Origin of the sequence: Saccharibacter sp. 17.LH.SD (assembly GCF_009834805.1) — a bacterium.
GTDB lineage: Bacteria > Pseudomonadota > Alphaproteobacteria > Acetobacterales > Acetobacteraceae > Saccharibacter.
Map to the genome: position 1 here is coordinate 634,792 of NZ_WVHO01000009.1, position 56,680 is coordinate 691,471.

The 56,680-nt window shown below is 48.9% G+C and carries 55 protein-coding genes, 2 tRNA genes and 2 pseudogenes (2 of these 59 running past the window's edge); 34 read left to right on the forward strand and 25 right to left on the reverse strand.

Annotated elements, in window-relative coordinates:
• From lpdA to GS501_RS04230, 4 genes are all read left to right on the forward strand, one after another.
• A protein-coding gene (lpdA, locus tag GS501_RS04215) for a dihydrolipoyl dehydrogenase (protein ID WP_160830576.1) crosses the window boundary here: on the forward strand, positions 1-121 show its final stretch. It extends 1,286 nt beyond the left edge of the window; the window shows 121 of its 1,407 coding nt (coding positions 1,287-1,407); the start codon falls outside the window, past its left edge; its stop codon occupies positions 119-121.
• A 5-nt stretch (positions 122-126) separates the two neighbouring features.
• On the forward strand, positions 127-1,104 hold the full coding sequence (gene lipA, locus GS501_RS04220; RefSeq protein ID WP_160830577.1) for a lipoyl synthase: 978 nt from the start codon (positions 127-129) through the stop codon (positions 1,102-1,104).
• Positions 1,104-1,568, forward strand: a complete 465-nt coding sequence (locus tag GS501_RS04225) for a type II toxin-antitoxin system RatA family toxin (protein ID WP_160830578.1) — start codon at positions 1,104-1,106, stop codon at positions 1,566-1,568. The genes lipA and GS501_RS04225 overlap by 1 nt, the downstream gene beginning before the upstream one ends.
• Before the next feature lie 111 nt (positions 1,569-1,679).
• On the forward strand, positions 1,680-1,970 hold the full coding sequence (locus GS501_RS04230) for a hypothetical protein (protein ID WP_160830579.1): 291 nt from the start codon (positions 1,680-1,682) through the stop codon (positions 1,968-1,970).
• A 59-nt stretch (positions 1,971-2,029) separates the two neighbouring features.
• Here the strand turns inward: GS501_RS04230 and GS501_RS04235 are convergent, their stop codons facing one another.
• Positions 2,030-3,976 (reverse strand): lytic transglycosylase domain-containing protein, encoded by a 1,947-nt coding sequence (locus tag GS501_RS04235; protein ID WP_160830580.1) that lies wholly within the window; start codon positions 3,974-3,976, stop codon positions 2,030-2,032.
• Positions 3,951-4,547 (reverse strand): YjbE family putative metal transport protein, encoded by a 597-nt coding sequence (locus tag GS501_RS04240; RefSeq protein WP_202405290.1) that lies wholly within the window; start codon positions 4,545-4,547, stop codon positions 3,951-3,953. Before GS501_RS04240 ends, GS501_RS04235 begins: the two co-directional genes overlap by 26 nt.
• A 120-nt stretch (positions 4,548-4,667) precedes the next feature.
• On the opposite strand from GS501_RS04240, the gene purB reads away from it, so the two are divergent.
• From purB to GS501_RS04285, 9 genes are all read left to right on the forward strand, one after another.
• Positions 4,668-6,002: an adenylosuccinate lyase gene (gene purB, locus GS501_RS04245; RefSeq protein ID WP_160830582.1), complete on the forward strand. Its 1,335-nt coding sequence runs from the start codon at positions 4,668-4,670 to the stop codon at positions 6,000-6,002.
• A 107-nt stretch (positions 6,003-6,109) separates the two neighbouring features.
• Positions 6,110-6,874 (forward strand): phosphoribosylaminoimidazolesuccinocarboxamide synthase, encoded by a 765-nt coding sequence (gene purC, locus GS501_RS04250; protein ID WP_160830583.1) that lies wholly within the window; start codon positions 6,110-6,112, stop codon positions 6,872-6,874.
• Positions 6,871-7,113 carry a phosphoribosylformylglycinamidine synthase subunit PurS gene (purS, locus tag GS501_RS04255; RefSeq protein ID WP_160830584.1) on the forward strand — a complete coding sequence of 81 codons (243 nt, stop codon included), beginning with the start codon at positions 6,871-6,873 and terminating at the stop codon, positions 7,111-7,113. Before purC ends, purS begins: the two co-directional genes overlap by 4 nt.
• Entirely contained in the window at positions 7,110-7,532 is a 423-nt protein-coding gene (locus GS501_RS04260) for a Rap1a/Tai family immunity protein (RefSeq protein WP_160830585.1), read from the forward strand. The genes purS and GS501_RS04260 overlap by 4 nt, the downstream gene beginning before the upstream one ends.
• Entirely contained in the window at positions 7,529-8,230 is a 702-nt protein-coding gene (purQ, locus tag GS501_RS04265) for a phosphoribosylformylglycinamidine synthase subunit PurQ (protein ID WP_160830586.1), read from the forward strand. Before GS501_RS04260 ends, purQ begins: the two co-directional genes overlap by 4 nt.
• A complete protein-coding gene (gene purL, locus GS501_RS04270; protein ID WP_160830587.1) occupies positions 8,227-10,428 on the forward strand; it encodes a phosphoribosylformylglycinamidine synthase subunit PurL in 2,202 nt (733 codons plus the stop codon). Before purQ ends, purL begins: the two co-directional genes overlap by 4 nt.
• A 2-nt stretch (positions 10,429-10,430) precedes the next feature.
• Positions 10,431-10,661 carry a BolA/IbaG family iron-sulfur metabolism protein gene (locus GS501_RS04275; protein ID WP_160830588.1) on the forward strand — a complete coding sequence of 77 codons (231 nt, stop codon included), beginning with the start codon at positions 10,431-10,433 and terminating at the stop codon, positions 10,659-10,661.
• Positions 10,662-10,775: 114 nt separating this feature from the next.
• Positions 10,776-11,111: a Grx4 family monothiol glutaredoxin gene (grxD, locus tag GS501_RS04280; RefSeq protein WP_160830589.1), complete on the forward strand. Its 336-nt coding sequence runs from the start codon at positions 10,776-10,778 to the stop codon at positions 11,109-11,111.
• Between the two features lie 158 nt (positions 11,112-11,269).
• Entirely contained in the window at positions 11,270-11,587 is a 318-nt protein-coding gene (locus GS501_RS04285) for a hypothetical protein (RefSeq protein WP_237442391.1), read from the forward strand.
• A gap of 3 nt (positions 11,588-11,590) precedes the next feature.
• Here the strand turns inward: GS501_RS04285 and GS501_RS04290 are convergent, their stop codons facing one another.
• The 6 genes from GS501_RS04290 to GS501_RS04315 all read right to left on the reverse strand — a co-directional run bounded on the left by GS501_RS04290 (position 11,591) and on the right by GS501_RS04315 (position 19,052).
• Positions 11,591-11,983, reverse strand: a complete 393-nt coding sequence (locus tag GS501_RS04290) for a YraN family protein (protein WP_160830590.1) — start codon at positions 11,981-11,983, stop codon at positions 11,591-11,593.
• Positions 11,980-12,978, reverse strand: a complete 999-nt coding sequence (gene hemB, locus GS501_RS04295; protein ID WP_237442392.1) for a porphobilinogen synthase — start codon at positions 12,976-12,978, stop codon at positions 11,980-11,982. The genes GS501_RS04290 and hemB overlap by 4 nt, the downstream gene beginning before the upstream one ends.
• A gap of 42 nt (positions 12,979-13,020) precedes the next feature.
• Positions 13,021-14,463, reverse strand: coding sequence for an APC family permease (locus GS501_RS04300; RefSeq protein WP_160830592.1), 1,443 nt, complete (start codon positions 14,461-14,463; stop codon positions 13,021-13,023).
• Between the two features lie 161 nt (positions 14,464-14,624).
• Positions 14,625-16,076, reverse strand: a complete 1,452-nt coding sequence (locus GS501_RS04305) for an amino acid permease (protein WP_160830593.1) — start codon at positions 16,074-16,076, stop codon at positions 14,625-14,627.
• A 45-nt stretch (positions 16,077-16,121) separates the two neighbouring features.
• Positions 16,122-17,573, reverse strand: a complete 1,452-nt coding sequence (locus GS501_RS04310) for an APC family permease (RefSeq protein WP_160830594.1) — start codon at positions 17,571-17,573, stop codon at positions 16,122-16,124.
• Between the two features lie 21 nt (positions 17,574-17,594).
• Positions 17,595-19,052 (reverse strand): APC family permease, encoded by a 1,458-nt coding sequence (locus tag GS501_RS04315; RefSeq protein WP_160830595.1) that lies wholly within the window; start codon positions 19,050-19,052, stop codon positions 17,595-17,597.
• 384 nt (positions 19,053-19,436) lie between these two features.
• Between GS501_RS04315 and GS501_RS04320 the strand changes: the two genes are divergently transcribed.
• Entirely contained in the window at positions 19,437-20,687 is a 1,251-nt protein-coding gene (locus GS501_RS04320; RefSeq protein WP_160830596.1) for a hypothetical protein, read from the forward strand.
• A 35-nt stretch (positions 20,688-20,722) separates the two neighbouring features.
• Here the strand turns inward: GS501_RS04320 and GS501_RS04325 are convergent, their stop codons facing one another.
• Positions 20,723-21,835 carry a hypothetical protein gene (locus GS501_RS04325; protein ID WP_160830597.1) on the reverse strand — a complete coding sequence of 371 codons (1,113 nt, stop codon included), beginning with the start codon at positions 21,833-21,835 and terminating at the stop codon, positions 20,723-20,725.
• A gap of 360 nt (positions 21,836-22,195) precedes the next feature.
• Between GS501_RS04325 and GS501_RS04330 the strand changes: the two genes are divergently transcribed.
• The 6 genes and pseudogenes from GS501_RS04330 to glyA all read left to right on the forward strand — a co-directional run bounded on the left by GS501_RS04330 (position 22,196) and on the right by glyA (position 31,316).
• Complete coding sequence (locus tag GS501_RS04330; RefSeq protein WP_160830598.1) at positions 22,196-23,722, forward strand: type I restriction-modification system subunit M; 1,527 nt, start codon at positions 22,196-22,198, stop codon at positions 23,720-23,722.
• Entirely contained in the window at positions 23,712-24,833 is a 1,122-nt protein-coding gene (locus tag GS501_RS04335) for a restriction endonuclease subunit S (RefSeq protein WP_160830599.1), read from the forward strand. The genes GS501_RS04330 and GS501_RS04335 overlap by 11 nt, the downstream gene beginning before the upstream one ends.
• Positions 24,834-24,863: 30 nt before the next feature.
• Positions 24,864-28,153, forward strand: a pseudogene (locus GS501_RS04340) (type I restriction endonuclease subunit R).
• Between the two features lie 11 nt (positions 28,154-28,164).
• Positions 28,165-28,908 (forward strand): M48 family metallopeptidase, encoded by a 744-nt coding sequence (locus GS501_RS04345; protein ID WP_160830600.1) that lies wholly within the window; start codon positions 28,165-28,167, stop codon positions 28,906-28,908.
• A 178-nt stretch (positions 28,909-29,086) separates the two neighbouring features.
• On the forward strand, positions 29,087-29,908 hold the full coding sequence (locus tag GS501_RS04350) for an alpha/beta fold hydrolase (protein WP_160830601.1): 822 nt from the start codon (positions 29,087-29,089) through the stop codon (positions 29,906-29,908).
• Between the two features lie 112 nt (positions 29,909-30,020).
• Positions 30,021-31,316: a serine hydroxymethyltransferase gene (gene glyA / locus GS501_RS04355; protein ID WP_160830602.1), complete on the forward strand. Its 1,296-nt coding sequence runs from the start codon at positions 30,021-30,023 to the stop codon at positions 31,314-31,316.
• A 29-nt stretch (positions 31,317-31,345) separates the two neighbouring features.
• Here the strand turns inward: glyA and GS501_RS04360 are convergent, their stop codons facing one another.
• Positions 31,346-32,527 (reverse strand): DEAD/DEAH box helicase, encoded by a 1,182-nt coding sequence (locus GS501_RS04360; protein WP_160830603.1) that lies wholly within the window; start codon positions 32,525-32,527, stop codon positions 31,346-31,348.
• Positions 32,528-32,597: 70 nt separating this feature from the next.
• On the opposite strand from GS501_RS04360, the gene GS501_RS04365 reads away from it, so the two are divergent.
• The 3 genes from GS501_RS04365 to GS501_RS04375 all read left to right on the forward strand — a co-directional run bounded on the left by GS501_RS04365 (position 32,598) and on the right by GS501_RS04375 (position 35,584).
• Entirely contained in the window at positions 32,598-33,533 is a 936-nt protein-coding gene (locus tag GS501_RS04365) for a mitochondrial fission ELM1 family protein (protein WP_160830604.1), read from the forward strand.
• Between the two features lie 17 nt (positions 33,534-33,550).
• Positions 33,551-35,437 carry a hypothetical protein gene (locus tag GS501_RS04370; protein ID WP_160830605.1) on the forward strand — a complete coding sequence of 629 codons (1,887 nt, stop codon included), beginning with the start codon at positions 33,551-33,553 and terminating at the stop codon, positions 35,435-35,437.
• Positions 35,438-35,509: 72 nt separating this feature from the next.
• Positions 35,510-35,584 (forward strand) — tRNA-Val (locus tag GS501_RS04375).
• A gap of 794 nt (positions 35,585-36,378) precedes the next feature.
• Here the strand turns inward: GS501_RS04375 and GS501_RS09840 are convergent.
• A complete protein-coding gene (locus GS501_RS09840) occupies positions 36,379-36,657 on the reverse strand; it encodes a hypothetical protein (protein WP_202405292.1) in 279 nt (92 codons plus the stop codon).
• Between the two features lie 187 nt (positions 36,658-36,844).
• On the opposite strand from GS501_RS09840, the gene GS501_RS04385 reads away from it, so the two are divergent.
• The 4 genes from GS501_RS04385 (at position 36,845) to GS501_RS04400 (ending at position 43,778) form a co-directional block, all read left to right on the forward strand.
• On the forward strand, positions 36,845-38,365 hold the full coding sequence (locus GS501_RS04385) for a class I SAM-dependent DNA methyltransferase (protein ID WP_237442393.1): 1,521 nt from the start codon (positions 36,845-36,847) through the stop codon (positions 38,363-38,365).
• On the forward strand, positions 38,362-39,543 hold the full coding sequence (locus GS501_RS04390) for a restriction endonuclease subunit S (protein ID WP_160830606.1): 1,182 nt from the start codon (positions 38,362-38,364) through the stop codon (positions 39,541-39,543). Before GS501_RS04385 ends, GS501_RS04390 begins: the two co-directional genes overlap by 4 nt.
• A 4-nt stretch (positions 39,544-39,547) precedes the next feature.
• A complete protein-coding gene (locus tag GS501_RS04395) occupies positions 39,548-42,628 on the forward strand; it encodes a type I restriction endonuclease subunit R (RefSeq protein ID WP_160830607.1) in 3,081 nt (1,026 codons plus the stop codon).
• 856 nt (positions 42,629-43,484) lie between these two features.
• Positions 43,485-43,778 carry a hypothetical protein gene (locus GS501_RS04400; protein WP_160830608.1) on the forward strand — a complete coding sequence of 98 codons (294 nt, stop codon included), beginning with the start codon at positions 43,485-43,487 and terminating at the stop codon, positions 43,776-43,778.
• A gap of 145 nt (positions 43,779-43,923) precedes the next feature.
• Here GS501_RS04400 and GS501_RS04405 read toward each other — a convergent pair whose 3' ends face one another.
• A complete protein-coding gene (locus tag GS501_RS04405) occupies positions 43,924-44,130 on the reverse strand; it encodes a DNA-binding transcriptional regulator (RefSeq protein WP_237442394.1) in 207 nt (68 codons plus the stop codon).
• A gap of 246 nt (positions 44,131-44,376) precedes the next feature.
• On the opposite strand from GS501_RS04405, the gene GS501_RS04410 reads away from it, so the two are divergent.
• Positions 44,377-45,069 (forward strand): hypothetical protein, encoded by a 693-nt coding sequence (locus GS501_RS04410; RefSeq protein ID WP_160830609.1) that lies wholly within the window; start codon positions 44,377-44,379, stop codon positions 45,067-45,069.
• Positions 45,070-45,261: 192 nt separating this feature from the next.
• Here the strand turns inward: GS501_RS04410 and GS501_RS04415 are convergent, their stop codons facing one another.
• The 3 genes from GS501_RS04415 to GS501_RS04425 form a co-directional block, all read right to left on the reverse strand.
• Positions 45,262-45,390 carry a helix-turn-helix domain-containing protein gene (locus GS501_RS04415; RefSeq protein ID WP_160830610.1) on the reverse strand — a complete coding sequence of 43 codons (129 nt, stop codon included), beginning with the start codon at positions 45,388-45,390 and terminating at the stop codon, positions 45,262-45,264.
• Between the two features lie 293 nt (positions 45,391-45,683).
• Entirely contained in the window at positions 45,684-46,697 is a 1,014-nt protein-coding gene (gene adhP, locus GS501_RS04420) for an alcohol dehydrogenase AdhP (protein WP_160830611.1), read from the reverse strand.
• A 569-nt stretch (positions 46,698-47,266) separates the two neighbouring features.
• Complete coding sequence (locus tag GS501_RS04425; protein WP_160830612.1) at positions 47,267-48,028, reverse strand: type 1 glutamine amidotransferase domain-containing protein; 762 nt, start codon at positions 48,026-48,028, stop codon at positions 47,267-47,269.
• 458 nt (positions 48,029-48,486) lie between these two features.
• Between GS501_RS04425 and GS501_RS04430 the strand changes: the two genes are divergently transcribed.
• The 3 genes and pseudogenes from GS501_RS04430 to GS501_RS04440 all read left to right on the forward strand — a co-directional run bounded on the left by GS501_RS04430 (position 48,487) and on the right by GS501_RS04440 (position 51,142).
• Entirely contained in the window at positions 48,487-49,464 is a 978-nt protein-coding gene (locus tag GS501_RS04430; protein WP_160830613.1) for a hypothetical protein, read from the forward strand.
• Positions 49,465-49,531: 67 nt separating this feature from the next.
• Positions 49,532-50,236, forward strand: a pseudogene (locus GS501_RS04435) (IS6 family transposase).
• 216 nt (positions 50,237-50,452) lie between these two features.
• Entirely contained in the window at positions 50,453-51,142 is a 690-nt protein-coding gene (locus tag GS501_RS04440) for a DJ-1/PfpI family protein (protein ID WP_160830614.1), read from the forward strand.
• Positions 51,143-51,167: 25 nt separating this feature from the next.
• Here GS501_RS04440 and GS501_RS04445 read toward each other — a convergent pair whose 3' ends face one another.
• Positions 51,168-52,082 (reverse strand): N-formylglutamate amidohydrolase, encoded by a 915-nt coding sequence (locus GS501_RS04445; RefSeq protein WP_370517933.1) that lies wholly within the window; start codon positions 52,080-52,082, stop codon positions 51,168-51,170.
• A 54-nt stretch (positions 52,083-52,136) separates the two neighbouring features.
• On the opposite strand from GS501_RS04445, the gene GS501_RS04450 reads away from it, so the two are divergent.
• Positions 52,137-52,211: transfer RNA gene (locus GS501_RS04450), tRNA-Val, on the forward strand.
• A gap of 164 nt (positions 52,212-52,375) precedes the next feature.
• On the opposite strand, the gene GS501_RS04455 is transcribed toward GS501_RS04450, so the two are convergent.
• Genes GS501_RS04455 through GS501_RS04465 form a run of 3 tightly spaced genes read right to left on the reverse strand, consistent with a single transcriptional unit; the run spans position 52,376 to position 53,093 of the window.
• A complete protein-coding gene (locus GS501_RS04455; protein WP_160830616.1) occupies positions 52,376-52,585 on the reverse strand; it encodes a hypothetical protein in 210 nt (69 codons plus the stop codon).
• Entirely contained in the window at positions 52,585-52,818 is a 234-nt protein-coding gene (locus GS501_RS04460) for a hypothetical protein (RefSeq protein ID WP_160830617.1), read from the reverse strand. The genes GS501_RS04455 and GS501_RS04460 overlap by 1 nt, the downstream gene beginning before the upstream one ends.
• The gene (locus GS501_RS04465) at positions 52,815-53,093 is read right to left on the reverse strand and encodes a hypothetical protein (RefSeq protein ID WP_160830618.1); all 279 of its coding nucleotides are present in this window, start codon (positions 53,091-53,093) and stop codon (positions 52,815-52,817) included. The genes GS501_RS04460 and GS501_RS04465 overlap by 4 nt, the downstream gene beginning before the upstream one ends.
• A gap of 132 nt (positions 53,094-53,225) precedes the next feature.
• On the opposite strand from GS501_RS04465, the gene GS501_RS10055 reads away from it, so the two are divergent.
• Both GS501_RS10055 and GS501_RS04470 read left to right on the forward strand, forming a co-directional pair.
• Entirely contained in the window at positions 53,226-53,354 is a 129-nt protein-coding gene (locus GS501_RS10055) for a hypothetical protein (protein WP_255429069.1), read from the forward strand.
• Between the two features lie 164 nt (positions 53,355-53,518).
• The gene (locus GS501_RS04470; protein WP_160830619.1) at positions 53,519-53,725 is read left to right on the forward strand and encodes a helix-turn-helix transcriptional regulator; all 207 of its coding nucleotides are present in this window, start codon (positions 53,519-53,521) and stop codon (positions 53,723-53,725) included.
• On the opposite strand, the gene GS501_RS04475 is transcribed toward GS501_RS04470, so the two are convergent.
• The 6 genes in view from GS501_RS04475 to GS501_RS09845 are tightly spaced (at most 42 nt apart) and all read right to left on the reverse strand, a layout consistent with a single transcriptional unit that may run on beyond the window.
• A complete protein-coding gene (locus tag GS501_RS04475; protein ID WP_160830620.1) occupies positions 53,715-54,194 on the reverse strand; it encodes a hypothetical protein in 480 nt (159 codons plus the stop codon). The two genes, GS501_RS04470 and GS501_RS04475, sit on opposite strands and share 11 nt — an antisense overlap.
• A gap of 1 nt (position 54,195) precedes the next feature.
• Positions 54,196-54,477: a hypothetical protein gene (locus GS501_RS04480; RefSeq protein WP_160830621.1), complete on the reverse strand. Its 282-nt coding sequence runs from the start codon at positions 54,475-54,477 to the stop codon at positions 54,196-54,198.
• 42 nt (positions 54,478-54,519) lie between these two features.
• A complete protein-coding gene (locus tag GS501_RS04485) occupies positions 54,520-54,774 on the reverse strand; it encodes a hypothetical protein (RefSeq protein ID WP_160830622.1) in 255 nt (84 codons plus the stop codon).
• Between the two features lie 18 nt (positions 54,775-54,792).
• Positions 54,793-55,902 carry a hypothetical protein gene (locus tag GS501_RS04490; protein WP_160830623.1) on the reverse strand — a complete coding sequence of 370 codons (1,110 nt, stop codon included), beginning with the start codon at positions 55,900-55,902 and terminating at the stop codon, positions 54,793-54,795.
• A gap of 8 nt (positions 55,903-55,910) precedes the next feature.
• Positions 55,911-56,363, reverse strand: a complete 453-nt coding sequence (locus GS501_RS04495) for a hypothetical protein (RefSeq protein ID WP_160830624.1) — start codon at positions 56,361-56,363, stop codon at positions 55,911-55,913.
• 14 nt (positions 56,364-56,377) lie between these two features.
• Positions 56,378-56,680, reverse strand: the 3' end of a protein-coding gene (locus GS501_RS09845) for a hypothetical protein (RefSeq protein WP_202405293.1). The gene runs 942 nt beyond the window's last position; only the last 303 of its 1,245 coding nucleotides appear in the window; its start codon lies off the right edge, out of view — the gene reads right to left on this strand; it ends in the stop codon at positions 56,378-56,380.

Here is a 56,680-nt window from a genome sequence, read left to right on the forward strand (position 1 = left end):
TGTCCGAACCGGGGAGTTGACCGAGGCGGAACTGAGTGAAACAGTCTTCCCGCATCCGACGATTTCTGAGACGATGCATGAATCTGTCTTGGCTGCTTTTGAGGGTGCTTTGCACATCTGATTTTTATGTCCCAGCATATCGTGATCAATCATCAACAATCTCGGATGGCAGGGCTGCGTCATCCTGAAAAGGCGCACCGGCCTGATAACCCGATCCAAAGGAAGCCATCATGGATACGGGTGAAGGCCCCTGGGGCGCATCCTGGTTATCACGAGACACGGGAGTTGATGCGTAAAAATAAGTTAACGACCGTTTGTGAAGAGGCTGCGTGTCCTAACATTGGTGAATGTTGGTCGCAGCGTCATGCAACCATGATGATTATGGGGGAGATCTGCACGCGTGCTTGCGCTTTTTGCAATGTCGCGACGGGTCTTCCTTTGCCACTTGATCGCGATGAGCCTAGTCGTGTCGCAGATGCTGTTGCGACTTTGGGACTGAAACATGTGGTGCTGACATCGGTTGATCGAGATGATCTTCCCGATGGAGGGGCGCAGCATTTCGCAGAGGTTATCCTTGCGATTCGTGCTTCATCCCCAGAGACGACGATTGAAGTATTAACGCCCGATTTTTTACGGAAAGACGGGGCGCTTGAAGTTGTGGTTCAGGCCCGCCCTGATGTGTTCAATCATAATATTGAGACGGTGCCTCGCCTTTACCCTGGGATTCGTCCAGGGGCACGTTACTATCAATCTATTCGTCTATTAGATGAGGCGAAACGTCTTGATCCATCACTCTTTACCAAATCGGGTCTCATGTTGGGGCTGGGAGAGGAAAAGGCTGAAGTAGGGCAAGTGATGGATGATTTTCGCATTGCCGATGTCGATTTCTTGACGTTGGGGCAGTATTTACAGCCAAGCGTTAAGCATGCGCCGGTGAAGCGTTTCGTAACACCGGACGAGTTTTCGGATTATGCTGCATGGGCGCGTGTTAAGGGGTTTTTGCAGGTAAGTTCTTCTCCCTTAACACGTTCTTCTTACCATGCGGATCGTGATTTTGCAGAGTTACGGGCCAAACGTGTCCGCCGTCTGAAAGGACAAGGTTAATGCCATCTCACACTGAGAAGCGCATCATCCCTTACACACCGGAGCAGCTTTTTGATCTTGTGGCCGATGTCGGTCGTTATCCAGAGTTCTTGCCGTGGTGCAAACGCGCTGTTGTTCGCTCTCGTAATGACAATGAGCTGTTAGCGGATTTGACTGTAGGGTTTGGTCCGTTTTCAGAGACATATACGAGTCGTATTATATTGGAGCGAGCGCGCCGTATTGTTGTCACGCACGAGCGCGGGCCGTTTAAGTATTTGACGAATCGATGGATTTTCACGCCTGATGAACGTGGGTGCGTGGTCGATTTTTATGTTGATTTTGAATTTCGGTCACGTTTGTTGAGCAATGCGATTGGCGTTGTCTTCAACGAAGGGGTGCGCCGTATGGTGAAAGCCTTCACGGCGAGGGCAAACCGAGTGTATGGTCCCGCAGTGTTGCAAAAGAAACAAAACACAAATTCTTAATGAAGCCTAAATGAAACATGTCGAGGATGTAATACTTTAGGTTATTGTTTTGTATATATCTTCGTCGTAGGATACGAGCTGTATCGTCTTAAAGATGAAGGAGGGTTTTTTATGAAGAAATTATCTCTTGTTGCTGTTGCTTTGGCTGGCCTGACAGTCGCTTCTGCTCCTGCTTTCGCTGCACATCATGGTCATCACCATGGACACCATCATGGTAAGAAGTGCGCTATGAAGAAGGGTGACAAGAAGGCAGCTCCTGCTTCAGGTGAGGAGAAGGGCGCTTCTGATGACTTGAACGCATCTTCTTTGCAGAAAGCTCAGACGCCAGTGGCTCCAAGTGCACCGGCTGCTCCTGCTGCACCAGCAGCTCCTGGCAATATGCCAGCACCACAGAGCAACTAATTACTGTTTAAATACAGTGGTGGAAGCGGCCCCGTTATTCGGGGCCGTTTTTTTTTGCTTCACTGTTTGGCTGCCATCGAGGCATAGAGAGACATGTCTGTTTCGATTTGTTCAATGTAATGACGTGTCTCGTGGTAAGGGATAAGAATAATCCAGTGTAATATCTGGTCGTCATCAGACATTGTGATGGGTGATGCTGGAAGAAATTCTGAGAAATTATTGCGCCATCTCTGTGCCTTTGCAGGCCCAGCATTATAACCCGCTAATGCGTAGGGAATGACTTGGTTAAAGCGAGATAAAAGATCTTGTAAGTAAAATGAACCAATATGAATATTAATATTGGGGTCTGTTAATGCTTGTGGTGTCAGCGACCGTGCGGATAGGCCATGGCGTTGTGCTGTTATTTTAGCCGTGGGATATAGGAGCTGCGCCATGCCGATAGCGTGTCGTGGGCTTATGGCATAACGGTCAGTACTACTCTCCTGTCGAATAAGAGCTTGTAGCAAGCCGGAGGGGAGAGATGGGAGCGCGGAATCCTGTATCTGTACAGGGACGGGGTACCCTTCTGGATAAAGAACAAGCCCGTGCTTAGCGAGGGTACGAGCGGCCATCACAGCGGCTTTGGGAAGGTTAAGGCGTGTTGCAAGATTTGCGACACTTTGTTGCGCTGCGATATTGCCAGTATGTGCTTGTAGGAAAGAGAGAAATAGAGTGGCGTCTTTATCGTCTCCTTGGCTTTGTAGAATTTGAGCCGCTTCCACAAGATCTTGCCGAAAAATCGGCGTTCCAGGCGGTAATGAGGGTAGGGCGTTGAGGCGATGTTGTAAGGCTATTAAAAAATTGGTTGGTCGTTGACTCTGACTGAGCAGGGAGGTGTGTGTAAGGTGAGCAAGGGCAAGTTGGCCGTAAAATGTTGTCGGATATTGGCTTGCTTTTTGGTAGAGGTTCGTGGCTTGCGAGACATTATGCTCGGCCTCGGCACACCGTGCGCTCCAGTAGAAACTGGCTGCATGGGGTGATAAAGAAAGATTGTGCGTTAGAGGAGCAAAACTCTCCTCTGCTTTGTTGGCATTCCCCAGATAAGTTAACCAGACATAGCCATTAAGAATTTGCTCATCTTGTCGTAGGGGGGATGATTCGGGGAGGGTTCGCCCGCTTGTGAGGACAATAATACGTTGAGCGGTTTGGGTATTGTTGGGTTGACGTAAGAGCAGGCGTGCAAGGGAGAGACGTTCTGTCGTCCAGAGTTGTGGACGAGGTGAGTTGGCTGTTTGCTCCGCAGCCAAGCCGTGTTGCTGCCAAAGTTGATAGGCCTCGTCTAGAGAGTTGTGTTCTCTAAGCCATTTAAGACGATAGAGTAATATAGTTGGGTCTTGGAGCGATACTTGTTGAGCGTCAGGTGTATCGGCATCAGGCGCATTAAAATAATAATCCCAGCGTATTTGGGCACGTGACTGTTCGTCTGGAGTCAGACGATGGATTTGCCGTAATGCGGCGCTTTTATTGCGTTGCTGTTCAAGAAGAATGTAACGATTCCATTGATCGTCTTTTGTAAGGGAGGATTGGAAGTTCTGCAGAAAGAGGGCTTCATCCCCTGGCGTTGTGAGGTTCTCGACCCAGAAGTGGCGTATTTTCTTTCTAGAGATTGATGTGGTGGAGGTGCATGTCAGGAGAGCGGAAAGCTGTGTGAGAGGGTATTTAGGGCAAAGAGCGCGCAGTGTATCGGAGTTTGTTTCTTGGGCGAGGGCGTTTTGATATCGCCATTCGATTCTATGTTGAAGCGGCCATGAGGGAGATTGCTTTAGGAAGTCGGCATAACGTTGAGCTGGGAAAGAAAGTGCGTTTGGGGCTGTCAGTGCTTTCCACTCTGTAAGCCGTTCCGCGACGGGAGAAGGATTATCGTCAGGGGTCGCGGCTAGTCCGAGAGGGGTAGAGAAGAGTAAAAACCCAAAAAATGACGGATAAAGTGCTGCACTGAGATTAATGCGCAAAAAAGAGCCAAGCATTGTAACCGCCTTGAATAATGAGCCTAAGACTTACTGCAAAAATGAGAATGAGACCACTCCAGGCAAGCCATCGGAAGCGTTTTAGTAGACGCACGGCAATCAGAGATGCGGTGACGGTTAAAATAACGGAGGCGATAAGCCCCAGCAGAATAATGATAGGGTGGGAGGTGGCGGCACCACCGACGGCGATGACATTATCAAAACTCATGGCGATATCGGCGATGATGATTTTGATAATGGCTTCCCCCACATAAGTAGAGCGTTCTGGGGATTCAGCGGGATGACGGTTGAGGGAGTTGGGTAAGCTTTTCCAGCAGACCCAAAGAAGTAAGATGCCGCCAAAAAAAGTTAGCCCGACGATATCTAAAATATGACTTGCGATTAAGGTCATCCCGATACGCAATAAGGCAGAAAATCCCGTACCGTAGATGATTGCTGAGCGCCGTTGTTTCTCTGTGAGTCCCTGGGCTGACATAGAAATAACGACGGCGTTATTGGCGGCTAACGTAACGTCAATGAGGATAACAGCAATGAGGATCAGGGTATCCTGTAGAAACATGAAGAGGCTCATAGGCATGTTCCCTTCTAAAAACCTGCCCTCTTGCTGGACGAGAATGACACGGCAGCTCTGGGCAAAAGAGTGTTATTTGTCTAATCAGGCAATCATCGTATTTTCTGCCGGAGTTACGTCATGGTTCCCCGTTACTCTCGTCCTCGAATGACGGCTATATGGTCTCCCGTCAATCGTTACCGTATTTGGTTCGAGATTGAAGCCCTTGCTTGTGAGGCTCTTGCGCGCCGAGGTGATATCCCTCAAGAAGCGGCGCGTGTCATCCGTACCAAAGGTGATGCTGCAATGGCAGCGTTTTCAGATGCTGATTTAGCTCGTATTGATGAGATCGAAGCTGAAACGCGTCACGATGTTATTGCCTTTTTGACGTGGCTGGCAGAGAAGATTGGTCCTGAAAGCCGTTTTGTTCATTTAGGTATGACGTCTTCCGACGTTCTTGATAGTTGCTTAGCAGTACAATTAACGCAAGCGGCTGATTTGCTATTGGAAGATATGGATGCAGTTCTTGCTGCCTTGAAAAAACGTGCTTACGAGCACCGTGAAACAGTTACCATTGGCCGAAGCCATGGTATTCATGCTGAACCAACAAGTTTTGGTTTGAAATTGGCGGGTCATTACGCTGAATTTGCGCGTAATCGTCGCCGGTTGGAAACAGCACGTGAAGAGATTGCCGTTTGTGCGATTTCTGGTGCCGTTGGAACATATGCACATATTGACCCAGAAATTGAACTTTATGTTGCAGAACATCTGGGTGTTAAGGCTGAAACAATCTCATCTCAGGTGATCCCGCGGGATCGTCATGCTGCGTTCTTCTGCACATTGGGTGTGATTGCGAGCAGTATTGAACGTTTGGCGGTTGAAGTTCGTCATCTACAGCGTTCTGAAGTGCGTGAGGCTGAGGAGTTCTTCCATGCTGGGCAGAAGGGCAGCTCAGCAATGCCGCATAAGCGTAATCCCGTTCTATCTGAAAATTTGACAGGGTTGGCACGCTTGGTGCGTTCTTATGTCATTCCAGCATTAGAGAATGTTGCGCTATGGCATGAGAGAGATATCAGCCACTCATCCGTTGAGCGGAATATTTGCCCTGATGGCACCATCGTTCTGGATTTTGCTCTTGGGCGTCTAGCCTCCATGATGGAGAAGCTGGTTATCTATCCAGACCAGATGCTTGCCAATGTCGAAAGTCTTGGTGGCGTGGTACATTCAGGCGAAGTCTTGTTGACGCTGGCACGTGCGGGCATTTCGCGTGAAGATTCGTATAAGATCGTACAGCGTGCCGCGATGGCAACATGGACGAAGCTTGGCCAAAAAGAGGGGCGTACCTTCCGTGAAAATCTGGAAAATGATCCAGATGTTTCAGGGCGAATTGACAAGGCTGTTATTGATGATGCGCTGGATCCTGCTCGGCATCTGCGCGCTGTGGACACGATCTTCAAACGTGTTTTTGAAGAATAAGAGCATCCAATTTACTGATTGTTTCGATTCTCGCATGGTTGGCGTGACCCGTGTAAAAGATACATGGGCACGTCAGTGTTTGGCCGTGCATGAGTAAGGATAGAGTTATGGCCCGCCGTCGTCAGATTTATGAGGGGAAAGCGAAGATTATCTTCGAAGGTCCCGAGCCAGGAACGGTTGTACAATATTTTAAGGATGATGCTACCGCCGGTAATGGTGCGAAAAGTGGTATTATCACCGGAAAAGGCGTGCTCAATAACCGCATTAGTGAATATCTAATGCTTCGTTTACAGGATATGGGGATCCCGACCCATTTTATCCGTCGCCTTAATATGCGTGAGCAGTTGGTGAAAGAAGTTGAGATCGTGCCATTGGAAGTGGTGGTGCGTAATGTTGTCGCTGGCTCTCTTTCCAAACGTTTTGGTCTGCCAGAAGGGGAGCGTTTACCACGCGCCTTGGTAGAATATTATTACAAAAATGACGCGTTGAATGATCCGCTTGTCTCGGAAAATCATATAACAACGTTCCAATGGGCACATCCTCAAGAGCTTGAGGATATGGAAACATTGGCCCTTCGTGTGAATGATTTCTTGAGTGGGTTGTTGGCAGGGGTTGGCATTACGCTTGTTGATTTTAAATTAGAGTTTGGTCGCTTGTGGGAAGGCGATGAAATGCGCCTTGTCTTAGCAGATGAGATATCGCCGGATAATTGCCGTTTATGGGATATCCGCACGAATGAGAAAATGGATAAAGACCGTTTCCGTCGTGATTTAGGGCGCGTTGAAGAGGCTTATCAGGAAGTGGCACGTCGCCTTGGTATTCTGCCAGAGAGCGGAAAAGGTGATAACATGACAGCGGAGAATGAGCAGTGAAAGTTCGGGTTTTCGTTTCTCTCAAAGAGGGTGTGCTTGACCCACAAGGGAAAGCAGTGGGGCATGCTTTGGCGGCGTTAGGTTTTAAAGGGGTGGGCGAAGTGCGCATTGGTCGTGTGGTCGACTTGGATGTGGCTGCTAAGACAGCTGATGAAGCCCGTAAAGAAGGGGAAGCTATGGCGAAAGCTCTCCTCGCAAATGAAGTCATTGAAGACTTTCATGTGGAGGTCGTTGCATGAAAAAGATGACACGTGTTGGTATGTTGGCTGTGGTCGGTCTTGGGGTTCTCTCCTTAGGACAAGCGGCACAAGCGCAGCGTGATTCCTCTATAACAGGGAAAGCTTTAGGGGCGATGTGCACCCAGAAAAACGGCGTAAAAATGTGCGACGCTTACCTGTCTGGCGTGATCGATGGTGAAGCGTATTCCCATGAATACGGGGAATTGTTGCACGATAATACGCCGGTCGCTTTTTGTGTGCCAGATGGGCAGAAGATGCTACAAATACGTAATGTTGTTGTAGCATGGCTGGCAGCCCATACAGACGCTTTGTCTCAGCCTGCGGGTAAGGGCGTGTATCGCGCTTTACATGAAAACTATCCATGTGGCTCAACATTGAAGACAGCGAGCCCAGCTGCGCCGTCAGGGGGAAGCAAATGAAGGTAGGGATCGTTGTTTTCCCGGGGACCAACCGGGAACGCGACATGGTCCAGGCACTGACCTTGGCAACCGGTCGGGCGCCCAAACTCGTGTGGCATCAGGAAGAGAGTGTCACAGGCTTGGATCTTGTTGTTCTCCCAGGCGGGTTTAGCTTTGGGGATTATTTGCGTAGTGGCGCCATGGCCGCACATTCACCCATCATGACAGCGGTTCGTCGTTTTGCTGAGCAAGGTGGGTATGTCCTGGGCGTGTGCAATGGGTTCCAAATTCTGACAGAAGCTCAGCTGCTACCAGGGGCTTTGTTGCGGAATGCTGGGATGCGCTTTCTTTCCCAAGACTGTCATTTAAAGGTTGAGGGAAAGGAGAACATTTTCACCCATGGGTGGGCAAAAGGGGATGTCTTTCGGGCGCCTCTGGCACATGGTGATGGGAACTATACCGCAGCTCCAGAGATGTTAGATCGCCTCGAAGGTGAGGGACGTGTGGCGTTCCGTTATTGTCGAGATGATGGGTATATTCAGCATGATGATGCCCAGATCAACCTGAACGGTAGTGCACGCTCTATTGCCGGTGTGCTGAGTGAAAACCGCCGTGTCTGTGGCATGATGCCGCATCCTGAAAATCTCACTGACCCGGCCCTCGGAGGGACGGATGGAATGCCGCTCTTTAAAGGGATTGTGGAGAGTCTCAGCACATGAGTTTGAAAGTTGATGGAGATCTGGCACGCTCTTTTGGGCTGACAGATGATGAATATGGCAAGGTGCTGGCCATTATGGGGCGGACACCGAGCTTAACGGAATTGGGTATTTTTTCGGTGATGTGGTCGGAGCATTGCTCCTACAAATCATCGCGGATGCATTTGAGAACACTGCCAACGAAAGCGCCATGGGTTATTCATGGGCCAGGCGAAAATGCGGGTGTGATCGATATTGGTGATGGTCTTGCCGCTGTCTTCAAGATGGAGAGCCATAATCACCCATCCTTTATCGAGCCCTATCAAGGGGCCGCGACGGGTGTCGGTGGAATTTTGCGTGATGTGTTTACAATGGGCGCACGGCCTGTTGCGAACTTGAACGCATTGCGCTTTGGCTCCCCCAAAAATGCGGATACGCGCCGTGTTGTTGATGGCGTTGTGCGTGGTATCGGTGGGTATGGGAACTGCATTGGCGTACCAACCGTTGGCGGGGAAGTAAATTTCCATCCATCGTTTAATGGAAATCCCCTCGTCAATGCCATGACCGTTGGGATTGCACAGAAGGACCGTATCTTCCTCTCCGCTGCCGCTGGCGTGGGAAATCCCGTTGTGTATGTCGGCTCTAAGACAGGGCGCGATGGTATCCATGGTGCGACCATGTCCTCTGCTGAGTTTGATGAAGAATCAAGCTCCAAGCGGCCGACGGTCCAGGTTGGAGACCCCTTTACGGAGAAGCTTCTGGTAGAGGCTTGTCTTGAGTTGATGGCGACTGATGCGGTCATTTCGATCCAAGATATGGGGGCTGCCGGTCTGACGTCGTCTGCTGTTGAGATGGCGAGCAAGGGAGAGGTTGGGATTGATCTTGATCTTGACCATGTGCCGCAGCGTGAAGCGAATATGTTGGCTTATGAGATGATGCTCTCAGAAAGCCAGGAACGTATGCTGATGGTGCTGCGCCCTGATCGCACAGAGGTGGCGCGCAAGATCTTCGAGAAATGGGAACTGGATTTCGCTATTGTTGGTCATCTGACTGATAGTGGGCGGATTACGGTGCGCCATAATGGGAGAGTAGAAGCTGATATTCCGCTGGGACCATTGGCAGATGAAGCTCCTGTTTATGATCGACCAACAGTGTATGAAGAACCTCCTGCGCTTTTAACGGCACCTTCTGATCCAGCAGGAATTGAAGGGGCTTTACGCACTCTGATTGCCTCACCAGATCTCGCCTCACGTGCATGGATTTGGAACCAGTATGACAGTAGCGTTGGTGGCCAGACGTTAAAACATCCTGGTGCTGCTGATGCTGCTATTATTCGTGTTGAGGGAACAAAACGTGGGCTTGCGATGACCACGGATTGTACGCCGCGTTATGGCCAAGCTGACCCTTATGTGGGTGGATTGCAGGCGGTTGTTGAGGCCTGGCGCAATCTGACAGCGACAGGCGCCAAGCCCTTGGCGATGACCGATAACCTTAATTTCGGCAGCCCAGAAAATCCGCGTATTATGGGGCAATTCGTCCGGGTGATTAAAGGGCTCGGGGACGCTGGTCGCGCATTAGACTTCCCAATTGTGAGCGGGAATGTTTCTCTTTATAACGAGACACGTTCTGACACGGGGTTAACGACGGCTATTCAACCTTCTCCTGTTATTGGTGGGGTGGGTGTTCTCGACGATATTGCAACAGCTGTTGGGATGGCGATGCCTGAACAAGGTGAGCTTTTGCTGATTGGTGAAACCTGGGGCGAGCTTGGCCAGTCTCTGTGGTTGCGCGAGGTTTGTGGGCGTGAAGAAGGCGCTCCACCACGCGTGGATCTTGCCGCAGAAAAGCGCAATGGCGACTTTATTCGTGAACATATCCAGAAGGGTGTTGTTGCGGCATGTCATGATGTTTCTGACGGTGGACTTCTTGTTGCAGTGGCTGAAATGGCCATGGTCAGTGGTGTTGGATGCCGTTTGGAAGCGAATCCAAGCGGAGTATCTCCGCATGCTTATTGGTTTGGAGAGGATCAAGCCCGTTATGTCGTTGCGACAACACAGGCGGATCATCTCCTAAAAGCCGCAGAAGATGCAGGGGTGCCGGTGCGTCGCCTTGGCCAGATTGGTGGTGAGCAGATTCACATCCCAGTCGGAATGCAGCTTGACGTGAAGGAGCTTCGTGAGCTTAACAGCGCGTTCTTTCCAGATTTGATGGGAGAAGGCTGATTATGCCCATGTCAGCGACTGAGATTGAGCGTACCATCCGTGAAGCTTTTCCTGATGCGCAGATTACAGTGCAGGATTTAGCAGGGGATGGCGATCACTATGCGTGCGAAGTAGTGAGTGAATCCTTCCGTGGTGTACCGCGTGTTCGGCAGCACCAAATGGTTTATAATGCTTTTGGAGGGCGTGTTGGTACAGAGCTCCATGCGCTCGCTGTGAAGACACGAACCCCTTGAAAATGAGAAAGCGGCACGGCCTGGGACTTGACTTTGGTTGTGTCGCTTCCATGTTCAGAAAACAGCCCTCATACGTGCTCGATCAGCTTAGAGCACAGTAAGGAATTTAGTTGAATGAGTGATTCGGTTTTTCAGACCATTCAGAACATGATTGATACCCATCCTGTCATGCTCTTCATGAAGGGAGATAAGCTTTTCCCTCAATGTGGGTTTTCCGCACGTGTTGTGCAGATTCTCACACATTTAGATACTCCTTTTGAAACAGCAAACGTCCTAGAAAGCCCTGAGCTACGTCAGGGAATCAAAGATTTTTCTCAGTGGCCGACCGTTCCTCAGCTTTATGTCAAAGGTGAGTTCATTGGCGGATGTGATATCGTCACTGATATGTATCAGAGCGGTGAATTAGAGACTCTTTTGGTTGAAAAGGGTATTGTAAAAGCCTCTGACTAATATTTCAGAGCGTTGGGAAGGGGTATACCTATAAGGATGCCCCTTTTTTTATTGGTTACGGTTTTTATCTCTGTCCTTCTGCGGAAAATCCTGTTTTTATGTCCTATCATTAAAGATAACGGGCCGAGCTTAGTTGCTATACCGCTGGAGAATATTACATGGTGCGTCGCTTAAAGGGTAAACTTGTTCTTGGAATGATTGGGGCGAGTTGTCTGATGGGGTCTTCTGCTCATGCAGATCGTGTTTTAACGGACTATGAAGCGCGTAAGTTGACATTCAGCGCCCTTATTGCGCCACCTGTTCGGCATCATCATGTTGCGCGTTCTTACCTGGCTCGTTTGCATTCACACGCGTCGCATCCGGTTCGTCTTGCAAGCAACAGGGTAGCGCATCACGGGATGGTTGTCAGGAACGTAACGTATCGTGGCCATGTCGTATCGCCACATAGCCGGAATACCCATCACCGTCACGGTTGAGTTTTAGAGGAGGCGTAACGCGTCTTCTACTTTGTGGCATAAGCCACTGGCATCGACGAGTACAACATCAAAGCGTGTATTCGGTTGATGCCATTCTGGGTGCATTTCTAATACTAAATGAAAAGCAGATAGAAGCCGCTGGCTTTGACGAGATGAAAGCGCATAGAGGCTTTCATTAAGGCTGCGGCGTTGTTTCACTTCTACCGCGACGATCCAGCCTGGAGATGTGACAATGAGGTCAATTTCTCCAAGGGGCGTGCGCAGGCGGTGCGCGAGCACGGTATATCCTTCCTTCTCAAGAAAAGCGATGGCGCGGTGCTCTGCGTCTAAGCCCTCATGATAAGCCCGTGTCCCCCGCCTTTGACGAGACGGGGATGGTGGTGTGGGGGCTTTCAAGAGTGTTCTTTAATGAGACGGGCCGCTTCCACAGCAAAATAGGTGAGGACTCCGTTACATCCAGCCCGTTTAAAGGCCATAAGGCTTTCCAGGATGGTCTTATCACGATCAAGCAGACCATGTTGCATGGCCATGGCGAGCATCGCATATTCTCCAGAAACCTGGTACGCGAAGGTCGGCATAGAAAATTCGCGGCGTACACGAGAGATAATATCGAGATAGGGCATCCCTGGTTTTACCATGACCATATCGGCCCCCTCCATGATGTCGAGAGCGACTTCACGTAAGGCCTCATCAGAATTGCTGGCATCCATCTGATAGGTCTTTTTATCACCACTCAATAATGCATTAGATCCTAATGCATCGCGGAACGGCCCATAAAAAGCAGAAGCATATTTCGCCGCATAAGACATGATACGCGTTGTTTGGAAACCATGCTGATCAAGTGCTTCTCTAATCGCGCGGACACGTCCATCCATCATGTCGGAAGGAGCGATGATATCAATGCCTGCCTTTGCTTGATTGACCGCTTGCTGCGTTAAAATGGCGACGGTCTCATCATTGAGAATATGACCATTTTGGACCAAGCCGTCGTGCCCATGGTCGGTATAAGGGTCAAGCGCAACATCGCCGATGAGCCCTAACTCAGGAAAAGCTTCTTTGAGAAGCCGTGCTGCCTGACAAATGAGATTATTAGGGTTGAGCGCTTCTTTCCCGTCAGACTGTCGTAAGGAAAGCGGTGTAACAGGGAAAAGAGCAATGGCCGGGATGCCCAGCTCTACAGCGGGTCGGACATGCTCAACCACATTATCGAGACTGACGCGCATGACCCCAGGCATAGCCTTAACGGGCTGCTTCTGGTTATGCCCATCGCAGACGAAGATAGGCCAGATAAGGTCGTCAACATGCAGCCTATTTTCAGCGACAAGCCGACGCGTGAAGCTGTCGTGGCGATTACGACGGAGGCGGGTATGAGGGTAAGATGCATTTATCATACCCGCCATCATGACTCTTATTATTTTCGTTGGCTAGAAAATTTACATATTCTGGTGGAGCTTACTGTGACGGCGGCTATAGCCAAAATAAATCACGGCACCAATGATGAGCCAAATAATCAAACGCAACCATGTGACGATATCCATAGATAGCATAACGATGGTGCAAGAGATGGCGCCAAGAGCAGGAATAATTATGCCTTTTCCTGGTACACGGAAGCGGCGAGGCGCATCAGGGGCTCTCCAGCGAAGAACCATGACACCAACGCATACGATAACAAAGGCGAGCAGCGTGCCAATAGAGGTCATCGCGCCGAGCATGCTGATAGGGAAACAAGCGGCGAGAAAGGAGCTCATTATTGCGGTTAAAATATGTGAAGACCATGGTGTTTTACGGGTTGGATGAAGCTTAGCAAAAATGGAGGGGATAAGCCCATCATGCGACATTGCCATGGCAACACGACTTTGACCCAGCAACATGCCGTAAATAACGGACATATAGCCTAGAGCAATTCCCAATTTGATGAGAGCGGATAGCGTTGGCATATGAATGCTATCCATCACGGTGGCTACGGGGTTTGGATCATTAGCAAGGTCATGATAATTGACGACGCCGACTAAGACCGATGAAAAGACGACATAAATAACGGCACAGATAAGAAGGCTTCCGACGAGGCTGAAAGGAAGGTCTCGTTGGGGAGAGTGTGAATCTTGTGCGGCGGTTGAAACGGTATCAAAGCCAACATAGGCAAAAAAGATCATGCTGGCTGCTTGCATGACGCCACTAAAGCCGAAGTGACCAAACTCTCCTGTATTTTTGGGCATAAAGGGGTGAAAATTGGCCATATTGACGTGCGGAATACATACAGCGATCACAACAGCTACGATCAAGAGCTTGATAGCAACGATCGCTGCATTGATTTTGCTTGATTCCCCCGTGCTGCGCATCAAAAGCGCTGTAACGATCCAGATGATGAAAACACTTGGCGCGTTAAACCACGCATGTACCACTGTCCCATCCGCTAACGTAACGGGTGTCATAGGCGGGGCGAGGAGGCGTGGGTCTAGAGTAATCCCCCATCCTCGTAGGAGAGAGAAAAAATAACCTGACCAACTGGAGGCAACGGTTGCGGCAGCAACGGTATATTCTAGGATGAGATCCCAACCGATAATCCATGCGACAATCTCGCCCATGGAGCTATAGGCATAGGAATAGGCTGACCCTGCAACAGGGAGCATCCCAGCGAGTTCGGCATAACACAAGCCTGCAAACCCACAGGCAATGGCAGCGATTAAAAATGAAATGACAACGGCAGGGCCCGCATGTTGCCCGGCGGCAACGCCTGTGAGGGAGAAAAGCCCAGCGCCAACCGTGACGCCAATACCAAGGGCCATAAGCTGCCAGGGCCCCATAACGCGTTTTAAATGAGAAGGTTTTTGACGTTCTTCGACAATAGGTTTGATTCGTAAAAAGGATGTGGCCATAGGGCTGTCTCCACCAGAAGGAAATCTAAAAAGACATAATCAAATGCAAACGAGGCATGTCAGGTAACACTCTGACGCATAATACCATTTTTGTGAAATATTTTTTTCCTCTCCATACAAGGAGAGGAACGGTAGAAAATAACTCGGGGAGGGGAACTGCCTTATTCGGAGGTGGAGGAGGTATTTAATGTGCTGCGGTGAATGCCGTAGCAAAAATAGATGATAATCCCGATCACAAGCCAGCAGATGAGGCGGATCCAGGTTGTAATATCCAATGATGCGATGACGACACCACAAGAGAGTATGCCAAGGAGCGGGATGGCGAAAGCACCGCCAGGCATGCGAAAACGACGTTGTGCGTTAGGCGCTTTAAACCGTAGAATCATGACACCTGCACAGACAATAATGAAAGCAAGCAGGGTGCCGATAGAGGTCATTGCCCCTAATATATCAATGGGGAGACAGGCGGAGAGGAGACTGCCCACAATAGCTGTGATGATGTGAGAGATCCAAGGCGTTTTAGAGCGTGGATTGAGGCGTTTAAAATAATCGGGCAGGAGGCCATCTTGAGCCATAGCGAGTGAAACACGGCTTTGCCCCATGAGAAGCCCATAAATAACGGATAGATAACCGATGGTAATGCCTAGCTTAATGATGCTCGAAAACCATGGGAGATGAAGCGTATCAATCACCGTGGCCACGGGGTTGGGGTCGTGTGCCATATGGTGATAATTGACCATGCCGACGATAACGAATGAGAAAATTGCATAGATAGCAGCGCAAATCGCCAAGCTGCCTAAAATGCCGACAGGAATGTTCTTTTGAGGGTTTTCGCTATCTTGTGCGGCTGTTGAGACAATATCAAAGCCGATATAGGCAAAGAAAATCATTCCTGCGGCGCGCATGACACCACTAAAACCAAAATGGCCAAATTCTCCTGTATTGGGTGGAATAAGCGGATGAAAATTAGCCATGCCGATATGGGGAATGCAGATAATGGTTACGCTTGCGATAATGAGGAGTTTCAAAGCAACAATCACAGCATTGATCTTGCTGGACTCACGAGTGCCGCGCATAAGGAGCAGCGTAACAGCGAATATGATAAAGATGCTGGGGAGATTGAACCATGCGTGGGTCTGATGCCCATCAGGCATTGTCACGAGTGTTGAGGGCGCAGCAAGTAAGCGAGGGTCGATAAAAATGCCCCAACCTTGCAACAAAGATGTAAAATAGCCGGACCAACTGGAGGCAACGGCCGAGGCATTCACTGTATATTCTAAGATAAGGTCCCAACCGATAATCCAAGCGACAATCTCGCCCATGGCGGTATAGGCGTAGGTGTAAGCTGAACCAGCCGTTGGCATCATACCAGCAAGCTCAGCATAGCATAAGCCAGCAAAAGCGCAGGCAAGAGCCGCAATGACAAAAGAGATAACAACGGCAGGGCCAGCATATTGGCCAGCGGCAACGCCCGTGATGGAGAAAAGCCCAGCGCCAATGGTCACACCAATACCGAGAGCAATAAGCTGCCACGGTCCTAAAACACGTCGTAATTCTGTTTGCTTCGGGGTATTCGATGTGATCGGTTTGGTGCGCCATATAGGCATGGTCATCGTGTCATCTCCATGATGGTTTATTGGAGGGTTTGGATGTAGGCATTAGTGCTGAGAGCGGGTTTTTCTCAAAAGACTATGGCGTACGCTATAGGTGAAATAGATCACAAAGCCGAGTGCGAGCCAGAGGATAAGCCGCAGCCATGTGACATGCCCCATTGAAAGCATAACGCTCCCACACGCAAGGATGCCTAAACAGGGAATAAGAAAATTTCCACCAGGCACACGAAAATGACGTGGGGCGTGAGGGGCTTTATAGCGTAGCGCCGTAACACCTATGCAGACGATGATGAAAGCAAGGAGTGTCCCGATAGAAGCCATATCGGCTAAGAGGCCGATCGGCAGGCAAGCCGCCATGAGTGAACTCACAATAAATGTCATTAGATGCGTTATATTTGGCGTTGAGGAGCGTTTCCCTAAGCGGCCTAGTAGGGAGGGTAATAGACCGTCATGCGACATAGTCATGACGATACGGCTTTGTCCCATGAGAAGACCATAGATGACCGCAATATAGCCAAGAGTAATCCCCATTTTGACGACGGAACCAAGCCAAGGCACATGCACAGCATCCATTGCTGTGGCGACAGGGCTTGGATCATTTGCAAGCTTATGGAAGTCTACCACTCCGACTAAGACAGCGGAAAAGATGACGTATATAATCGCACAGATGGTCTGGCTACCTAGAATGCACAGGGGCATCGTGCGCTGAGGGTTCTTAGTATCTTGCGCTGCTGTTGAAACGATGTCGAAGCCGATATAGGCCATGAAGGCCAGTCCTGCGGCGCGCATCACACCGCTAAAGCCAAACTGACCAAATTGTCCCTGATTTTGGGGGATAAAAGGATGGAAATGGGCGCGCTGTATAAAAGGAATACACGCAATAATCATCCCGCTAATGACAAGGACTTTGATCAACACAACAATGGTGTTGATACGGGATGATTCACTCATACCACGCATAAGCAGAGCGGTAACAAGACCAATAATGACAATGCTTGGCGCATTAAACCAAGCATGAGCCATAGTGCCATCAGGCATTGTTACGGGAGTGAGTGGAGGGGCGAGGAGGCGCGGGTCTAGCTTGATCCCCCAGTCATGCAGAAGCGAGGTAACATAGCCGGACCAACTGGAAGCAACGGCGGCGGCCCCGACGGTGTATTCTAAAATGAGGTCCCAGCCGATAATCCAGGCGACGCCTTCGCCTAAGCCAGCATAGGCGTAGGAATAAGCTGACCCGCCTGTCGGGATCATGCCAGCAAGTTCAGCATAGCATAAGCCAGCAAAGCTTGCGGCGATGGCGGCGATGAGAAAGGAAAGCGTTACCGCTGGGCCGGCATGTTGACCAGCGGCAATGCCGGTTAATGAAAAAAGACCTGCGCCGATCGTAACACCAACGCCCATGGCAATGAGTTGCCATGGGCCGAAGACACGTTTGAGCTCAGATTTTGGGTTACTCTCTGAAGAGACAGGTTTTGTGCGCCAAAGAGGCGAAGTCATGGAAAATGTCCGTTTGTGGCTTCAGGAATTATGACGGGAAGGCGTGTTGTGAAGGTGACTATGCTTGATGCTGTATGTGAAGTAGATCACGAGCCCCAGAACAAGCCAGATAAGAAGACGTACCCATGTCATGGTTCCGATAGAGGCCATTACAACACCGCATGAAAGAATGCCCAACGCGGGAACCAGGAATGGCCCACCAGGAACACGGAAGCGGCGTGGAACATCAGGGTTACGCAACCGCAGAGCCGTCACACCGGCACACACAATGACGAAGGCAAGAAGTGTGCCAATAGCCGTCATGGCTCCAAGCGCACCAATGGGCAAACAGGCAGCAAGAATACTGCTGGCGATAGCGGTGAGGATATGAGCGGTCCAGGGTGTTTGGCTTCGTTTGTTGAGGCGTCCAAACGCTGGAGGGATCAGGCCGTCACGCGCCATGTTAAGGGCAATGCGACTTTGGCCGATGAGAAGGCCATACATGCCAGAGATATAGCCAAGTGTGACACCAATTTTTACGATGGCGGCAAGCCATGGCATATGCACAGTGTCCATCGCAGTGGCGACAGGGCTTGGGTCATTGGCTAATGTGTGGAAGTCCACAACGCCAACCAGCATGGTTGAGAAGATGATATAAATGACAGCACATGCAGCAAGGCTACCAAGAATACCAATAGGCATATTGCGTTGGGGGTCTCGGGTGTCTTGCGCGGCGGTTGAGACGATATCAATTCCGATATAAGCGAAGAAGGCCATCCCTGCCGCACGAAGGATTCCACTGGGGCCAAAATGCCCAAATTCGCCTTGGTTAGGTGGAATGAAGGGATGAAAATGGCTCAGTTGAATGAAGGGAACGCAGGCAACAACCATACTCGTGATCACGAGGATCTTCAGCATGACAACTAACGTGTTAAACCGCGCTGATTCACTCGTGCCGCGCATGAGAAGAGCGGTAATGGCGCAAATGATGATGATACTCGGTGCATTGAACCACGCATGAGCGGTGCTACCATCGGGCATAGTAACAGGCGTGGAGGGAGGCGCGAGGAGACGTGGATCAATAATGATTCCCCATCCTCTCAGAAGTGATGCTAGATAGCTGGACCAACTAGAAGCGACAGCGGCAGCCCCAACAGTATATTCTAAGATGAGATCCCACCCAATGATCCACGCCGTGCCTTCACCGAGGCCTGCATAGGCATAGGCATAGGCGGACCCACCTGCCGGGATCATCCCAGAGAGTTCAGCGTAACATAAGCCCGCAAAGCTGGCTGCAATTGCCGCGATTAAGAAAGAAAGGGTTACCGCTGGCCCGGCATTTTGACCCGCGACAACGCCGGTAAGGGAAAAGAGGCCTGCCCCAACCGTAACACCAACCCCCATGGCAATAAGACGCCATGGGCCAAAAACGCGTTTAAGACCATCTTGTTGGTCTGTGTGAGGAGCAATGGGTTTTGTTCGCCATAGTGGCATGGACATCGATGGGCCTCTTAAACCTGACTATTATTCTAGAAATGAACGTAAGATGACCTCCTTATAGGGAGTGTATTCGTATAAAAGAAGGAGCTTTTCTCGTTAGAGGGTTAATAATGTGAGATGATAGGAGGGTCTATGATGAAATTTTCTTTCGTTTCCTTCGTATTGGGAGACTTTATCCTACAATATGCGGCGTTTTTTGCCTCTGACACAGTATGATATTTTTCCCATAGAGGAAGGAGTATCCATTCTCGCTAGAAGAAAGAAATTTAGTAAAAATGATTAAATTGACGGAATAAGTATTGCAGCCCATAGTGCGAGACTGTCTGTATTATGATTTTATTACAAGAAAGGTAGAGAGAGTTGTCCTTCCCATTTGCTGTGAATATGAAATTATTCTCGCTGTTGATGGCAATGGCCATCACCCCTAGTGATCATATTAGTGATAACGCGAGGACGTTTAAGGAGGCTTTAAAAGAAGCTGTTCCGCTGGCGGTTAGTACGAACTCGTCCACGATGAGTGGAATAGGGCCGTCCAATTTATCAGCCGTTGCTCCTGCCGTATCTGGAGCTGTCGCCGCATTGGATAAGACAGATTTTAATAAGACTTGGAGTGCTCAAGCATCAAGCAAACAGGCGGCTCTCTTAAGGGAAACTAAAACAAATCTTGATTATCTGCATATAGACTCAAAAATTTCGCCTCCTGATAGCGCGTATCAAGCCGAACATTCCCCAACGATAGCGCAGCTTTTAAATGCAGCGAACGCGGCTTACACGTTGGACCCTGCGGCTCCTAAAGGTTTGCATCCTTTTATTGCGAAGGGCGACCACCAGCAGTTGGCTGTTGTGAACCAAGTAGCAGGAATGTCCGCGCGTGTTTGGTTAAGTGATAAACGGCAAGTGATTATTGCGTATTCAGGAACGTTTGGTGGCGATACACGAACCGTCAATATTGATCAGTGTCTTGGCCAGGTTATGGCTGATCTACCTTCTTTGGCAGGTCAGGTCGCGCAAGTGCAGAAAGATGCTGTCCGGTTTGCTGAATATGTTGTGCAACAGGCGCAACAGCAGGGGATTAGCTCTAATGATGTGTTTGTAACAGGGCATTCATTAGGTGGAGGGCAGGCTCAATACGTAGCACAGCAGACAGGGCTAGGTGGTGCTTCTTTTGATGGTATTGGTATTCCCACATCAGATACGGCTGTCGGTCATGGCGATAATTTCATTAGCTTTGATGTTTATGGTGATGTCTGGGGAAGTTACTCATCAGACGTTCAGGCTGATCAGCCTGTAGCACCTAATTTTACGCTAAAAGGTGGGGAGCTTCATCATTGGGGTCACCTCATTATGATTGGGGACCCGAAGGATCAGGTTGCGCTGCATCAGGACATATCAGCTACGGCAAGCAAAGGTGCTGGGGCTATTTTGGATAACTTCACCAAACATGCGCCAGAGTTTCATTATCCTGGAAACCAGGCGAAGGACTTGAATGTTGCGCTCTTCCCATGGTCTCAGGACCAGGACGCAGGTGGGAAGCTTCGCGGTAAGGTTTTTGACGTTGCGCAAAAGTCCATTGCACAGGCGATCAAAGCAGATCAGGAGAGGAAAGAATATCATTCCTCAGCCCTGCTGCCCTAAGAGCGGTTATTCTTTTAGGTGGTGAGTGATGGATATCACTTGCCACCAGCAGAAATTGTCACGAGAGCACCTTTTTCTGTGCTTGTTTCAGCAAGAGCATTAATGAATTGGAGCATTGAGAAAGCTACTTTGCTTTGGAGGTCTTTCTTTGCAACCCAATACCAATAACCTTCATATTTGATGGATACATAAACATTTGTTGGTTCAGCGGTGCTACAATGGATGATGATGGCAGGCCGGTCATTTGAATGGGTTGTGGTCGGAGCAACGACCCCCTGATCAACGAGTTTTTGAGGGACTTCCATAGAGCCTGCAATATCTTGCCAGATAGCGAGCATGGAACGCGTGATCATAGCGACTTGCCCAGGCTTTGAGGCTGTCTGACCGTAGACAATCTCAGCTTGTTCCGTGTTCGGAGGGATTTGGAGAGATTGTCTTACTTGGTCTTGTATTGATTTCAGCTCTGTATTGGCCGTTTTGGGCAGAAGCAAGAATGACCGTGCTGGTACGGCAGGCTTCGTTTTGCTTGCGGGTTCAGGAGGGAGTGTGAGGATGCTGAGGGCATTGTTTTTCTGTAATTCTTTAAGGGCCCGTAAGAGATACGTGAATCGTACGCTCGCTTGATGGGCATCATCTCCCCCCAGACTGCTTGTCGTGTTGCTTGCTCCTCCCATTGATTGCATGGTGAGCTGTAGAAGCGCGTCGACTGGGAGACCGCTCAGGATGAGAGGGAAGAGAACCGCCGGTGTGATAGGGCGTAGCACGTTATTGGCAAATTGTACCCCAGAGTAAGGCTGATATGTGACGGTGGGGTTATCAGAGTACGATAAACCGACAGAGCCTCCAATAAAGCTACTGGCTCCTGCACCGTTCCATGGTGTCCCGCTAATATTGGCGGAGGCGTTACGAGAGAAAGAATAGCCAGAGATAATTTGTGATGTTTGTAATAATGTTGGGGACATTGAATATCGTAATTGGACGATATTAAAGAGCATTTCTTGATTTTGTTGTTTCCCAATTTCTTTTTCATAATCCAGCCGATCACGCCGCATATTATGAGGGCCAACAGAAGACGAGCAGGATGCGAGTAAAACTGTAAGAAATATCCAGCCTGACGTGGATTTTTTGCGCTTGATGGGGGGAAGCATTGTCCGTGTAAGCCTTAGTGATTGATGGTGTGCGAGGACGTTTGAGTAAAAGAAAAGCGGCTTGGGTTATGATAACCTAAATGAGTCGATAACATGCGTTGCGTTTGCTGTCGGGTTAACATTTACCTGAGCGCGATCCGTTCATTGTTACAGGGGGTTCAGCACTGCCGTTCATTCTCACCTGTCTAAGGTTTGCAAGGCCAAATGTCACCCTATGTCTGGTTCAATAATAATCATGTTATGATAATAGGTCAGAAAAGGGTGGTTTTTTTGTAAGATGAGCCTCGCTTGGTTGGTGATGCGCCATGTGCGGCGTTAGCGACCAGGCCTTTCGCTATATTGCAACATAAGGATTTCATTGTGGCTGAACAAATTTCTCAAGAGACGATTAACAAAGCCCTTTGGAATGCGTGTGATACGTTTCGTGGCACTGTCAGCTCTGACACCTATCGTGATTATGTGTTGACGATGCTGTTTCTAAAATACATTTCCGATGTGTGGCAGGATCATTATGACAATTATCAAAAAGAATATGGTGATAATCCTGAACTGATAGAGGCGATGCTTCATCAGGAGCGTTTTGTTCTGCCCAAAGGGGCGGATTTCTACACGCTTTATAAAGAACGTAACGCCCCTGGTAATGGTGAGCGGATTGATAAAGCTCTTCACGCTATTGAGGAAGCAAACGGGACCAAATTAAAGGATGCAGGGAAAAGCGTCTTCCAAGATATCAGTTTTAATTCTGATAAGCTGGGGGATGAAAAGCAGAAGAACATTATTCTGCGCCATTTGTTGGAAGATTTTTACAAAACCGAGCTGAATTTACGCCCTTCGCGCGTGGGGAATTTGGATGTCATCGGTAATGGCTATGAATATCTTATCGGGAAATTTGCCGCATATGGTGGGCAGAAGGCCGGGGAGTTCTATACGCCAGCCGAAGTAAGTGACGTGCTCTCCCGTCTGTTAGCGCCCCAGCCGGGAGAGATGATTTGTGACCCTACCTGTGGGTCGGCCTCTTTGCTGATGAAATGCGGTCGATATGTCACGAATCATTATAACCACAGCAAAGATTATGCTTTGTTCGGTCAGGAGGCGATTGGCTCCACATGGTCTTACGCCAAGATGAATATGTTCCTGCATGGGGAGGATAATCATCGCATTGAATGGGGCGACACGATACGCAACCCTAAATTATTGGATGACCAGGGCCATCTCATGCGTTTTGATGTGGTGACGGCTAACCCGCCCTTTAGTCTTGATAAATGGGGGCATGAGGAGGCGGAGCATGATCTTTTTCATCGCTTCTCGCGAGGGATCCCACCCAAAACGAAAGGGGATTATGCTTTCATTTTGCATATGATTGCGACGATGAAAGAACGTACGGGCCGGATGGGGATCATCGTGCCGCATGGCGTTTTGTTTCGCGGGAGTTCGGAAGGTAAAATTCGTCGAAAATTGATTGAAGAAAATTTATTGGATGCGGTGATAGGCCTGCCGGAAAAACTGTTCTTCGGCACGGGCATTCCGGCGGCGATTTTAGTGTTCCGCAAAGACCGTAAAACAAAGAATGTTCTGTTTATTGATGCCAGCCGGGAGTTTAAGGCGGGGAAAAACCATAATTTATTAACCGAAGAAAATATTACGAAAATTGTGGATACGTATCGTGCACGGAAAGATGTGGAGAAATATGCTCATCTTGCTACGTGCGAAGAGATTAAAGAGAATGATTACAATCTGAATATTCCGCGTTACGTTGATACATTCGAGGCAGAGGAAGACATTGACCTGAACGCCGTGCGTGCTGAACGGGCCGAGATCAAGGCAGAACTGGCAACGTTAGAAGCGCAGATGGAGGCTTATTTGAAGGAGTTGGGTTATGCTTCCTGAGGGGTGGAAACTAACGAGTGCAGGACGAGAATGTTTTTCTATAGTCTCGGGGCGTAATAAACCGCAAGAATTCTCAGGTAATATTCCATGGATTACCCTTCCTGAAATTGCTGGATGTTATGTGCCATCATACAAACAGACCAAATATATTTCAAAAGATACTATACAAAAATCAGGAGCAAAGTTGGTACCGCAAGGTAGTGTCGTAATATCTATAGCTGGGGAACTAGGATTAGTAGCGATTGCAAAATCTAGCGTAACATTAAATCAGCAATTGCATGCTTTTGTTTGTAAAAAAAGTATAAACAACGAATTTTTTGCACAGTATATTAGGATGCAGAAGAATTTTCTGTATCAAAGAGCTTCAAAGACTACCATCCCATATCTTAATAAAGAAAATTGTGAGTCTATACCTATTCTTCTCCCCCCTCTTCCTGAACAAAAGAAGATAGCGGCGATCCTTTCGACGTGGGATCGGGCGATTGAGGGGACGGAAAGGCTTCTGGCCAACAGCCAAAAGCAGAAGAAAGCCCTCATGCAGCAACTTCTCACCGGCAAAAAACGTCTGCCTGATTTTGCTGGGGAGTGGGCAATTAAAAAGCTCGACGATATTGCCAATATTCAAACAGGAAGTTCCAATCGCCAAGATGCGTCTTCTAATGGAATATATACTTTCTTTGATCGTTCTGAGGAGATTAGAAAAAGCAACAGATATCTATTTGACTGCGAAGCAGTCATCGTTCCTGGGGAAGGACAGAATTTCATACCTAAATATTTTTTTGGAAAATTTGATCTTCATCAAAGAACTTATGCTATTTCAGGCTTCCGTGAATGCGATGGGAAGTTTATTTTCTATTTAATTAGCCATAATAAGGCATATTTTCTCGCACAAGCTGTGGGTTCGACTGTTAAATCATTACGCTTACCAATGTTTCAAAAAATGACTTTGGAGTTTCCCCCCCTCCCAGAACAAAAAGCCATAGCCGCCGTTCTCACCACAGCAGATAATGAAATCACAACCATTGAGGTTGATCTTGCGCGTTTACGCCAAGAGAAAAAGGCGCTGATGCAGCAGCTTTTGACGGGTAAACGTCGAGTGACGATTGACTAGCGCTTTTTAATGTTAGGATAGTGATCCCTTATGTCCTCCGCTCCACGGTTTCAGGAAGAATATAGCGCCAAATTGCCCGCTCTGGCGTTGCTGAGCACGCTTGGCTGGCATTTTTTACCGCCTTCTGAAGCCTTGGCCTTGCGTGGGGGAGATCAAGGGGCGGTGGTGCTGGGCTCGCTTTTGAGGGAAGAACTTCAGAAGCGTCGCTTTGTCTTTGAGGGGCGCGCGCATGCTTTGTCGGACCAAGCGATAAATCGCCTCATCTCCATTGTCTCCCAGCCGGACTTTGTGTCTGGCTTGCGGGATGCGAATGAGAAAATGACCACGCATCTGCTCTACGGCATTGCCGTGACAGAGTTTATTGATGGCCGTAAAGCGACCCCGACCATTGAGTTGATTGACTGGCATAATCCAGATCAAAATAGTTTTACCTTTACGGAAGAATTCAGCGTTACCCGTACAGACCAAACGCAAACCCGCCGGCCGGATATTGTGTGTTTCGTCAATGGGATTCCCTTGGCAGTGATTGAGGCGAAACGCCCAGATGGTCAGCCGGGGAAGGGGCCAACGGTTGAGGCGGGTATCTCTCAAACTCTGCGGAATCAGCGAAAAGATGAAATTCCACAGCTTTTTGCTTATAGCCAGTTGCTGCTGTCCATCACGGGTTATGAGGGACGTTATGGCACCTGTGGCACCCCACTAAAATTTTGGGCCTCATGGACGGAGGAAGATATTCCAGAAAGAGAGATGGAGCGCCTTAAAAACACACCACTCTCTACAGCACAAAAAGATATACTTTTTCGAGAGCGTAAAAAACTGATCGTGCATGGTTTGATACTTGGTCTTCTCGCCCCTTAGTCGTGACGCATCAAGACCGGCTTTTGATCGGGTTGCTCTCACCTCAACGTTTATTGGAGATGACGCGGTTTTTCACGCTGGTAGACCGCAAAAACGGCAAGATCATCGCTCGATATCAGCAGGTTTTTGGCATTAAGCGTTTGTTGGAGCGTATTAAGTCCCGCCGTCATGATGGTGGGCGTGAGGGCGGGGTTGTTTGGCATACAACGGGGTCTGGTAAGTCCTTCACGATGGTGTTCCTCAGCCGTGCGCTTATTTTGGACGAGGCGTTGAAGCAATGCCGTATTTTAGTGGTGACGGACCGTAAAGATTTGGAGCGCCAACTCAGTACGACGTTTTCGACAGGCGGGGAGTTGGCCGATAAAAAAGATAAGCAAGAGGCGTTAGCTACGTCGGGCCGGCGTTTGGCACAGCAGATTGGGCATGGGAATGAGCGTATTATCTTCTCGCTCATCAATAAATTTCATACCGCTACAGGGTATCCCGAATGCCATAATGACAGTGCGGATATTATTGTGTTGGTGGATGAGGGCCATCGTAGCCAGGGCGGTGAAAATCATGCCCGCATGAAACATGCTTTGCCGAATGCTGCTTTTATCGCTTTTACTGGTACGCCTTTATTGAAAGGTAGCGCGACGACGAGCCGTTTTGGCAAACTTATTCATTCTTATACCATGCAGCAGGCTGTGGCGGATGGCACCGTTACCCCGTTGTTATATGAGGAACGTAGGCCGGATTTAGAGGTGAATGACCGCGCTATTGATGCCTGGTTTGAGCGCATCACACAGGGGTTAACAGAGCCGCAAGTGACGGACCTTAAAAAGCGTTTTGCTCGGGCCAATCAGCTCTATAAAGCAGATGATCGCATCCGATTGATTGCGATGGATCTGGCGACGCATTTTGACAATAATATTGATAAAGATCTCAAAGGGATGCTGGCGTGTGACAGTAAGCTCTCCGCTATTCGATACAAGCAATATCTTGATGATGTCGGGTTGTTTGAAAGCGCTATTGTGATGAGCCCCCCTGATACACGTGAAGGGCATACGGAGGTTGATGAGTGCAAACAACCCGAGATTCAACGTTGGTGGAAGGAGAATGTGGGAGACCAGAATGAGGATGACTATACGCGGGATGTTATTGAGCGTTTTGAAAAAGACCCCAATCTGAAATTAATTATTGTTGTTGATAAATTATTGACGGGTTTTGATGAACCTAAGAATACTGTGCTGTATATCGATAAGCCTTTGAAACAGCATAACCTGCTGCAAGCTATTGCCCGTGTGAACCGTTTGCATGACCAAAAGAAGCATGGAGTGCTGATTGATTATCGCGGTATTTTAGCGGAGCTTGATACAACCTTGGCGAAATATGAGGAGCTCGCCGCAAAAAATGTTGGTGGGTATGACCCCAATGATCTCGCTGGGTTATATCGTCAAATGGGTGTGGAATATCGCGAACTCCCGGCTTTATATAAGGCGCTCTGGGATGTATTCGATGGTGTGAAGAATACAAGCGACTTTCAGCAGCTGCGGTCTGTGTTGGTTCCTCGTATGGAAGAGGAGCATGGCCAGATGGTGGATGTTAATCTGAAACGGCGTGATGATTTCTATGAAGTATTGGCAAAGTTTGCTGCTTGTTTAAAAGTTGCGTTGCAATCTGTTGCTTTCTTTGAGGATACGAGTTTCACGGAGGAGGACCGTCGTAATTACAAAGAGACGTTAAAGCAGATGACCAGTCTGCGTCAGATGATCTTACAAGATACAGGCGAGACGATCGATTTTGATCATTATGCCGAGCAGGTGAAGAAGCTGCTTGATCGGCATGTGGCGGGTGTGACAGTTCATGACTCTGAAGGGGTCTATGCGGTTGGCCGTATGGGGCAGAGACCAGAGGATGCGCCAGTAGAAAATTGGAGCGAAGAAAAAACGCGCAATGAGGCTGATCTCATTCGTTCTCGTGTGACGAAAGTCATTGAATATGACATGCAAGATGACCCTTATGCACAGGAAGCTTTCTCCAGCTTATTACGAAAAGTTATTGAAGAAACAGAAAGCCTATTTGACCATCCCTTAAAACAATTCATGCTTTTTAAAGAGTTTGAAGAGCAGGTTGAGCAGCGAAAATTGGATGATATTCCTTCTGTTTTTGATGGGCACCGTCATGCGCAATCTTATTACGGGGTGTTAATAAGAGCGCTTCCCGATATTTTCAATCATAAGCGAACGGAGGCTGAACAGCAGTCTTGGATTGATTTGGCCTTTAAGATGGATCGCATTGTCGATAAGGCTGTTCGAGAAAATTCGCTTAATCGTACGGATATGGAAAGAACAGTACGCAAAGAGCTGCTTCCTTTATTATTTACAATGGGGCAGAAGGTGGGTTTTGGGGTGGATAAGGCCCAAGAGATACTTGAACAGGTGATACAAATCATGCGCGTGGGTTCCATGGAGGCACCATAAGGTTGAGCAGGATGGAACGAGTATTATTCTATGGTGGAGAACCTATCCGTATCACACTCATACCGTGCACGCGCTTACGCACAAAGTTGCGTATTAAAGTCCAGCCAGATCTGAGTGTTCAGGTTATTGTTCCAGAAGGTACATCGGAGGTCGATTTAGAGCATGCGTTACGCCAAAAAACGCGGTGGATTTGGCAGAAATTACAGGGTTTCAAGTCTGTTCAAGAACATGTGATCCCGCGTGATTATGTTAGCGGAGAAAGCCATTTCTATCTCTGGCGGCGGCATGTTTTAAAAATATATCATCTGCCTGATGCTCCTGAGAGAGTGAGGATGTTCCGCAGTCAAATAGAAATATCAGTCCAGAAGCGTCATGCTTTACGCATCCAAAAGCTGTTGGAATTATGGTATTTTACACGGGCACAAGAGGTATTTCGTGCACGTCTGAATGTATTTCTCCCGTCAATGCGTTGGGTCATACGTTCCCCTGAGTTGAAATTACAGGTCATGCGGATGCAGTGGGGAAATTGCTCGCCAGAAGGTGATATCATTACCCTTAACCCATATTTGGTAAAAGCCCCGCGTGATTGTATTGATTACGTCATTTTACATGAGATGTGCCATTTAAAGGAACATAACCATGGTCCTGGTTTTTGGCAGCTTCTCGGGTATGTCATGCCAGATTGGAAGCGCCATAAAGCACGACTGGATGAGATGGCTGAATTACTCCTAGGGAGCCATAGTTTTTTACGCTGATGCAGCGTTGGATTATTCTCTCTGTCTCATGTTCGGCGTATAAAATGCCGCCATGGTGAAAACGGCCACTATGATATGATTTAAGTGCGATATAGTAACGAAATCACGAAAATATGATTGGCGACTCTTTCCAAAAAATGCCCTTCTTTATTTAAGGATCTTTAAGAGGGGCGCCGCTATGTTACGTCGCGTATTTCCACTTACGAGGGGGCGTGTTGTTGGGTTTTCTTTCCTTGTAGGGCTTGCCATTGTTTCTCTCATGGTGGTGCTTCCTGGGAATGGGGCGGCAGATACGGCATCATCAAAAACGATCACACCGACGGTTATTCTCGTTCATGGTGCGTTTGCTGATGGGTCTAGTTGGAGCGGGGTTATCCAGCGTCTCGAGAGAGCGGGTATTCGGTCCGTAGCGGTGCAAAACCCCTTAACGTCGTTGGATGATGATGTTGCTGTAACGAAGCGTGCCATTGCGCAAGCCCCAGGGCCGGTTGTGTTGGTGGGGCATAGTTGGGCGGGTATGGTGATTACCCAAGCAGGGGATGACCCTAAAGTGAAGGCACTGGTTTATGTGGCGGCCTTTGCGCCGGATAAGGGTGAAAATGTCGTTGCGATTGAAAAGAGAGGCCCGAAAGGTCTGGGTAATCCCCAGATTGTGAAAGATGATTTCAATTTCCTTCATTTGACATCAGATAGTTTTGTGCGGGACTTTGCGGCGGATATTCCACAAGAGCAAGCGAGAGTTCTTTCTGCTGTTCAGGGACCATGGGCCGAAAAAGCGCTCTTGCAGCCTGTAACATACGCAGCGTGGGAAACTAAGCCTTCGTGGGATATCGTTACGGAAGACGACCATATGATTTCGCCACTTTTACAGGAGACGATGGCTGCGCATATTAAGGCCCATACGTTACGGATTAAATCGAGCCACGTGGTCATGATAAGCCATCCTCGTGAGGTGACGGCAGAGATTATGAATGCCGTAGCGTATGTTAAAACGCACTGAATGCAAGGCTGAGAGTAGGGTATCGGGGACGTTCTTTTGCAAGGTAGTGATAGACGTTTTTCGGTGGTGCCTTTATAAGGAAAGTGAGTAATTTCCGGAGACAGGGACGACGATGCCTGAACATACCAGCCAGACTGATCTAAAATCTTTCTTTCATAGCCCGCTGAAAGAACGTGATCCAGCCGTTAGTGCGTTGCTCAATAGTGAGCTAAAACGCCAACAAGATGGGATTGAGCTGATTGCCTCAGAGAACATGACGTCTTTTGCCGTTATGGAAGCGCAAGGATCTGTCTTAACGAACAAATACGCTGAGGGTCGCCCTGGACGTCGTTATTATGGCGGGTGTATTGAGGTTGATAAGGTTGAAAGCCTAGCGATCGAGCGTGTTACCAAGCTCTTTGGCGCTGAGTTTGCGAATGTTCAGCCACATTCTGGCGCTAATGCTAACCAAGCGGCTTTTATGGCGCTGGGCAAACCAGGTGATACCATCCTGGGGATGAGCCTGGCCGCTGGTGGGCATCTTACCCATGGTGCCGCGCCAAACTATTCAGGTAAATGGTTCAACGCTGTGCAATATGGTGTGCGCGGGGAAGATGGTTTGCTCGATTATGAAGAAATGGAGCGCCTGGCCCGTGAACATAAGCCACGTATCATCGTAGCGGGTGGCTCAGCGTATCCACGTCATATCGACTTCGCACGTTTTCGTCGTATTGCGGATGAGGTTGGGGCCTCTTTGATGGTGGATATGGCCCATTATGCAGGGTTGGTTGCGGCTGGTCTTTATCCAAGCCCAGTTCCTTATGCAGATATCACAACGTCAACGACGCACAAGACACTGCAAGGCCCTCGCGGGGGGATCATCCTGACGAATGATGCTGAGTTGTTCAAAAAAATTAACTCTGCTGTGTTCCCAGGGCTTCAAGGTGGCCCGCTTATGCATGTGATCGCTGGTAAGGCGGTGGCTTTTGGTGATGCGTTGAAGGATCACTTCAAGGTTTACCAGCAGAACGTTCTTAAAAATGCTCGTGCATTGGCTGATGAGCTGTCATCACGTGGTTTCAATATCGTGACTGGTGGGACGGATAGTCACATCGTGCTCGTTGACCTTCGCCCAAAGAAGGTGACGGGGAAGAAAGCTGAAGAGCTGATGGAACGCGCAGGAATTACGGCGAATAAGAATGCTATTCCGTTCGATCCAGAAAAACCTTTCGTGACGTCTGGGGTACGTTTGGGCAGCCCAGCGGCAACGGCACGTGGTTTCGGTGAAGCAGAATTCCGCGAAATTGGTCGTATGATTGACGAAGTGCTGAGCGCTGGGGAAGACGATACAGCGACAATCGAGCGTATCCATAAGGAAGTGCTTGAATTGTGCCATCGTTTCCCAATTTACGATCGCGCATCAGCGTAAGATGTCTCGTTCCAGCGTTGGCCGTTCTGTCAACGCTGGAGTGTATCGTGTGTGACGATACGAATGCGGTGATTAATATGCCGCTCAATCTCTCTCAATAGCCCTCTTTCAGTCACAGAGATGAAAGAAAGGGCGCGGCCGCTGCGGCCCGCGCGCGCGGTACGCCCGATGCGGTGTACATAAGTGTCCGGTTTGGGGGGGAGATCCACATTGATGACAAGTTGAATATCCTCGATATCAAGCCCGCGCGCTGCGATGTCTGTGGTGACAAGTATGTTCTGTGTGTCGCTCTGGAAACGGGCAAGAGCTTGTTTGCGTTCTCCGGGTGTTTGTCCGCCATGAAGGGCAAGGGCGTTGAAGCCTTTCCTCCGTAATAGACGTGCGAGCGCGTCCGCACGGTGTTTCGTCTTGACGAAAAGAATGCTTCTTCCTTGAGGAAGGCTTTGCGTAAAGAAGGTGAGAAGCGTTTTCTCTTTCTCATGTTCTTCAATAAAGAGGGCGCGTTGGCGGAGACGGCGGGGTGTAACGCTTTCTTCTGGAAGAAGAATACGCACCGGGTCATGTGTCACCTTACGGGCCAATGCCATGACGGGCTCAGGGAGGGTGGCAGAGCAGAAGACTGTTTGAGGGCGATCAGCCATATAGGGCACAAGGGCCGTCATGCTTTCTGAAAATTCTTCATCCAAAAGGCGGTCAGCTTCATCGAGTACGAGATAGATGAGTTCGCTCAGGATAAGCTCTCCATTATCGACAAGCTCTAAAAGCCGACCATGCGTGGCAACGATAATATCCGCGCCCTCTGCGAGGGCACGTGTCTGTTGAGCGCGCGGGACACCTCCACAAATAACGCGTGTCCGGACAGAAAGTTGGCGCCCTAATTGCCGGCAAATACCCGCCGTTTGCATGGCAAGGTCGCGTGTCGGTTCAAGAATGAGGATACGTGGTGTTGAGAAGTCCTCAGTTCCTTCCTTCTCTTTGATATGAGCGAGTTTTTGTAGGGCAGGGAGAACAAAGGCTGCGGTTTTGCCTGTTCCTGTCTGGCTGGGGAGGAGAACATCGCGCCCTTGTAAGAGGGCGGGAATGCCTTCTTGCTGGATCGGTGTCGGGCGTTTCATCCCTAAGGTCCGTGCGGTTTGGCAAAGAACAGGAAGAAGGCCAAGGCTCTCGAAGTCTGTTTGTGATGAGGGGGAAGGAGGGGATGAGGGGGCCATGATGAATGTTCTTGTCAGATGGAAGTGAATTCGAGAGATAGAGAGTTGTTATCCCTGACGGAGCCTGCCGATGCATGCAACACTTATAGCAGAAAATTTTGTTGGAATGTGGTCTCAGGCGAGAGGTTTAGCAGAGAGAGCCGGTTTTCGACACAGTCAGCAGCCCATCATAAAACGTGAGACTATCTGGAAACGGCTCCCATCACGATTATGGGTGCGCCCGTTGAGCGTGATTGAACCGATACAGCTTTCTCCTGAAACACGGCTGATCATGAGTGTTGGCGGTTGCGGTGCGGTGGTTGGGGCTGCGTTAGGGAAGCGTTATGGTCTTCCTGTTGTGCAGATTCAAAATCCACGGACGTCTCTTCACCCCTATGCTCTCGTGGTTGCGAATACGCATGATCGTTTAAAGGGAGAGAATGTGTGCGTGGCAAGGACGGCCATGCATGGCGTGACGGAGGATTTTCTACAGCAGGCACGGCAGCGCTGGGCCTCTATCATACGATGTGATGATAAGCCCGTTTTAGGTGTATTGCTGGGGGGATCTAACGGTCGGTATCGTTTTGGGGAGCTGGAGGCACAGATCATTGCTGATAAAATGGAGGCCTTCATCAAACAGCATCAGGTGCATTGTGTTGTGACCTCGTCACGGCGGACAAGTGAGCGAGCGGTGGCTCTTCTTAAAAAGCGGCTTGAGCCTTACGGAGCATGTTTTAGGGGGGGGGAGGGGGAAGAGAATCCTTATGCCGGTATTTTGGCGTGTTCGGATTGTCTGGCTGTGACAACTGATAGTGTGTCAATGATTTCTGAAGCCGTGGCGACGACACAACCTGTTGGTATTTTGCCTTTAACGGGGCATTCCACACGTATAGGAGAATTTATTGATCTCCTGATGAGGGTTGGGCGCGTACAGTCTTTTGATGTTAATATGGCGCGTCAGCCGGTAGAAAAACTTGACGATACTACGCGAGCGGCAGAAGAAATACATCGTCGCATTATGCTCTGAACAGAGAAGGCAGGTTTATGCTCAATGTCTGTACGTTTGGCCCTCAAGGGGGCAATGTCTTGTATAAAGCATTGTCTCATCCCTTGGTGGTGGATGTCTTGCGAGCGTTAGAACGTGAATTGTCTGGTCGGTTTTTTGCGATCTATGACCCAGAAGGGTATCTCCCAACGCTTATAGGGCTGAACCCCGCATTGAAGCCCAGCGTGGTGTTGACCCATGACACAGAGCAGGTTGGGAAGCCTGATGGTTTAGGAGGAACACTGAAAGCCCTCGTGGAGCTTCCGGCCGTTGAGGTAGAGTGTGTTCTGGTGGCGTCGTTTGAGCATGCCAAGATGCAGGCACGTCTAGAGGGGCTTTTAAATGGGCGTCCTCTCTATAGTTTGGAAAAAGCGCGCCTTCCATCGTCATTCCTTCCTTATAAACGACGTTATTTAGATAAACTTAATTTTGCGACGAATTTTGCTTTCTTTCGCGATCATGAAGAATTTTCAACGCGTTTGGTTACGGCCAATTATTGGTCAAATTATGGGGCAGAAAAACTCATCTATTGGTTCCGTCTTTTTGATCAAAATGGGCATGTTCTGGCGGAGTGGGAGCACAGCCTGACGGAGGCGAATGCGAGCGTTGTGGTGGATAGTCGTGAGGTGCGACAGCGCTTTAACCTTCCTCCCTTTACCGGACAGCTCTTTGTGCATGTTATTGGGGCGAAGGGGCATGATGTTGTTAAATATGCGCTTGATACGTTTGGCCGAAACGGAAACCCGAGCCTCTCGGTAACGCACGACGCTAATTCTTGGCCATCAATGCGTTTTGCTACGCTACCAGCGCCCGACCGAGATGAAATCGTCACGGTTTGGTTACAGAATAGCCATGGCACATCCATTCCTGAGGGGGCGATTACCTTTAATCCGATGGGGGAGGAGGATCATCGCTCCATAGTGCGGGAGATTAGGCCTTACGAGACGGTAGCTGTGGATGTTGGCACGCTTTTCCCTGAGCTCACATGGCCAGCACAGTTGGAGCTCCGTTCAGGGCAACATGTTGTCCGGCCGCGCTACGAGATTAAACAACGCGGGCGGACGCGGATTGCGCATCTTAATGTTGAGCGGCGTGATTTAACACCAGACCCTGCGATCAAAGCTTTCCCAGCCTCTCTGGGGCGTGGTTTTGTTTTACCGTTCCCTGTTTTGGACCCTCAACGGTTTGAGAGCATCGTGCAGCCTAACCCGATGTCAGAGGCGGTTAAAACATTACCTCTTCGTATTGATATTTTTGACGAAGAAGGGCGTGAGGTTGGTTCTCATTTTTTAGGAAATTTACCACGACATCATCGTAAAGCTCTCGCCTTGCATGAGTTAACAGACCAGGCAGGCCATGCGGATCTCGTTTATGATTTTCGTGACGGAGGGGAGGCTGACGGGTGGTTACATGCTTTGATGCGTTATCGCGACCGGCAAAGTGACCACGCGGCTGAAACGAGTTTTGGGGGGCATATTTTCAACACGGTGATGACCTGGCGCTCAGAACCGCAATCATATTCAGGGCCACCACCCGGCTTGACGACGCGTCTGTTTCTCAAGCTTGGGCAGAATGATGAAAATATGTCCTTCTGGAGCTTTTGTTGCCTCATTTATCCAACGTCAGTCGCTGGGCGTAAACCATCCGAAACGGATTTGCATCTCTATCGTGCGGATGGTGGAAAGGTCGCGCAGACACGGATAAGCCTGCAGCCTTCTGGCTCCTTCATTGTACGCCCATATCAGCTCTTCCCAGAAGACGCGTTGCAAGAGGCTGGGGAAGGCGGGTATGTGCTGATCCGTGATTTAACCTGCCGTTTATTTGGGTATCATGGATTGGATAACGGCCAAGGGGCATTCTCTTTAGACCATATGTTTGGCTTTTAAAAAGGCGTTAGGTGATGGGGAGGCTCTTGTCAGTGAGCCTCTTGGCTGGTAGAAAGCCGCTCATTACATCATGGGTGCGTAGCTCAGCGGTAGAGCACTGCCTTCACACGGCAGGGGTCACAGGTTCAATCCCTGTCGTACCCACCATGATCAAAAACCATTCCCCCCAGAAAATAGCCAGTTTTCGTTTGTTTTTGTGCATGTAGCCGTAGTGTTGTGCGTTCACGGAAGTTCATCGGAATGCACGATTCATCGTTATAATTGACACGGCGGTTTAGCCGTGAGGATAGCTCGGGCCTGCTAAGACAGCGCGGCATTCAGCACGCACATTCCCATAATCCCGCATCATTGTAGGAAGTTCTTCCAAGTCAGTATAAGCCTGCAATTCATGTGCTATTCCGGCGCAGTATATCGTCTGGTGCTGTCACATTAATTTTTGCGTGTTAGATGAGGACATGAGCAAGCCTACAGTGAGTTACAAACGGTATCGATTTCCGCGTGTTCTGATGGTTTCCCATCAGAGAACATGAAATATTGAAGCGGTAAACCACGCAGTTAAGAACGCAACTAAGAGCGAAGGTATAAAACTTATTAATGTCACTATCCATAAAATAGTGTTTATTGGGCGGCGACGTATTAGCTCCACAGACACCAATAAGAAATTAATAACAACGAAGAGCGGCATTGCTTGGAAAAGAAGAGTTAGGGAACATAGAAAAAAAAACGCCCCCGAGTTTCTGCTGGGTGGCATGTCCCATAAAAAAAGTGAGCATACTGCCACTGCGAGGGAAGGGTATGCAGCACAGACGTCTGTGAGCAGCATGATAAGTAAGAGAATTGTTTTCCGTCGAGACAAAATGTCCATCCTACACTGATTATAAATTTTGAATCCTTCACCTATAAATGTGTAACATAGTGGTGACCTCCTATCGTTTTTTTCGTTACTCCTCGATGCGGCCAGGAAGCTTGGGCCAATGGCCGTAGATTATTTTTGTGTTGGCGAGGCGTTCGATTTCAGCGAGATAAGTTTGGGTTTTGGGGCCGCCGCGTGCTTTGTAATCGACCATGCCCTGTTGGGTCTTAATATGATCTGCTGTAGCGGCGATGAGGACAATAGAGAGGAAGGATGATGCTGTTTTTTCATAGCGTGTTGTGACAGCCCGCCATGTTGTGATGTGCCTCTTCCTTTTTGTTGACCTAGCGTGGGATAGTATCTGCAATATTAGATATCGTATAAGGTAGGAAAAATTATCGTTAATGGGCCGTATCGTATCCCGAGAAAAACAGGCGTTAGGTTCGCGGTCCCCAGTGTAAGCTGGATGTGCTTCTGAACGAGAAATGGGCTTCTTTCTTATTGTCGCCCCAGTCGGTATCATTGCCTCAAAACATGACCCTTAGGAGCGTATTTTGAGCATTGAGAAAACCTTGTTTGCTGCAGCTAACAAAATGCGTGGGGCTATGGATGCTGGGGAGTATAAGCATATTGCCCTTGGCTTGTTGTTTTTACGCTATGTCTCAGAAGCGTTCGTTCGTCAGAGAGAGGTGATTGTTTCTGAAGGGGGAGACCCAGAGGATCGCGACGAATATCTGGCTGAAAGTGTCTTTTTTGTTCCCCAAGTTGCGCGATGGGAGACATTGAAGGCAGAGGCGAAAGATACGCAAATCGGCATCAAAATTGATGAGGCGATGCGCAAGATTGAGGCTGAAAACCCGATCTTGAAAGGGGCTCTTCCTAAAGGGTTTGGGCGTGAGAGTATCGCGCCGACCTTACTCAGTGGGTTGATTGATTTATTTTCTAACAAGCTGCCCTTGAATGGCACTCAAGCAGACTTTGACCTGATCGGTCGGGTTTATGAATATTGTATTGGTGAGTTTGCCGGAGAAGAGGGCAAGCGGGGTGGAGAATTCTACACGCCAAAATCCATTGTTGAGACGTTGATTGAAATGATCGAGCCGACTCATGGGCGCGTCTATGACCCGTGCTGCGGGACGGGAGGCTTCTTTGTTCAGTCAGAAAAGTTCATAACTGCCCACCAAGGGCGACGCGATGATATCGCTATTTACGGGCAGGAGAGGAACCATACGACGTTTGGGCTTGCCCGGATGAATCTTGCGATCCGTAGTATCTTTGCTGATGTACGCTGGAATTCAGAGGGTACTTTGCTGCGTGATGAGTTCTCTGATGAACGGTTCGATTATATCCTCGCAAATCCGCCCTTTAATATTAAAGACTGGTCGGGAAAGCTGTTGCGAGAAGACCAGCGCTGGCGGTTTGGAGTGCCACCTGTTGGTAATGCGAACTTTGCGTGGATCCAGCATATCTATGCTCACCTATCGGCCAGAGGAATTGGCGGTGTTGTCATGGCGAATGGTTCCATGTCGTCCATGTCCGGTGGGGAAGGAGAGATACGCGAGGCTTTGGTAAAAGGTGAGGCCATTGATTGCATGGTCGCTCTCCCGGGTCAGCTCTTTTACGGCACACAGATTCCGGCGTGTTTGTGGATTTTGGCCAAAGACAAATCCAACGGTCTCGCTATGGATGAGAAACTGCGTGATCGACGTGGCGAGGTGCTTTTTATTGATGCGCGAAAGATGGGGGCTCTTGTTCCTGGTTCTCGCAAGCAAAAGGAACTTTCAGCAGAGGAAGTGCACCATATCGCGGCTACCTATCACGCATGGCGTGGCGAAACGCGTGATGGTGCGTATGAGGGTGTCCCCGGCTTCTGTAAGTCAGCGACCACAGAAGAGATTGCCGCTAATGGGTTTGTCCTCACGCCCGGCCGTTATGTAGGCGCTGAGGCGGTTGAAGAAGATGACGAACCCTTTGAGGAAAAATTCTCCCGCTTGAAAGCGATATTGCAGAAGCAGTTCGCTGAAGGTCGCCGGTTAGAGGCTGAGATTGAGAAGCGGTTGGGAGAGTTGGGATGAAGGGGTGGAAAACTCGTAAACTGGGCGATTTGATAGAATTAAAACGTGGCTATGATCTTCCATACTCCAAGCGGGAGAAGGGAGATTTTCCGATTATATCATCTTCGGGATTAAGTGGTTATCATTCGGCTTACAAAGTAAAAGGACCGGGTGTTATTGCTGGACGATATGGTACAGTTGGACAGATATTTTTCTGTAGACACCCTTTTTGGCCATTAAATACGTCATTGTATATAGTTGATTTTCGAGAAAACTTTCCTAGATTCTGTTATTATTTCTTAAAAACGTTGGACTGGCACCAATTTAATGACAAGAGTGGCGTCCCTGGTGTCAATCGCAATGATGTTCATCAAGAGAGAGTAAAGTTCCCCCCACTCGCCGAACAAAAAGAAATAGCGGCTGTTCTGGGAGCGTTAGACGACAAGATAGAAAATAATCGCAAGACAGCAGCAACATTGGAGGAAATGGCGCGGGCATTGTATCGTTCGTGGTTTGTTGATTTTGATCCCGTTCATGCGCGCGCGGCAGGTCGTGCTCCTGCTCATATGGATGCGGCTACGGCTGCCCTTTTCCCTGATCGTTTCGGGGAAGATGGGCTGCCGGAGGGGTGGCATATATGTCATATAGGAGATGAATTAGAAATTTTTGATTCAAAACGGAGACCATTATCAAAGGCCCAGCGGTTGAAAAAAAATGGGAGTATTCCGTACTATGGAGCAACTTCTGTGATGGATTATGTAGATGAGTTTCTTTTTGATGAGGAGTTGTTACTGCTTGGAGAGGACGGATCAGTTATCCAAGAGAGTGGGAGGCCGTTTACCCAATATATATGGGGGCCGGCCTGGGTGAATAACCATGCTCATGTATTAAAAGGTAAGAATATTTCAATTCCTCATTTAAAATGTTTCTTTGATCAAGTGGATATTTCAGGTTTTGTAAATGGAGCTGTTCAAATGAAGTTAAATCAGAGTAACTTAAAAAAAATTCCCTTTTTGAAGGCATCTTTAATAGTACAGAAAAAGTTTGATAGTATTGTAACCATGTGGTTCCAATATATTCGTTCTCTAAGAGAACAATCCCAAACCCTCACTACCCTACGTGACACACTTCTCCCTCGTCTCATGTCGGGAGAGCTAAGGGTGGGGAAAGCGAAAGAAATGGTCGAGGAGGTTCTTTGACATCATGGCATGGGTGAGTGAAGCAGAGCTGGAAACACATTTCATGGAAAGCCTTGTGCCGTTGGGTTATAGACTGGCGCAGGGCAGGGATGTGTCCCCAGAACATCGCTCACCATTACGGGAAAGCTTTCGTGATGCCATTCTCACTTCGGTTTTTTCAGAGAGCTTAAAACGCCTTAACCCGACTTTTCCGGCCTCAGCGTTAAAAGAAGCGGCGCGACGGGTGCTGAATACTGTCTTTACGACAGATATTTTACAAGAAAATCGCCGCCTGCATGAGCTGATGGTCGGTGGCGTGCCAGTTACATTTACGTCGCCTGATGAACAAGAAGAACGGCATGAACGCGTTCGGCTTGTTGACTGGACAAACCAAGCCAATGATTGGTTGGCTGTGCGCCAGTTCGATATAGCTGGGGCAACGGTGCGTATTCCTGACGTTGTGCTCTTCCTAAACGGCTTACCGCTGGTTGTGGTGGAGCTTAAGACAATCACAGGGGCGGATATTAAGGCCGCATGGAACCAAATTGCGACCTACAAGCATGATATTCCTGAGCTTTTCCGTACCAATCTCTTTACGATTATTTCAGATGGAATGCAGGCTCGCTATGGATCACTCTCGGCAGAGTTTGATCGATATATGGGGTGGCGAACCGTTGATGGACATACGCTTGTTCCTCATGGCTCCACGCTAGAGCTCGCGACATTGGCAGAGGGGCTTCTGGCCCCAGCAATTATGCTGGATATGTTGCGTTGGTTTACCGTGTTTGAGGATGATGGCCGTGGGTTGAGCAAGAAAATAGCAGGATATCATCAGTTCCATGCTGTGCAGAAAGCTCATAGTTCCATAATGGTAGCACAAGAGCGGGACGGCAAAGCAGGGGTGATTTGGCATACGCAGGGCTCTGGAAAAAGTCTTCTGATGGCTTTCCTCTCTGGTCGTGTCATGCGCGACCCTGCCATGAAAAACCCCACTCTCCTTGTGCTGACAGATCGGAATGACCTGGATAATCAGCTTTTCGCAACGTTTGCGCGGTGTAAGGGGATTTTGGGTGAAGAGCCCATACAGATTGATAGCATACAGGATTTGAAACAGACATTAAGCCGTGAGAGTGGGGGAGTTATCTTCTCGACGATCCAAAAATTCCGGCCAGATGGAGGCGAAGACTTCCCGGAGCTTACTGATCGTTCAAACGTGATTGTGTTGGTCGATGAAGCTCATCGCACACAATATAATTTGGAAGAAAAGATCGATAGAAAGACAGGTCAGATTAAAAAAGGCTTAGCCTTCCATCTTCGGCGTGCTTTGCCTCATGCCGTGTATGTTGCCTTTACAGGCACTCCAGTTGAGTTGGTTGGGGCTGATACGCGCGGTGTGTTTGGTGATTATATCGATATCTATGATATTGCACAGGCTGTTGCAGATCGCGCTACGGTGCCGATTTATTATGAATCCCGCGTCGTGAAAATTGACCTGGATGAAGAGATTACAGCCATCCTTGATGATGAGTTCAGTGAAGCTACCGAAGCCTTACCAGAAGACCAAGTAACGGCTAAAGCACGGAAATGGGCCCGCGTGGAAGCGTTAGTGGGGGCAGACAAGCGGCTTGATATGGTCGTTGCTGATATTCTGGATCATTTCAACGCGCGTTTACAGGCGATGAATGGGAAAGCCATGATCGTCTGTATGAGCCGTCGTATTTGCGTGGAAGTGTATAAACGCATTATCGCGGCATACCCTGAATGGGGCGGCGAAACGGATGATACGGGCTGTGTAAAGGTCGTTATGACAGGCTCTGCGACTGACCCGCAAGAATTCAAGCCTCATATACGGTCCAAAGCGCGGCAGGAAATAATCCGTAAGCGTTTTAAAGATGCAAAAGACCCGCTAAAATTGGTGATCGTCCGCGATATGTGGCTTACAGGCTTTGATGCGCCCTGTATGCATACGCTGTATGTTGACAAACCTATGCGTGGTCATGGGCTGATGCAGGCCATCGCACGGGTTAACCGCGTGTTTGAGGACAAGCCTGCGGGCCTTGTTGTCGATTACATTGGGATTGCCGCTGAGTTGAAGGCTGCTTTAGCGCATTATTCCAAGACGGATCAGGATGAAACAGGCATTGATGAAGGGGAGGCGGTTGCGGCGTTCCTCGATGCGCTCGATGTTTCACGTGCACAGTTCCATGGGTTTGATTACAGCAAAGCTTTGGATGGTACGCCAGGGGAACGCTTAGCTATTTTACCGAATGCCCTTGAGTATCTTTTAGAGAAAGATCGTGAGAGCGATAAAGAAACAAAACGTTTTCGACATGCCGTAGCGGCGTTGGTGAAGGGGTATAAGCTCGCTTCTGGTAATGCGCGTGTGAGAGAGTATGCGACGGAGGTTGCCTTTTTTGTTGCTGTGCGCTCCAGCTTGGACAAGCTTGATGCGGGAGGGGGGAACCGTACGCATGACGACCGTGATGTTGCTATTCAGCAGCTCGTTAATAAGGCTGTGACGTCCACAGAAGTAATCGATATCTTGTCTGTTTGCGGCATTAAACGGCCCGATATTAGCGTTCTCTCCGAAGAGTTTCTGTTAGAGCTGCAAGGGATGAAGCAACGCAATCTTGCAGTTGAAGCGTTAAAGAAACTGCTTGACGGGCAGATTAAGGCGCGAACACGAACAAATGTTGTTCAGCAGGAGGCTTTCTCGACACGCCTTAAGGAAGCCATAGCGCGGTATCACAATCGTAGTGTAACAGCCGTGCAGGTTCTGCAAGAACTGATTAATCTTGCAAAAGATGTGCAAAATGAGCCTCAGGACGGTTACAGTAAAGAAGAGCGCGCTTTTTACGATGCGCTGGCACAAAATAAGAGTGCTGTGGAGCTAATGAGCAATCAGGAGCTCCGTGTTATCGCTACAAAATTGGTGCTGACTGTGCGTAATAACGCAGGTGTGGATTGGTGGAAACGTGACGATGTGCGTGCCAAAATGAGGGTGGCAATCAAGCGCATTCTTAAACATTATGGTTATCCACCCGATATGACATCAAATGCGGTTAAGCTTGTGTTGAAGCAGGCAGAAGCTTTGGCTGTGGGGTAATAAAGGGCGAAGCAGGATGGAAATGTTTGAGGCTCGGAGCGTAGAGTGGGGTTAAGGGCTAGACCCATTTCCAATTGAGCAATATTCCTTCCTATCGACTTTACTAGCATGCCCTTCTTTTGCGTTACATATAATAGTAAGAAAGAGAGGAGAATGTCTGCTGGGAAAAGTATTTCATAATTTTAAGAGGTTGTCATTTATCGTGATTATGCGTGTTAGGTGATGGCTTTTAGGGTCTGGAGTGAAACTTTTTTCCAGATGTAGTTACTAAAATATTGACCCAGATTTATGTATTTTCTCGTCCTTTCAATCATAATGTATTTGTTTTTAGAATTGGCTATAAGGCTAAAGAAAATAAGTTTTTTTAACAGGGAAGAGACTTTCAAGCTCGCTTTCACACGACAGGGGTTACAGGTTTTATTCCTGTCGTAACCATTATGATTAAAAGCTGTTTCCCCAGAAATAGCCAGTTTTTGCGTGAGTGTTCCGTAAAATAGAAATTTTCCATTCCTCGTCTTAATCCTTTTTTCCTGTTTTTTCCACGCGAGTCTTTAGAATTTACTGGCAAGTTTTTGCACAGTCCTTGCAGAGTTAGGGAGGCTCCTAAACTTCAGTGGTTTTGACAACGGCCTGCATTAAGCTTGCTACCGACAAGCGTAAAAAGACAGGAAATCGTATCAAACCTTCATGACGGTATGTCTAAAGCGAGCAGGAAGAGAAATCATGAAATATGCCTACCCGGTTGATTTTGAAGGAAACTCCGATGGAATCATAACAGCCGCCTTTGCCGGGCTTCCTAGTGCGACAAGACGGCCGTAAGAGTCAGGAATGCTTAAAAGAAGCGTCTGACCTGTTAGTGGCCGCCTTATCTTTTTATTCGGAAGATGGTCTGCCACTGTTCAAACCAACACCAGCATACGGACGCCCGCTTGTCTATGTGCCTGTATTAGAGTCTATGAAATTTGCGCTGCGTGAAGCGATGATTGAGCAGAAACTGATAAACGGCGCCCTTGGTGAACGTCTAGGCGTCTCTGAAGTGATCATCCGCCGCTTGCATGAAAGCAAAGTAAGTCGTGTAGAGGAAGCCTTAAAGGTTGTAGGGTTACAACCCGCAATCAATGTAAGCCCAGCAATGGAGATCGTAGCATAATGTCAGGTCAAGAGAAACAAGATGTCGTCACAAGGTTAAAGGTAGTGTTCATTACAATATTATGGTCAGTACTCATTAGTGTGGGGGGGGGCACTCTTTATCTTTCTCTGGGTAGCCACATGGTATGGACTCTTGGAGTTTTCAATTAATGACCAGACAAAAACCGCGTTACTAAAGATGGATCTTTATCAAGCATAGCGAGCAATACCATGGCCGGGCCTGTAGGGGATCGCCGCCTTTGCTCCCAATTTTGGAAAGTTCCTTTCACAACGCCAATGGTCTTAGAAAATTCAGCTTGTGACAGGCCAGCCCTGGCACGAATATGTTCAATATCGACGCGGGGAACAGACACTTCAGGACGAGGGCACTTCCATCTTTCCCGTGAGCAAAATCAGGTGCTTCTTTCAGTCCAAGCAAAACACTTTCACCGGCCTTAACCAGCATAAAGGTGCTCGGTTGTGTATGCGCCCATATCAGGGGCCATGAAATTCGCTTTGCATGACAAATGAGCAAAAGATGCGTAAAGTGTTTCCTGGACAGTCCAGTGACATAGGCATTTGTGCGTATGATAGTGATTTAAAATAGGAATGATAAGCCCATGAAGCTCCTTCGTCTTTTCTCTCTCATCGTGGGAGCAACATTGGCTTATGGTTCTGCGCAAGCGGCGGATGAAACGCCGAGCGATTTCTCACCGTCAGAAATGGGAAACCTTAAGTGTAGTGTGTATAATGCATATCAAGGCCGGACGAGCCATTTTTTTATGCTTTCATGGGTGCAGGGCTATTTGTCGGGTACAGATACTATCCGAGTAGTTATATTTAAACAAAAAAGTATTCTCAGTGCAGTGAAAGATAATAACGGCATTATTCCAATGCTTAATACTAATTGCTCTAAAGAGAGTGATAATACATTGTTGCAAGTCTCTATGATTATGTTTTTGAATTTTAATTCAGATTCACAAAAAGAAAAGTTCAGCGACGGGCAGGGAGACCAAAAAACTTACTTAGATTTAGGAGTTGGGCATAAGACATGCGATTTCTTCAACCTTCACCAGAAGGATAAGATGGGTCTTCTTGCTCTGTCATGGTTTCAAGGTCAACTAGTAGGGATGGATAACGCCTTAGCTTTTGGCACGTTGGGAGACAGTTTTCTTGGTAAGGTTAGCGATAGAAATGAGCTCAATGAGGCCTTCGTTCAATCATGCAGAGCGAACCCATCTCAACTGATATCAACTGTTGGAGGTAGGGTATTTCTTAATGCTGCAAAAAAAATGCGGGCTAAAAGCCAATAAGGCCAGGAATTACGAGAAAGCACGAGACATTCGCCCATTTTTAAGCGGACGATGGGCGCTTTTGGAGAGAGCCTATTCTAAGCGAAAACTTAACGAAGTTCAGCTCTTACCTCTTCTTTAGAGTATATTGATGGCGCGATGAATGTGAGGTGCTGGCGTGACGAAACGAATAGAAACCTCCTTTCCGGTCGCCTAAGCAATGCGCTCGAGCATTTTAACCGTTGGAGAGCGCTCTCCTGCTTCTAAGCGAGCGATGCTTGATTGAGTGGTGCCAAGCCTTTCGGCAAGTTCGGTTTGCGTTAACTCGGCTTTCTTTCTCATGGTGACGATGGCTTTAACCAAATCATAGTTTGCCTTAGAGGCTTTATAAGCCTTGGAAAACCATCGTCTTTCATGAAGTATTTCTTGAGGGTGCTGGGCTTAGTCATGATTTCTGATCAGAAATAACGCTTTTCATCATACTTATCTCTTTCATATGGGAAGAAACGTTATTCTTTAAATTCTAAAAAACTCTAGTAAGCGTTAAAGAACTATTCCTGCTCACACACATAAAAACAATTGAGTCCTCCAATGGGGCCTCAATTGTTTTTATTGATTCACAATTTTTGCTGTATTTATTTGTGATTAAATCCTACGACCATTCTACCGCGGATTTTTCCTGCTTCCATTTCCTCGACGATCTCTTGAACTTCGTCAAGTTTCCGCATAGTCACCTTGGGGACGACTTTTCCTTCTGCTGCAAATTGGAAGGCTTCCGCCAAGTCACTGCGTGTGCCTACAAGAGAGCCGACGACCTCAATGCCATCAAGAACAAGACGGGGAATGCTGAGATCCATCTTTTCAGGGGGTAGGCCAACCGCCACAACACGACCACCTGCACGGACCGCATCAACCGCAGAGTTAAAGGCCAGTCGCGAGACAGCAGTGACAACAGATGCGTGTGCGCCGCCACATTTTTCCTGAATAATAGCGGGGACATCATCCGTTTTTGGGTTAAGCGTTAAAGTTGCGCCGAGCGAACGGGAAAATTCAAGCTGAGCATCATTGATATCAATGGCGATGACTTTGGCATTAAAGACATTATGGGCATATTGCAGAGCGAGGTTTCCAAGCCCTCCAAGACCATAAATGGCAATCCATTGGCCCGGTCTAATACCCGATACTTTGACGGCTTTATAGGTTGTTACTCCGGCGCATGTAATGCTGCTGGCGGCGGCTGAATCAAGACCATCTGGCACTTTGACAGCATAGTCGGCAGGGACAATGCATTTTTCTGCCATAGCGCCGTCTACCGTATAGCCCGCATTTTTGACATTACGGCATAGTGTTTCGCGGCCTGTTGTACAATATTCACAATGGCCACATCCGCTATAAAACCACGCAACACTCGCACGATCACCCACTTTGAGGGCCGTAACATCTGGCCCTACTTCCGTAACGATACCAATGCCCTCATGCCCGATGATGACGCCTGTTTTATCGCCGAAGTCACCTTTCAAAACATGGATATCGGTATGGCAGACGCCGCAACATTCCATTGTAAGCAGGGCCTCACCATGGCCTGGAGCACGGATCTCGCGTTCTACGATTTCAGCTTTACGGTTCTTCCCAACGACAGCAGCTCTCATGACAATCCCTCCGGATCGTAAATTTTTTTTCACAAGAGTGAGCCTAGCGCATCTCTGTTGTTTTCAGCCGATAGATCTCTGCAGGGCGAATATGCAGTGGTGGGATGGCTGGGACGTTCACATAAGAAAGGGGAGGAGGTTTTTGAGAGTAGGCTCTCTGCCCTTCTTCATGGGGATTTGGGCGTGCAGGACCTTACCTTATTGGTGGGCTGTGTCTCTGAATGTGTGTCCACCATTTGCGCGATTCATTGCACGGCAGCAAAAATAATCGCGTTGACGTGGCTCTAGGGATCGTAAAGTTATAATCCACAATTGATGCAAGCTTAACAGACCCTAATCCATCTCAACAAATATCAGATGTTGGGGCTGTTATGTTTCTGAAGCTTGCCCAAAAATTCGTGTTAAATAACCAGTGACTACACTTCATTGACCACGCCACAGGGATATCCACTGAATTTCAGTAAATGTCCCTGCTGTGTTGCTTCCCAAATGCTTTGTTATCTTACGCATTTAAAGAGCAGCGTATAAAAGATGGGAAGAAATGAGGTGTGTGGTGTTTGATAAGGTGATCAATATTCATCTAAAGCGCTGAGAACCATGTCAGCGGCGAGTGCACTGCTATGTTGTTGCTGGCCTGTAATGAGACGACCGTCACGGATGGCAAAAGCTTCATTTGGGCCACGACATACAAAAGTTGTGCCAGAAATTTTAGTGGCTTCATCTTGGATAGTGTACGTATTCAACTTTGTGCCGAAAGCGGTATTGATTTCTTCTTCCTCTTCGTCAGTGAATCCTGTCCATTTTTTCCCATCGGCTAACAACCGACCATCGGAAAGCTTTGTCCAAAGCAGAAGAGAGGAACCGTGGCAAATTGTCGCAACAATCTTACCTTTTTCGTAAAAGGAGGCGATTAATGCGTGGAGTGCCGTGTCATCTTTAAAGGTGAGGAGTGGCCCACCGCCGCCAGCAACCCAGACAGCATCGTAATCGTCCACATTGATGGAACTGATCGACAATGTATTTTTCAGCATCGCTGCGAATTTCGCATGATGCACGAAGCCAAGCGTAATAAGGTCATCGGCATAAGCACCGTTAAGTGTGCGTGGGTCGCTATGGGTGTCGATCAAGACTTCCCCACCTTTGGGAGAGGCTAAATCCACGTGATGGCCAGCTTCTATGAAGGATAGGAAAGCACGCGTCATTTCTTCACCAAAGAACCCAACTGGAAACCCTTTGAGATCAGCAGTATTGGACACAATTGATAGAATGCGACGTGGTTTATGCTTTACGCCGAAACGGCTTTCAAATTTGATATCAGATGCAGTAGACATGGTGGGCTCTCGATCAGTGGTGTAACAGCGCTAAATGTTTAGGGATATCCAAGGAACTTCTTCCCTTTATACAATCCGGCCATGCTGTTGACCATATCTGTTTGGATCAACCAGGTAAAGTGATGGTCTGTTTAATCTCTAATTTTTCATTCGTCTGGGAGTGTAAAGAGGGAGTAATGAGATAAGCGATGGATCTGTTGCAACGTTTTAGGTGCGCTGAAAAACAATAAGTCAGGAGATTCTCAGCTCATTCAAAACTCTGCAGCAAAGTTGCTTTACGAAACAAAAATTCTCCCGTACAAAATGTTACGAATTATAAATGAATTGATATCTATTTAGCGAGGGGAGGTCGGGAAATCGTTTTATTCAGCCGACGAAGGCTCTCCGCACTATGTGTCGCACCGCTGTTGGCAATGGCGGTGTTGAAGCAAAAACAGACTCAATCAGGGAAAAGCTTCATGTCGGCACGCAGGTTCGTATCCATCCCGCTCAACCAGCCTTGCCAGGCTTTGGCAGTTTCCCGCCGCGGCGATATGATCGCAGCGTATAAAAATTTTGGCGGCCTGATCTCCGTCTATGATGTCTCAGGCAAGCTTCTGGCCGCCGTCGAGCGGACCGGACCGGATGTGAGCAAGGAGATCTACTTCACAGACAACGATCTGGTGATTTCCGATCCGAGAGACCCGTATAGAGAAACGTGCTCCTTTCAGGCGATCGATATGAAACGCTCGGGAGAGGTCTCGTTTTCTGCGGCCCTGAGCGAGCGGCCCCGCTTCAAGTGGCAGGCTGGGCAGATCGCTTTGTCTGAAACGGGACGTCACATCCTTACCAACCCTAATACTGGGACGGCCGAAGACATTACACTTTATGACAGTCATGCAATCGAAACCTGCCGTTTCCCAAATAGGGTGATTAAAGTGCTCGCGAGGGCGATCGCCATCCATGAGGGAACGGATCGCATCGCATTGGCGACATCACGGGAGGGAATCAATCTCCTGTCGATCAGCACGGGAGAGATCGTCCGGACCCTCGAAGGCTTATTCGGTGATTTTATACCGGCAGAGAGAATGGCTTTCTCAAGCTGCGGTCGGTTCCTCGCTGTCAGTCGTACCATTTCGAGTTCAGTACTGCAGCGCGCCTATGTCGGTGGCCTCCGCATCTATGACGCGGCAAGCGGCGCGCTCCTGCATGAGTCCGACACCCATGGCGAGTGTCCGGACCGTCTCGAATGGTGGGAACACATGCGCTCCTTCAACGCGCAAGTCAACGACGACTACATCATCATCCGCGAACGTAACGGCCAGTTTACGGCCAGCACGCGGACTATTCCCGGCCTGATCGACGCTGTGGCGATCCCGGGCACCAGCACGATCGCCTACATGCGTTGCGGTCTCCTGCGTTCGAGCAAGATCGAATTTCTGGACCTGGGAGCGTAAAGGGCCCTGTTGCAAAGTTTGGGCTGATATCTGAAACCATTGTCGGCTTTGAAGCGGAGCTGTTGGGATGAGTGATTTCAAAGGGCGTTATTTTCGAGGCGAAGTGATCTTGTGGGCGGTTCGTTGGTATTGCCGCTACGGGCTCAGCTACCGTGACCTTAAAACCAGGCTGGCCGAGCGTGGTGTGAGCGTTGATCATTCAACGATTTACCGTTGGGTTCAGCGCTATGCGCCCGAAATGGAGAAACACTTGTGCGCTGGTATTGGAAACGCCCGGGCTTCGTGCGCAGTTGACGGGTTGATGAGACCTACATCAGGGTCAAAGGAAAGTGGACGTATTTGTATAGGGCCGTCGACAAAGACGGGTGATACGATTGATCGTTATCTGTCTCCGACCCGGAATGCCAAAGTGGCCAAGGCGCTGAACGGTCTGAAAGACTGGGAGAAGCCCGAGATGATCAACATGGACAAGGCCTCGACCTACGGCATTGCGATCAGCGAACTCAAGAAAGACGGAAAACTTCCGGATACGGTGAAACACCGTCAGGTGAAGTATCTGAATAACGTGATTGAATCTGATCATGGCAAGCTCAAGCAGCTCATCAAGCCGGTTCGTGGGTTCAACACCCTAAAAACAGCCTACGCGACGATCAAGGGTTTTGAGGTTATGCACGCCCTTAAAAAAGGACAGGCCTCACTCTGGCAATATCAGAAAGGCCTCATGGGAGAAGCACGTCTGGTCGAAAGACAATTCGGCGTTTACACCGTTTGAAATGCAAAATAAATTAAGTGGTTGCGTCCTTAACCTAACTTTGCAACAGGGCATTGCAATTACCTATTAGATCAGCCTTACATCATCACCAATTAGTACTCTCAAGCCGATACTCAAATTTTGAAAAGGGCTTGCTGTAAACGGTAATTTTATTTCATAATTGTAATCAATTTAGTCCTATCTAGGAATGTGTCCGCATGCAAAAAGGGGGATGTTATGCACGTTGTTATGTTGCTGTATCCGGGGTTTGACCAACTCGATTTAACAGGACCATTTGAAGTGATGGGGCGTTTCCCAGAAATGGACATACATTTGGTTTGGAAAAACTTGGATCTCGTAAAGGACAATTTAGGTCTTCAATTAAGTCCAACAAAAACATTTTTCGACTGTCCGCAGGCTGATATTTTATTTGTGCCTGGAGGGCCAGGGCAGTTGTCCTTAATACAAGATCAAGATGTTTTGGATTTTCTGTCCAAACAAGCCGCTGGAGCGTCATGGGTAACGTCAGTTTGTACGGGTTCTCTTGTTCTGGCAGCCGCTGGGTTATTAAGTGGCTATCGGGCGACATGTCATTGGTTGTCGATTAACCAGCTTTCTTTGTTTGGCGCTATCCCAGTGTCGGAGAGGGTTGTTCGTGATCGGAATCGTGTCACAGGTGCGGGAGTGACATCAGGTATTGATTTTGCTCTGACATTTTGCGCAGAACTTTTTGGAGAGGATCGCGCCCGACGGGTTCAACTGGCAATGGAATATGATCCTGCTGCTCCCTTTCATGATGGTAGCCCTGCAAGGGCAGATCCACATATCGTGGAAGCTGTTCGAGAGGCTTCAAAAGAATTTCAAAAGCTTCGGGAGGAGGTGGCGTTGTCGGTGAGTAAAAAGATCAAAGCACGTCAGAAGCTGTAGAATTAAGAGTTAGAATTCTCTTTTTCTACGAAGAAGATAGGGTGTTTCTACCGTCACTTTGCAACCATTTAGTAAGGTGAGATAATATACTGTGTATATCCTTCTTGAAGGAATAAAAGTTTTTGTTTGGTTTTAACGTATTAAGATTAAGATAGCATTGCCGATTAATCTCAATTTGAAGAGTATGTTGTTTCTGTGCGCGTTGACTGTAGTGGTTGGTGATATAACCGCCAGCATAGGGTGTATTACGTTGGACGTGATACCCTCTCTGAGAAAAAGCATTATCGATGAAATCAATTAAGACAGGAGCGCAAGACTGTCCGTGTACGTCACCGAGGACAATATCGCATGGGCGTTGTTGGGCTAAAGGTGGCATTGAGTGAATATCAAGAAGAACCGAGAACCCGAATGTCTCAGTAAGTTGTTTCTGCGTATCTTTTAAAAGTTTATGATAGGGAACCCAACAGGCAAGAAGACGTTTCTCGGCTTCGGCAGCGGGTAGGCAATAACGGTAAATGGCACGTCCCGGAGAGATACATCGGGGGATGACACCATATCCAGCGCTTACTTTAGAGCTGTGGGTGAGGTCCTCTTGGTTGAGAGGAGGAGAGAACATGGAAATATCCAGTTCTTTCCAATCACGATTTACATCACAGAAGCTGCGAGGAAAGAGGGCTTGAATCACGCTAATATGTTGTAATGAGGCTCCATCAAGCAGTTTATCGATAAAACGATCTTCCATTTTTTGCAGTTCATGAAGTGGAAGTTTGGTCGTGCTGAGAAAATCTTGCGTGTACTGCCGGCCTGCATGTGGTGAGGAGAGAAGCAGGGGAGACAGCAGGTGAGGTTTTGGTGTGTGGCATGATACAGGATCCCCTGAATGATCAGGAGAAAGAAGGGCTGGCCAGACAGAAGAGAAGAATTTTTGAATTTTTTTCACGTTTATGCCTTGCCACAACTCCGTAGCTTAGGTAAATACCCAACCACCGGACGGGGGCGCATAGCTCAGCGGTAGAGCACTACCTTGACATGGTAGGGGTCACAGGTTCAATCCCTGTTGCGCCCACCACCCCGACCGGATAAAATCCCCAGAAAATAGCTGTTTTTTAGCCCTCTTCGTGCGTATGCTGGTAGCGTTGGTCGTTCACGAAAGTTCGCAAAAAGTCACGATTCCTCATCATAATTGACACGAAATTGACACGGCAGTTTATCCGTAAGGATAGTTCAGGCTTCCTAGGATAGAGCACGGCACTCAGCACGCACATTCCCATAATCCCGCATCATAACTGGTAGTTCCTGCATGTCGGGATGAGCCCGCAATTCACGCGCTGCCTGTTGTTGTTCTTGCAAGCTGTAATGCACCAGAGGTGGGCAGAGCGGTTTAAGGCGAACAGGGGCGCATGACGTGACAAGTAGTAGGGCAAGGCAGACGACAGCACGCATTAGAAGTCTCCCTTACGCAGCACATCAAGAAGTTGATTATTGCTTCTGATGCCGTTTGTTTGGGCCTCATTCATCCGCCGGGCCGCTAGGGCTGTTTGTTCGTCAAGAGAGGCGTCACGTTCGCTCTCTTTGAGTTTGGCCGTGTGGATACCCGCACGATATGCGAAGGTGAACAGCCCGACGAGAACTGCCGTGATAAACATAGCAGCCCCGACGATTAGATAGATGCTCATGCGTTACTATGCGGCGGCTTGTTGGAGGCTGCTGTCTCCTGATGCCTTCGTTCCAGTTCACTGATGATCATCGGAGCGACCGTCTGACCGATCTTCTGAGAAGTGGAGTTGTCGGGCAGGAGGGAGGGTAACGCTGCCAAGACGAGCGTTGTGCTCATTTCTTGAGACAAAGCCCCGGTAAATGCGCCCGCGATCCCTGCAACGAGGAGAGAGAACCCGGTAAGGGTTGTTGGCTGCTGCATCCATTGGCGAAGCTTTGTGAAGAGTGAAAACATAAAACCTCTGATATAAAAAAACCGCCGTAAAAGGCGGGTTTAGGTTGCTAATTTGTTGACTTATGCACGCATTATGCGTATATAAGACTTGTCGCGGCAATTGGGCTCGACACTTAGTGAAAGGTTCCTTTCATGAGCGATAAATCCGAAAAACGTGCTCACCTGACATTCATCATGACCATCGTGCAGACAATCTGCGCTGTGGTATCGGTGTTGATGGCTTTGGGGGCTGTAATCGGTCACTATGTCAGTCGTTCCTGACATGGTGGGGAGGGAGGGGTGACCCTCTCTCCTAATAAAAGGAGAAAGAAGATGACTTGGCTTTTTGAAACATCCAAAGGACTGATAACGTTATTTTCTGTTCTTGGCGTTGTGTCCCTGATGATTGGTGTTGTGATCGGCTATACATGGTAGGAGAAAGACAAATGACACCGGAGCGCTTCCGTGAGTGCCTCTTGCTCATGCATTGGTCCCAGCGTGGCTTTGCTCGTATTGTTGATAGGGCAGAAGCGACAGTCAGACAGTGGGCGAGAGGGAAGGTCACCATTCCTTCCGATGTGGCAGAATGGCTCGAAAAGGGAGCGTCCTTTATCGAGAGCAATCCGCCGCCCGTTCGCCTTCCTAAGCCCTAATGGCGTCGGCAAAATGGGGAATGTTAGCGACTTCATCAGCCGCGCCGCCTTGTGTGTTGTACCAACGCTTATGATAAGAACTCAGATCGATAGCGTCTTGAGCGCTGGGCAATGGTGCCGGGGCGCGAAGATACTTCACTCGGGCCATGGCGCAGGCATATCGTAAGTTGCTGACGAGTTGGCCGCTTGGTGTTTGGTCGTGGCTTTGCATCGCAAGAATGGCATCTGCAAGGCTGTGATGAGCTGGGAATTTCAGAAAATTCTGCCAACAATCATCATGGGTGAAGGGCTCCATTTGCCACAAGCCAAGCGCTGGGCCAGAACCGAGTTGACGAAGATAAACGCCGCCGCTTTCAACGAGGGCCGTTCCCGTTAAGAGGTTCTCCGCAGCGAGAGACCATAACCCGATCGCTTTAAGAGTAGGGCGCACAATCTCCGCTTTCAGTTGGGAGAGATCTAAACCAGCCATATCACCCTCCCAAATAGTGCTTAAAGAGGGAGAACAAGCCAACGGCAACGCCACCACCTGCGCCGCCGCCGATAGTCAGAAGCATGGCTTTCCGGCTGTTGAGTTGTGTCATTTGGTGGGAGATATCGGTAAATCCTTTGCTCATTTGACTAGAAAGAAGACTTACTTTGTCAGACAGTGATTGAATGCTTTCTTGAGCGTGCTGCTGCTTGGTTTCTAATGTGACAATCCGTTCGCGCATTTCATTAACCTCGCTTCGCTTCACGAGATCGGTTTCTGTCATGTTTATTTTCCCTATAAAAAAACCGCCTCAAAGGGCGGTATATTAATCGTCAAGCGAAGCTGGTTTTGGCGGAAGGTTGCCCCAGGCTAGCTGGGCATTTGCGATATATTTCAGACCTTCATAGTAGGCGAGGGTCTTAGGCCCACAAAGACGCTTAATCATGTGAAGTTCGAGCTGCTCTCGAAGATCATTAAGATCGTTTTGTGCAACGGTAGAAAGCATATTCTCCATATTGAAACGCGGGTCTGAATTGTCAGGGTCACCAAAATCATGACCGCCGAATATTTGATCTGCCATGGTTCGTCCTTTCGTGTTTTAGGAAGATGTGGGAACACCCCAAATGATGAAGGTTGTGACTTCCGAGGCAAATCCCGGCCAGCCTGTAGGGTGTTGGAAAACAAACTCTTTAGCCCCAACTGAGATAATACGTGGGCCGTTTGTGCCTGCAGCTTGTCCCATTTCACTCATGACGGTTACTTGTTCTCCATTCCACGGGCTGCGATAGATATGCGTTACAGCCTGGACAAAAGGTGGGAACTGATACGATACCCCGTTGGGGTAGGAGAGCGTTTCAAGATTGCCCGCGCCACCGTCACGATAGATATGGAGATAGGAGCAGGTTACGCCGTCTGTGGTGGTGAGGCGTGGGGCGATGAGGGAGACTTGGGGGCCAGGGTTACCACGCGGCCCGACAAGACTTTTCAGCCAGTCTTGCTCTGATCCTTGGAAGCCTTGTTGTAAGGCGATGTTGTAGGCGTTGTCTCCCGGATCGCCCTTTGGTCCGATGAGGCTTTTCAACCAGTCCGCTTTGGTCCCTTGGAATCCCTGTTGGACTGCAACTTGGTAGGCATTATCTCCTGGGTTGCCTTGGTCTCCTTTGGGACCGATAAGGCTTTGGAGCCATTCTTGTTCGGTGCCTTGGAACCCCTGCTGGACCGCGACTTCGTAAGCGTTTTCGCCTGGGTCGCCTCTGTCCCCTTTTGGGCCAACGAGACTTTTAAGCCACTCTTCTTGCGTTCCTTGGAACCCCTGCTGAACAGCAAGTTGATAGGCGTCTTGCCCCGTGTCTCCCTTAGGGCCGATGAGGCTATGAAGCCAGTCTTGCCGTGTTCCCTGGAAGCCTTGTTGGACGGCGACTTCGTAGGCGTCCTGTCCCGGTGGCCCTGGCACCCCACGAATAGACGCCAACCAATCATCGAGCGAGCCGGTATAGCCTTGCAGGACAGCCAGTTGATAGGCGTTTAAACCTGGGTCACCTTTCTTGCCTCCTTGGAGGACATGGCGCGGGATCAGCACGGCGCGAGGCGTGGGGTCGGTCGCTGTTTGGACAAGCCCAAGCACTGCATCCTCTTCGGAGGGGGTGTCATAACGCGGGAGGGTGCTGAGCGGCGTGGTCTGGGGCGGGGGTAGTGTGCAATCGGTCATGGTTTTTCTTACATGGTGAGAGGGGCGCCATTGGGGAGGGTGAGAATGGCGCTCTGATCAGAAAGGCTTGTGGGCGGGATGCAATAGCCGCCGGGCAGAAGAGGCGGCGTTGGCGCGGGGATAAGGGGCGTGTCCGCTTGAATGGTGAGCGTCACAACCGCCACATAACGCCGCCCAGCATTGGTTGTGAGGGTGACGTTGATGAGGGTGGCGCCAGGATTGCCGCCCGCTAAGGCGAGGGCTGCTTTCCCGTTGATGAGGCTCCACCACAACAGAACAAGGCCGCTCTCTGGGGGGATGATGACGCTCATAGTGGTGAGAGTGTCGCCCCCATCTTTCAGCCATAAGGCCGGATCAAGGGCGTAATCGAGGATGTCGCTTTGATATTTATCCGGCCATTGCAACGGGCAATCGGGAAGAAGCGACAAGGGCACGGTGCGCGCCCGTGTTAAGTAAGACATAGAGGAACGTCCTTTTAGGACGCGAGGCGTCCCGTGGCGACAAAGCGGTAAAAAGCCCCGGCGGCCCCGTGGAAAGTAAAGCTTGTGCAGGTGCCGTCTTCATTCGCAATTGGCAGGCACAAGACCGGCTGAAGCCGACCAACAAGCCCGGCATCAATAGGGTAGGCGTCAATGGTGATTTTGGTATCGGCGAAGGCTCCAGCGGGTCCAATATCGTTATAGATGGTCATGGTCTCACCATCATTGCCAACGCGGGCGTCCCATTGTTTTCGCCCAAAGCCTGCCGTGCCTTGCAGCACGCCTTTTGTGGTTGTCAG

What these genes read in the sequence shown, in the direction of transcription:
- lipA (WP_160830577.1), top strand. Translation starts at nt 127, where the DNA reads ATGTCCCAGCATATCGTGATCAATCATCAACAATCTCGGATGGCAGGG.
- GS501_RS04225 (WP_160830578.1), top strand. Translation starts at nt 1,104, where the DNA reads ATGCCATCTCACACTGAGAAGCGCATCATCCCTTACACACCGGAGCAG.
- GS501_RS04230 (WP_160830579.1), top strand. Translation starts at nt 1,680, where the DNA reads ATGAAGAAATTATCTCTTGTTGCTGTTGCTTTGGCTGGCCTGACAGTC.
- GS501_RS04235 (WP_160830580.1), bottom strand. Translation starts at nt 3,976, where the DNA reads ATGCTTGGCTCTTTTTTGCGCATTAATCTCAGTGCAGCACTTTATCCG.
- GS501_RS04240 (WP_202405290.1), bottom strand. Translation starts at nt 4,547, where the DNA reads ATGAGCCTCTTCATGTTTCTACAGGATACCCTGATCCTCATTGCTGTT.
- purB (WP_160830582.1), top strand. Translation starts at nt 4,668, where the DNA reads ATGGTTCCCCGTTACTCTCGTCCTCGAATGACGGCTATATGGTCTCCC.
- purC (WP_160830583.1), top strand. Translation starts at nt 6,110, where the DNA reads ATGGCCCGCCGTCGTCAGATTTATGAGGGGAAAGCGAAGATTATCTTC.
- GS501_RS04260 (WP_160830585.1), top strand. Translation starts at nt 7,110, where the DNA reads ATGAAAAAGATGACACGTGTTGGTATGTTGGCTGTGGTCGGTCTTGGG.
- purQ (WP_160830586.1), top strand. Translation starts at nt 7,529, where the DNA reads ATGAAGGTAGGGATCGTTGTTTTCCCGGGGACCAACCGGGAACGCGAC.
- purL (WP_160830587.1), top strand. Translation starts at nt 8,227, where the DNA reads ATGAGTTTGAAAGTTGATGGAGATCTGGCACGCTCTTTTGGGCTGACA.
- GS501_RS04275 (WP_160830588.1), top strand. Translation starts at nt 10,431, where the DNA reads ATGCCCATGTCAGCGACTGAGATTGAGCGTACCATCCGTGAAGCTTTT.
- grxD (WP_160830589.1), top strand. Translation starts at nt 10,776, where the DNA reads ATGAGTGATTCGGTTTTTCAGACCATTCAGAACATGATTGATACCCAT.
- GS501_RS04285 (WP_237442391.1), top strand. Translation starts at nt 11,270, where the DNA reads ATGGTGCGTCGCTTAAAGGGTAAACTTGTTCTTGGAATGATTGGGGCG.
- hemB (WP_237442392.1), bottom strand. Translation starts at nt 12,978, where the DNA reads ATGATAAATGCATCTTACCCTCATACCCGCCTCCGTCGTAATCGCCAC.
- GS501_RS04300 (WP_160830592.1), bottom strand. Translation starts at nt 14,463, where the DNA reads ATGGCCACATCCTTTTTACGAATCAAACCTATTGTCGAAGAACGTCAA.
- GS501_RS04305 (WP_160830593.1), bottom strand. Translation starts at nt 16,076, where the DNA reads ATGACCATGCCTATATGGCGCACCAAACCGATCACATCGAATACCCCG.
- GS501_RS04310 (WP_160830594.1), bottom strand. Translation starts at nt 17,573, where the DNA reads ATGACTTCGCCTCTTTGGCGCACAAAACCTGTCTCTTCAGAGAGTAAC.
- GS501_RS04315 (WP_160830595.1), bottom strand. Translation starts at nt 19,052, where the DNA reads ATGTCCATGCCACTATGGCGAACAAAACCCATTGCTCCTCACACAGAC.
- GS501_RS04320 (WP_160830596.1), top strand. Translation starts at nt 19,437, where the DNA reads ATGAAATTATTCTCGCTGTTGATGGCAATGGCCATCACCCCTAGTGAT.
- GS501_RS04325 (WP_160830597.1), bottom strand. Translation starts at nt 21,835, where the DNA reads ATGCTTCCCCCCATCAAGCGCAAAAAATCCACGTCAGGCTGGATATTT.
- GS501_RS04335 (WP_160830599.1), top strand. Translation starts at nt 23,712, where the DNA reads ATGCTTCCTGAGGGGTGGAAACTAACGAGTGCAGGACGAGAATGTTTT.
- GS501_RS04345 (WP_160830600.1), top strand. Translation starts at nt 28,165, where the DNA reads ATGGAACGAGTATTATTCTATGGTGGAGAACCTATCCGTATCACACTC.
- GS501_RS04350 (WP_160830601.1), top strand. Translation starts at nt 29,087, where the DNA reads ATGTTACGTCGCGTATTTCCACTTACGAGGGGGCGTGTTGTTGGGTTT.
- glyA (WP_160830602.1), top strand. Translation starts at nt 30,021, where the DNA reads ATGCCTGAACATACCAGCCAGACTGATCTAAAATCTTTCTTTCATAGC.
- GS501_RS04360 (WP_160830603.1), bottom strand. Translation starts at nt 32,527, where the DNA reads ATGGCCCCCTCATCCCCTCCTTCCCCCTCATCACAAACAGACTTCGAG.
- GS501_RS04365 (WP_160830604.1), top strand. Translation starts at nt 32,598, where the DNA reads ATGCATGCAACACTTATAGCAGAAAATTTTGTTGGAATGTGGTCTCAG.
- GS501_RS04370 (WP_160830605.1), top strand. Translation starts at nt 33,551, where the DNA reads ATGCTCAATGTCTGTACGTTTGGCCCTCAAGGGGGCAATGTCTTGTAT.
- GS501_RS04390 (WP_160830606.1), top strand. Translation starts at nt 38,362, where the DNA reads ATGAAGGGGTGGAAAACTCGTAAACTGGGCGATTTGATAGAATTAAAA.
- GS501_RS04395 (WP_160830607.1), top strand. Translation starts at nt 39,548, where the DNA reads ATGGCATGGGTGAGTGAAGCAGAGCTGGAAACACATTTCATGGAAAGC.
- GS501_RS04410 (WP_160830609.1), top strand. Translation starts at nt 44,377, where the DNA reads ATGAAGCTCCTTCGTCTTTTCTCTCTCATCGTGGGAGCAACATTGGCT.
- GS501_RS04415 (WP_160830610.1), bottom strand. Translation starts at nt 45,390, where the DNA reads ATGAGAAAGAAAGCCGAGTTAACGCAAACCGAACTTGCCGAAAGGCTT.
- adhP (WP_160830611.1), bottom strand. Translation starts at nt 46,697, where the DNA reads ATGAGAGCTGCTGTCGTTGGGAAGAACCGTAAAGCTGAAATCGTAGAA.
- GS501_RS04425 (WP_160830612.1), bottom strand. Translation starts at nt 48,028, where the DNA reads ATGTCTACTGCATCTGATATCAAATTTGAAAGCCGTTTCGGCGTAAAG.
- GS501_RS04430 (WP_160830613.1), top strand. Translation starts at nt 48,487, where the DNA reads ATGTCGGCACGCAGGTTCGTATCCATCCCGCTCAACCAGCCTTGCCAG.
- GS501_RS04440 (WP_160830614.1), top strand. Translation starts at nt 50,453, where the DNA reads ATGCACGTTGTTATGTTGCTGTATCCGGGGTTTGACCAACTCGATTTA.
- GS501_RS04455 (WP_160830616.1), bottom strand. Translation starts at nt 52,585, where the DNA reads ATGCGTGCTGTCGTCTGCCTTGCCCTACTACTTGTCACGTCATGCGCC.
- GS501_RS04460 (WP_160830617.1), bottom strand. Translation starts at nt 52,818, where the DNA reads ATGAGCATCTATCTAATCGTCGGGGCTGCTATGTTTATCACGGCAGTT.
- GS501_RS04465 (WP_160830618.1), bottom strand. Translation starts at nt 53,093, where the DNA reads ATGTTTTCACTCTTCACAAAGCTTCGCCAATGGATGCAGCAGCCAACA.
- GS501_RS10055 (WP_255429069.1), top strand. Translation starts at nt 53,226, where the DNA reads ATGAGCGATAAATCCGAAAAACGTGCTCACCTGACATTCATCATGACC.
- GS501_RS04470 (WP_160830619.1), top strand. Translation starts at nt 53,519, where the DNA reads ATGACACCGGAGCGCTTCCGTGAGTGCCTCTTGCTCATGCATTGGTCC.
- GS501_RS04475 (WP_160830620.1), bottom strand. Translation starts at nt 54,194, where the DNA reads ATGGCTGGTTTAGATCTCTCCCAACTGAAAGCGGAGATTGTGCGCCCT.
- GS501_RS04480 (WP_160830621.1), bottom strand. Translation starts at nt 54,477, where the DNA reads ATGACAGAAACCGATCTCGTGAAGCGAAGCGAGGTTAATGAAATGCGC.
- GS501_RS04485 (WP_160830622.1), bottom strand. Translation starts at nt 54,774, where the DNA reads ATGGCAGATCAAATATTCGGCGGTCATGATTTTGGTGACCCTGACAAT.
- GS501_RS04490 (WP_160830623.1), bottom strand. Translation starts at nt 55,902, where the DNA reads ATGACCGATTGCACACTACCCCCGCCCCAGACCACGCCGCTCAGCACC.
- GS501_RS04495 (WP_160830624.1), bottom strand. Translation starts at nt 56,363, where the DNA reads ATGTCTTACTTAACACGGGCGCGCACCGTGCCCTTGTCGCTTCTTCCC.